This is a genomic window from Pseudomonas sp. NFACC13-1 (genome assembly GCF_900104425.1).
GTDB lineage: Bacteria > Pseudomonadota > Gammaproteobacteria > Pseudomonadales > Pseudomonadaceae > Aquipseudomonas > Aquipseudomonas fluorescens_AA.
The window spans coordinates 1-51,973 of record NZ_FMXV01000039.1; the positions used below are offsets into that span (position 1 = coordinate 1).

47 protein-coding genes and 1 pseudogene are annotated in these 51,973 nt (G+C 60.8%); 20 read left to right on the plus strand and 28 right to left on the minus strand.

All coding sequences use genetic code 11. The features are described from left to right. Positions 1-208, plus strand: a 208-nt coding sequence (locus BLQ55_RS32320; protein WP_218130127.1) for a hypothetical protein, incomplete at its 5' end; no start/stop codon positions are given. A 365-nt stretch (positions 209-573) separates the two neighbouring features. On the opposite strand, the gene BLQ55_RS32280 is transcribed toward BLQ55_RS32320, so the two are convergent. The 13 genes from BLQ55_RS32280 to BLQ55_RS29135 form a co-directional block, all read right to left on the minus strand. Beyond that, positions 574-738 carry a hypothetical protein gene (locus tag BLQ55_RS32280; RefSeq protein WP_176814266.1) on the minus strand — a complete coding sequence of 55 codons (165 nt, stop codon included), beginning with the start codon at positions 736-738 and terminating at the stop codon, positions 574-576. 151 nt (positions 739-889) lie between these two features. After that, complete coding sequence (gene lipA, locus BLQ55_RS29080) at positions 890-1,912, minus strand: lipoyl synthase (RefSeq protein ID WP_014340371.1); 1,023 nt, start codon at positions 1,910-1,912, stop codon at positions 890-892. 1 nt (position 1,913) lies between these two features. Continuing rightward, positions 1,914-2,561 carry a lipoyl(octanoyl) transferase LipB gene (gene lipB, locus BLQ55_RS29085; RefSeq protein ID WP_092205224.1) on the minus strand — a complete coding sequence of 216 codons (648 nt, stop codon included), beginning with the start codon at positions 2,559-2,561 and terminating at the stop codon, positions 1,914-1,916. After that, positions 2,561-2,836, minus strand: a complete 276-nt coding sequence (locus BLQ55_RS29090) for a DUF493 domain-containing protein (protein ID WP_053125656.1) — start codon at positions 2,834-2,836, stop codon at positions 2,561-2,563. Before BLQ55_RS29090 ends, lipB begins: the two co-directional genes overlap by 1 nt. An 81-nt stretch (positions 2,837-2,917) precedes the next feature. Further along, positions 2,918-4,075 (minus strand): D-alanyl-D-alanine carboxypeptidase family protein, encoded by a 1,158-nt coding sequence (locus tag BLQ55_RS29095; RefSeq protein ID WP_092205225.1) that lies wholly within the window; start codon positions 4,073-4,075, stop codon positions 2,918-2,920. 168 nt (positions 4,076-4,243) lie between these two features. Then, positions 4,244-5,254, minus strand: coding sequence for a septal ring lytic transglycosylase RlpA family protein (locus BLQ55_RS29100; protein WP_092205226.1), 1,011 nt, complete (start codon positions 5,252-5,254; stop codon positions 4,244-4,246). Further along, a complete protein-coding gene (gene mltB / locus BLQ55_RS29105) occupies positions 5,254-6,264 on the minus strand; it encodes a lytic murein transglycosylase B (protein ID WP_092205227.1) in 1,011 nt (336 codons plus the stop codon). Before mltB ends, BLQ55_RS29100 begins: the two co-directional genes overlap by 1 nt. A 17-nt stretch (positions 6,265-6,281) precedes the next feature. Further along, positions 6,282-7,385 carry a rod shape-determining protein RodA gene (rodA, locus tag BLQ55_RS29110; protein WP_170847670.1) on the minus strand — a complete coding sequence of 368 codons (1,104 nt, stop codon included), beginning with the start codon at positions 7,383-7,385 and terminating at the stop codon, positions 6,282-6,284. Positions 7,386-7,416: 31 nt separating this feature from the next. Next, complete coding sequence (gene mrdA, locus BLQ55_RS29115; protein ID WP_092205229.1) at positions 7,417-9,312, minus strand: penicillin-binding protein 2; 1,896 nt, start codon at positions 9,310-9,312, stop codon at positions 7,417-7,419. 9 nt (positions 9,313-9,321) lie between these two features. Then, positions 9,322-9,789 carry a 23S rRNA (pseudouridine(1915)-N(3))-methyltransferase RlmH gene (gene rlmH, locus BLQ55_RS29120; protein ID WP_047229490.1) on the minus strand — a complete coding sequence of 156 codons (468 nt, stop codon included), beginning with the start codon at positions 9,787-9,789 and terminating at the stop codon, positions 9,322-9,324. 9 nt (positions 9,790-9,798) lie between these two features. Then, positions 9,799-10,293: a ribosome silencing factor gene (gene rsfS / locus BLQ55_RS29125; RefSeq protein WP_058543147.1), complete on the minus strand. Its 495-nt coding sequence runs from the start codon at positions 10,291-10,293 to the stop codon at positions 9,799-9,801. 71 nt (positions 10,294-10,364) lie between these two features. After that, positions 10,365-11,051, minus strand: a complete 687-nt coding sequence (gene nadD / locus BLQ55_RS29130; protein ID WP_092205230.1) for a nicotinate-nucleotide adenylyltransferase — start codon at positions 11,049-11,051, stop codon at positions 10,365-10,367. Position 11,052: 1 nt separating this feature from the next. Next, entirely contained in the window at positions 11,053-12,324 is a 1,272-nt protein-coding gene (locus BLQ55_RS29135; protein ID WP_092205231.1) for a glutamate-5-semialdehyde dehydrogenase, read from the minus strand. A gap of 196 nt (positions 12,325-12,520) precedes the next feature. On the opposite strand from BLQ55_RS29135, the gene BLQ55_RS29140 reads away from it, so the two are divergent. Both BLQ55_RS29140 and BLQ55_RS29145 read left to right on the plus strand, forming a co-directional pair. Further along, the gene (locus BLQ55_RS29140; RefSeq protein WP_092205232.1) at positions 12,521-13,198 is read left to right on the plus strand and encodes a DNA-3-methyladenine glycosylase; all 678 of its coding nucleotides are present in this window, start codon (positions 12,521-12,523) and stop codon (positions 13,196-13,198) included. 151 nt (positions 13,199-13,349) lie between these two features. Further along, entirely contained in the window at positions 13,350-14,666 is a 1,317-nt protein-coding gene (locus tag BLQ55_RS29145) for a bifunctional DedA family/phosphatase PAP2 family protein (RefSeq protein WP_092258908.1), read from the plus strand. A gap of 171 nt (positions 14,667-14,837) precedes the next feature. Here BLQ55_RS29145 and BLQ55_RS29155 read toward each other — a convergent pair whose 3' ends face one another. From BLQ55_RS29155 to BLQ55_RS29165, 3 genes are read right to left on the minus strand one after another with little or no spacing between them, the layout of a single operon-like run. Continuing rightward, positions 14,838-15,428 carry an LON peptidase substrate-binding domain-containing protein gene (locus BLQ55_RS29155; RefSeq protein WP_092205234.1) on the minus strand — a complete coding sequence of 197 codons (591 nt, stop codon included), beginning with the start codon at positions 15,426-15,428 and terminating at the stop codon, positions 14,838-14,840. 10 nt (positions 15,429-15,438) lie between these two features. Next, positions 15,439-16,155: an LrgB family protein gene (locus BLQ55_RS29160; protein ID WP_060740473.1), complete on the minus strand. Its 717-nt coding sequence runs from the start codon at positions 16,153-16,155 to the stop codon at positions 15,439-15,441. Next, positions 16,152-16,517, minus strand: a complete 366-nt coding sequence (locus BLQ55_RS29165; RefSeq protein WP_060740472.1) for a CidA/LrgA family protein — start codon at positions 16,515-16,517, stop codon at positions 16,152-16,154. Before BLQ55_RS29165 ends, BLQ55_RS29160 begins: the two co-directional genes overlap by 4 nt. 316 nt (positions 16,518-16,833) lie before the next feature. Here BLQ55_RS29165 and BLQ55_RS29170 point away from each other — a divergent pair, with 316 nt between their 5' ends. The 3 genes from BLQ55_RS29170 (at position 16,834) to BLQ55_RS29180 (ending at position 19,779) form a co-directional block, all read left to right on the plus strand. Next, on the plus strand, positions 16,834-17,289 hold the full coding sequence (locus BLQ55_RS29170) for a MaoC family dehydratase (RefSeq protein ID WP_053125683.1): 456 nt from the start codon (positions 16,834-16,836) through the stop codon (positions 17,287-17,289). Positions 17,290-17,391: 102 nt separating this feature from the next. Next, positions 17,392-19,110 carry a C13 family peptidase gene (locus tag BLQ55_RS29175; protein WP_092205235.1) on the plus strand — a complete coding sequence of 573 codons (1,719 nt, stop codon included), beginning with the start codon at positions 17,392-17,394 and terminating at the stop codon, positions 19,108-19,110. A gap of 27 nt (positions 19,111-19,137) precedes the next feature. Beyond that, positions 19,138-19,779 (plus strand): oxidoreductase, encoded by a 642-nt coding sequence (locus BLQ55_RS29180; RefSeq protein ID WP_092258914.1) that lies wholly within the window; start codon positions 19,138-19,140, stop codon positions 19,777-19,779. Between the two features lie 152 nt (positions 19,780-19,931). Here the strand turns inward: BLQ55_RS29180 and BLQ55_RS29185 are convergent, their stop codons facing one another. The 4 genes from BLQ55_RS29185 to BLQ55_RS29200 form a co-directional block, all read right to left on the minus strand. Then, positions 19,932-20,216, minus strand: a complete 285-nt coding sequence (locus BLQ55_RS29185; protein ID WP_072411944.1) for a YceK/YidQ family lipoprotein — start codon at positions 20,214-20,216, stop codon at positions 19,932-19,934. Beyond that, entirely contained in the window at positions 20,209-20,841 is a 633-nt protein-coding gene (ubiX, locus tag BLQ55_RS29190) for a flavin prenyltransferase UbiX (RefSeq protein WP_092205237.1), read from the minus strand. The genes BLQ55_RS29185 and ubiX overlap by 8 nt, the downstream gene beginning before the upstream one ends. After that, positions 20,838-22,187, minus strand: a complete 1,350-nt coding sequence (gene mpl, locus BLQ55_RS29195) for a UDP-N-acetylmuramate:L-alanyl-gamma-D-glutamyl-meso-diaminopimelate ligase (protein WP_092258917.1) — start codon at positions 22,185-22,187, stop codon at positions 20,838-20,840. Before mpl ends, ubiX begins: the two co-directional genes overlap by 4 nt. 222 nt (positions 22,188-22,409) lie before the next feature. Beyond that, the gene (locus BLQ55_RS29200; protein WP_092205238.1) at positions 22,410-24,317 is read right to left on the minus strand and encodes a sigma-54-dependent Fis family transcriptional regulator; all 1,908 of its coding nucleotides are present in this window, start codon (positions 24,315-24,317) and stop codon (positions 22,410-22,412) included. Positions 24,318-24,729: 412 nt separating this feature from the next. Between BLQ55_RS29200 and BLQ55_RS29205 the strand changes: the two genes are divergently transcribed. The 10 genes and pseudogenes from BLQ55_RS29205 to BLQ55_RS29250 all read left to right on the plus strand — a co-directional run. Continuing rightward, positions 24,730-26,250, plus strand: coding sequence for an acetaldehyde dehydrogenase ExaC (locus BLQ55_RS29205; RefSeq protein ID WP_063324215.1), 1,521 nt, complete (start codon positions 24,730-24,732; stop codon positions 26,248-26,250). A 259-nt stretch (positions 26,251-26,509) separates the two neighbouring features. Continuing rightward, positions 26,510-27,880, plus strand: coding sequence for an ethanolamine permease (gene eat / locus BLQ55_RS29210; RefSeq protein ID WP_092258920.1), 1,371 nt, complete (start codon positions 26,510-26,512; stop codon positions 27,878-27,880). Between the two features lie 203 nt (positions 27,881-28,083). Then, entirely contained in the window at positions 28,084-29,478 is a 1,395-nt protein-coding gene (locus BLQ55_RS29215; RefSeq protein ID WP_092258923.1) for an ethanolamine ammonia-lyase subunit EutB, read from the plus strand. An 11-nt stretch (positions 29,479-29,489) separates the two neighbouring features. After that, positions 29,490-30,314, plus strand: a complete 825-nt coding sequence (gene eutC / locus BLQ55_RS29220) for an ethanolamine ammonia-lyase subunit EutC (protein ID WP_092205241.1) — start codon at positions 29,490-29,492, stop codon at positions 30,312-30,314. 108 nt (positions 30,315-30,422) lie between these two features. After that, complete coding sequence (locus BLQ55_RS29225; protein ID WP_092258926.1) at positions 30,423-30,884, plus strand: GNAT family N-acetyltransferase; 462 nt, start codon at positions 30,423-30,425, stop codon at positions 30,882-30,884. A gap of 591 nt (positions 30,885-31,475) precedes the next feature. Further along, positions 31,476-32,132, plus strand: coding sequence for a DedA family protein (locus BLQ55_RS29230; RefSeq protein WP_092205243.1), 657 nt, complete (start codon positions 31,476-31,478; stop codon positions 32,130-32,132). 5 nt (positions 32,133-32,137) lie between these two features. Continuing rightward, on the plus strand, positions 32,138-32,950 hold the full coding sequence (locus BLQ55_RS29235) for a M90 family metallopeptidase (protein WP_092258929.1): 813 nt from the start codon (positions 32,138-32,140) through the stop codon (positions 32,948-32,950). A 112-nt stretch (positions 32,951-33,062) separates the two neighbouring features. Beyond that, positions 33,063-33,590, plus strand: coding sequence for an inorganic diphosphatase (gene ppa / locus BLQ55_RS29240; RefSeq protein WP_053151827.1), 528 nt, complete (start codon positions 33,063-33,065; stop codon positions 33,588-33,590). 194 nt (positions 33,591-33,784) lie between these two features. Then, complete coding sequence (locus BLQ55_RS29245; protein ID WP_092205245.1) at positions 33,785-34,516, plus strand: LexA family transcriptional regulator; 732 nt, start codon at positions 33,785-33,787, stop codon at positions 34,514-34,516. Between the two features lie 389 nt (positions 34,517-34,905). Then, a pseudogene (locus tag BLQ55_RS29250) lies at positions 34,906-35,168 on the plus strand (transposase domain-containing protein); the annotation flags it as partial. Between the two features lie 186 nt (positions 35,169-35,354). Here BLQ55_RS29250 and BLQ55_RS29255 read toward each other — a convergent pair. The 4 genes from BLQ55_RS29255 to BLQ55_RS29270 all read right to left on the minus strand — a co-directional run bounded on the left by BLQ55_RS29255 (position 35,355) and on the right by BLQ55_RS29270 (position 42,269). Further along, positions 35,355-40,238 (minus strand): DEAD/DEAH box helicase, encoded by a 4,884-nt coding sequence (locus BLQ55_RS29255; RefSeq protein ID WP_092258932.1) that lies wholly within the window; start codon positions 40,236-40,238, stop codon positions 35,355-35,357. A 148-nt stretch (positions 40,239-40,386) separates the two neighbouring features. Beyond that, positions 40,387-41,445, minus strand: a complete 1,059-nt coding sequence (locus BLQ55_RS29260) for a CHAT domain-containing protein (RefSeq protein WP_092258935.1) — start codon at positions 41,443-41,445, stop codon at positions 40,387-40,389. 162 nt (positions 41,446-41,607) lie between these two features. Continuing rightward, a complete protein-coding gene (locus BLQ55_RS29265; RefSeq protein ID WP_256326662.1) occupies positions 41,608-41,820 on the minus strand; it encodes a hypothetical protein in 213 nt (70 codons plus the stop codon). 89 nt (positions 41,821-41,909) lie between these two features. Then, positions 41,910-42,269 (minus strand): DUF6124 family protein, encoded by a 360-nt coding sequence (locus BLQ55_RS29270; protein ID WP_092258938.1) that lies wholly within the window; start codon positions 42,267-42,269, stop codon positions 41,910-41,912. 516 nt (positions 42,270-42,785) lie between these two features. On the opposite strand from BLQ55_RS29270, the gene BLQ55_RS29275 reads away from it, so the two are divergent. The 4 genes from BLQ55_RS29275 to BLQ55_RS29290 all read left to right on the plus strand — a co-directional run bounded on the left by BLQ55_RS29275 (position 42,786) and on the right by BLQ55_RS29290 (position 46,179). Continuing rightward, entirely contained in the window at positions 42,786-43,706 is a 921-nt protein-coding gene (locus tag BLQ55_RS29275) for a restriction endonuclease (RefSeq protein WP_092258941.1), read from the plus strand. A 164-nt stretch (positions 43,707-43,870) separates the two neighbouring features. Next, positions 43,871-44,449 carry a DarT ssDNA thymidine ADP-ribosyltransferase family protein gene (locus BLQ55_RS29280; protein ID WP_092258944.1) on the plus strand — a complete coding sequence of 193 codons (579 nt, stop codon included), beginning with the start codon at positions 43,871-43,873 and terminating at the stop codon, positions 44,447-44,449. Continuing rightward, entirely contained in the window at positions 44,450-45,094 is a 645-nt protein-coding gene (locus BLQ55_RS29285) for a type II toxin-antitoxin system toxin DNA ADP-ribosyl transferase DarT (RefSeq protein WP_092258947.1), read from the plus strand. It begins immediately after the preceding gene. After that, positions 45,091-46,179: a type II toxin-antitoxin system antitoxin DNA ADP-ribosyl glycohydrolase DarG gene (locus BLQ55_RS29290; protein WP_092258950.1), complete on the plus strand. Its 1,089-nt coding sequence runs from the start codon at positions 45,091-45,093 to the stop codon at positions 46,177-46,179. Before BLQ55_RS29285 ends, BLQ55_RS29290 begins: the two co-directional genes overlap by 4 nt. A gap of 140 nt (positions 46,180-46,319) precedes the next feature. Here the strand turns inward: BLQ55_RS29290 and BLQ55_RS29295 are convergent, their stop codons facing one another. The 4 genes from BLQ55_RS29295 to BLQ55_RS29310 form a co-directional block, all read right to left on the minus strand. Next, positions 46,320-46,679, minus strand: a complete 360-nt coding sequence (locus BLQ55_RS29295) for a DUF6124 family protein (RefSeq protein ID WP_092258953.1) — start codon at positions 46,677-46,679, stop codon at positions 46,320-46,322. 596 nt (positions 46,680-47,275) lie between these two features. After that, complete coding sequence (locus BLQ55_RS29300; protein WP_092258956.1) at positions 47,276-48,550, minus strand: glycoside hydrolase family 68 protein; 1,275 nt, start codon at positions 48,548-48,550, stop codon at positions 47,276-47,278. Positions 48,551-49,025: 475 nt separating this feature from the next. After that, the gene (locus tag BLQ55_RS29305) at positions 49,026-50,438 is read right to left on the minus strand and encodes an aldehyde dehydrogenase family protein (RefSeq protein WP_092258959.1); all 1,413 of its coding nucleotides are present in this window, start codon (positions 50,436-50,438) and stop codon (positions 49,026-49,028) included. Beyond that, entirely contained in the window at positions 50,435-51,493 is a 1,059-nt protein-coding gene (locus BLQ55_RS29310) for a homoserine dehydrogenase (protein WP_092258962.1), read from the minus strand. Before BLQ55_RS29310 ends, BLQ55_RS29305 begins: the two co-directional genes overlap by 4 nt. Between the last annotated feature and the right edge of the window lie 480 nt (positions 51,494-51,973).

Consider the following 51,973-nt stretch of genomic DNA (forward strand, 5'->3'; position numbering starts at 1 on the left):
CTTACAGCGGCTCACTTTTGAAAAGCGCAAAAGTAAGCAAAACGCTCTTGCCCCACCACTCGGTGCCTCGCCTAGGCTCGGCATGCCCGAACGCAGGCAATGCTCCGTGGGCCGCCGCGAAGGGCCATCCATGGCCCAGCGCGGCTATCCCGGCATCCATGCCGGGATGCCCACTGCGCAATGCCTGCGTTCGGCCAGCGTGGTTTAACGGGGCGCCTAGATCAAGATCAAGATCCAAAGCAAAGCAAAGCAAAGCAAAGCAAAGCAAAGCAAAGCAAAGCAAAGCAAGAGCGCGACACATCCAGCATCTATGTAACTGAACCACCGCCATCGCGAGCAGGCTCGCTCCCACAGTGCTTGGCGTTGTTCACAATATCTGGGCAGGTGCACAAGCCCGCTCCCACATGGACTTGCGGGTGATCACAGCATTTGCACACAACACAAAAACCTGTGGGAGCGAGCTTGCTCGCGATGACGTCAGCACACCCAACATCACCACAAACTGATCCTCCGCTTTCGCGAGCAGGCTCGCTCCCACAGGATGAGTACAGTCATCAAGAAACAGGCCGGCTGTCAGGCCGCCTCGCTTCGGCTTTTGATCTGGGGCGCCCCGTTAACCACGATGGCCGAACGCAGGTATTGCGCAGTGGGCACCTCGGCATGGATGCCGAGGTAGCCGCGCTGGGCCATGGATGGCCCTTCGCGGCGGCCCACGGAGCAATGCCTGCGTTCGGGCACACCGAGCCTAGGCGAGGTGCCGAGTGGTGGGGCAGGAGCGTTTTGGTTACTTTTGCGCTCTTCAAAAGTGACCCGCTGTAAGAGCGGAACCATAAGCCGCCGTTACGCAAAAACGGATATGCACACCACCCCAAAAACCAACGCTAAAAAATCAGGATCCGAGCAGCTCAGCCTTGACCAACTTGGCCTGCTCATCCGCATGATACGAAGACCGCACCAACGGCCCCGAAGCCACGTTCTTGAAGCCCATCTTGTACCCTTCCTCAGCAAACCAGGCAAAGGTATCGGGGTGCACAAAACGCTGCACCGGCAAGTGACTGCGGGACGGCTGCAAGTACTGCCCCAAGGTCAGCATATCGATGTCATGCTCACGCATGCGCTTCATGACCTCGATAACTTCCTCATCCGTCTCACCCAGGCCCAGCATCAAGCCGGACTTGGTCGGAATGTGCGGCATCATCTGCTTGAAGCGCTGCAGCAAGGTCAGCGACCACTGGTAGTCCGACCCCGGACGCGCGGCCTTGTACAGGCGCGGCACGGTTTCCAGGTTGTGGTTGAACACATCCGGCGGCTCGGCGGCGGTGATTTCCAGGGCGATGTCCATGCGGCCACGGTAATCGGGCACCAGGGTTTCCAACTGTACGTTCGGCGACAGCTTGCGGATCTCGCGGATGCAGTCGGCAAAGTGCTGGGCACCGCCGTCACGCAGGTCGTCACGGTCCACCGAGGTGATGACCACGTACTTGAGCTTCAGGTCGGCAATGGCGATGGCCAGGCTTTCCGGCTCGTTGGTGTCCAAGGGCTTCGGACGGCCGTGGCCGACGTCGCAGAAGGGACAACGACGGGTGCAGATGTCGCCCATGATCATGAACGTGGCGGTGCCGCCGGAGAAGCACTCGCCCAGGTTCGGGCAGGACGCTTCCTCGCAAACGCTGTGCAGCTTGTGCTTGCGCAGCAAGGCCTTGATGCGGTCGACTTCCGGGGAAACCGGGATGCGCACGCGGATCCAGTCGGGTTTCTTCGGCAGTTCGGTGGTGGGGATGATCTTGACCGGGATGCGTGCAACCTTCTCGGCGCCGCGCAGCTTGACGCCGGCCTCTACCTTGGCACGCGGGGCCGGACGCTCGGTGACGTCCAGCGTCGGGATCATGGTTTGCACTGCATCAGTAGTCATATCAGTCGATTCCGCCCGTGAGGGTCGTCTGCTCAGCATAGTCGAGGTGTTTGACGAGCTGCGCGCGCAGCCGGGCACTTACCTCGGCAAATTCAATCGATCCTGCGTGCTCGCTCAACTGGGTCATCGCCAGTCCCGCGTAGCCACAGGGATTAATCCGTCGGAATGGCCCCAGGTCCATGTCCACGTTCAGCGCCAGGCCATGAAACGAACAGCCATGGCGGATCCGCAAGCCGAGGGAGGCGATTTTCGCCCCATCGACGTAGACGCCCGGCGCATCCGGCTTGGCCGCCGCCGTCACACCGTAGCTGGCCAGCAGCTCGATCAGGCACGTTTCCATGCGGGTGACCAGCTCGCGCACGCCAAACCCCAGCTTGCGCACATCCAGCAACAGGTAGGCGACCAGTTGGCCAGGGCCATGGTAGGTCACCTGCCCGCCCCGGTCGACCTTCACCACCGGGATATCTCCCGGTAGCAACAGGTGCTCGGCCTTGCCGGCCTGGCCCTGGGTGAACACCGGAGGGTGTTCCACCAGCCAGACTTCATCGTCGGCGGTGGTGCCGCGTTCGTTCGTGAAGCGTTGCATGGCATGCCAGACCGGCTCGTAGGCCATCGTGCCCAGCTCGCGAAAGCCCAGCGTGCCCGGCATCACAACACCATGTGCACGAAACCGGTCGCTCGCAGCTCGCTGTTGATGTCGTAGAGCTGTTCCTGACCGGTGGCAATGATGTGCAACTGGATCGTCGTGTACTTGCCGTTGGTACTCTGGCGCTCGGCCAGGGTCTTGTGGTCGACGGTGGCATGTTTTTCAAGGATCGCGATGATCTTGTCCTTGAACCCCACGCCGGTGTCGCCGATTACCTTGATGGGATAATCCGCGCAGGGAAATTCGATTTTTGGCGCCTTTACTTCAGAGTCTGTCATGGCGTAACGGCCTCGTAAGCCGTGGTAACGCACATGGCCCCGCTCCGAATGGGAACGAGGCCATGCAGGTCAACACTTCGATCAGTTGAACAAGCCGTAGAAGAATAGACGGATGCTATCCCAGATGCGGCGGAAGATACCACCTTCCTCGACCGCGTCCAGAGCGATCAGGTCAGCGCTGTGCACCACTTTGTCGTCCAGTTTGACTTCGACTTTACCGATCACGTCGCCCTTGGCGATGGGAGCGGTCAGTTGCGGGTTCATGGTCATGCTGGCGGCGAGCTTCTTAAGCTGGCCTTTGGGCAAGGTCATGGTCAGGTCCTGGGCCAGGCCGGCCTTGACCTGGCTGCTCGAACCTTTCCAGACCTGGGCCTGGGCCAGTTCGGTGCCCTTCTGGTAGAAGGTCTGGGTTTCGAAGAAGCGGAAGCCGTAGGTCAGCAGTTTCTGGGTCTCGGCGGCACGGGCCACTTCGCTGCTGGTGCCGAAGACGACGGCGATCAGGCGCATGCCGTCACGCACAGCCGAAGACACCATGCAGTAGCCGGCTTCGTCGGTGTGACCGGTCTTCAGGCCATCGACGGTCTTGTCGCGCCACAGCAGCAGGTTGCGGTTAGGCTGCTTGATGCCGTTCCAGAAGAATTCCTTCTGGGAGTAGATGGCGTAGTGGGCCGGGTCTTCATGGATGATTGCCCGGGCCAGCAGCGCCATGTCGTGAGCCGACGAATAGTGCTCAGGGTTCGGCAAGCCGGTGGGGTTCATGAAGTGACTGTTGGTCATGCCCAGGTCGGCCACGGTTTTGTTCATCATGTCGGCGAACGCATCTTCGCTGCCGGCGATGTGCTCGGCCAGGGCGACGCTGGCGTCGTTGCCGGACTGGATGATGATGCCGTGCAGCAGGTCGCTGACGGTCACTTGCGAACCGACCTTGATGAACATCCGCGAACCGCCGGTGCGCCAGGCGTTTTCGCTGACGGTCACCGGATCGTTCTCACCGATCTGGCCGCGACGGATTTCCAGCGTGGCGATGTAGGCGGTCATCAGCTTGGTCAGGCTGGCCGGTGGCAGGCGCTGGTCACCGTTGTTCTCTACCAGCACCTCGCCGCTGCTGGCATCCATGAGCACAAAGGATTTGGCGGCCAATTGAGGAGGAGCCGGCATCATCTCGACCGCGAACGCGGCCGGTGAGAGAAGCAGCGGGACTAGCAGGCAAAGGCGTTTGGCAAAGGTGGTGATGTTCATCCGTCTCTCGAAATCGCTAATGGGACTGCCCGAAGGCAAAACTGAAACAGGCGGCTTTCTAACGAGCCACCGCGTATTTAAGTTGCTCACTCACTGCCCTTGCCGGGCTTTTATTATTCATGGAGCCAACAACCTGACCCGCTCCAACCGCCAGCGGGCCTCATTCAATCACTCAGCGGTGACCAGGCTCGGCGAACCGAGATTGGCCAGGCGCACGCTGTTCTGCACCTGCTGGACTTCACCCGGAGAACCGATCGGCCCCAGGCGCACCCGATGCAGTGTCTGCTGGTTGCGCACGATCGAGCTGATGAACACCGGGGCGCTCACCATCGAGCTGAGCTTCGACCTCAGCAGCTCGGCAGCGTCCGGGTTGGCGAACGCGCCCACTTGCAGAAACTGGCCAGACGCTGTTGCAGAAGCGTTTTTTTTTGCATCGATCTGCACGGGCAGCACGGCCGCGGCGTGTTGCTGCGGCGGCGGTGTCCACTGCTCGACCGTGCCGGTGGACGCCGTCACGGTCGGCGCGGCATTTTGCGCCACTTTTGGCTCGTTGAGCATCAAAGGCGCCGGACGGCCACGTTGGGCCCACCATTCCTGCGGGTCGATGCCTTCGACCTTGACCCGGGCGGTGCCGATTTCAGCGTAACCGAGTTTTTTCGCCGCCGCATACGACAGGTCGATGATGCGGTCGGAATAGAACGGCCCACGGTCATTGACCCGCAGGATCACGCTCTTGTTGTTGTCCAGGTTGGTCACCCGCACATAGCTGGGCAGCGGCAGGGTCTTGTGGGCCGCGCTCATGCCATACAGGTCATAGACCTCGCCATTGGCGGTGTTCTGGCCATGGAACTTGGTGCCGTACCAGGACGCCGTGCCCGAGGCCACGTAGCGCTTGGAGTCGGACAGCGGGAAATAGGTCTTGCCCAGCACCGTGTAGGGGTTGGCCTTGTAGGGACCGGTGTGCAGGGTCGGCGTGGCGTCGGGGATGCGCGAGACATCCACGTCCCACCACGGCGCGCCGTCCTTGTGGGCCCGGTTGATGTCCAGGCCCGGCATCGCGCGTACGGCGGTGGTGTTTTTCTGGGCCGGCGCGCGGCTGGTCGAACAACTGACGACCAACAGCGACAGCGCGGCCAACGCCACGAGCTTCAGGGGTTGATAGGTAGGCAATGCCCGCATTATTTGACGCCCCGTGCTTTGACCAGCTCTTCAGACAGTTGATATACGGCCATGGCGTACATCACGCTGCGGTTATAACGCGTAATCGCGTAGAAATTCTTCAGGCCCATCCAATATTCGGGGCCTTGTTCGCCTTCCAGCCGCATCGCGGTGACCGGCATGTCGTCACGCAGCGCATCATGACTCGACCAGCCCAACGCCCGCAACTCCCCGACGGTTTTCGTCGGCTCGATACCCTCGGTCAGGCCCTCGTCCACGTGCTCGCCGCGCACGTCGGCACGGCTGACCACCGGTTGGCCGGCTTCCCAGCCGTGGCGCTTGAAATAGCTGGCGACACTGCCGATGGCATCGGTCGGGTTGGTCCAGATATTGATGTGGCCGTCGCCGTCGAAGTCCACCGCGTAGGCGCGGAAACTGCTGGGCATGAATTGCGGCAGGCCCATGGCCCCGGCGTAGGAGCCCTTGAGGGTCAACGGATCGACCTGCTCTTCACGGGCCAGCAGCAGGAACTCGCGCAGCTCCTTGCGGAAGAACTCGGCACGCGGCGGGTAATCGAAGCCCAGGGTCGACAACGCGTCGATCACCCGGAAATTCCCGGTGTTGCGGCCAAAGAAGGTCTCGACGCCAATGATCGACACAATGAACTGGGCCGGCACGCCGTATTCCTGCTCGGCACGGGCCAGGGCCGCCTCGTGCTGGCGCCAGAAGTCCACGCCCCGGGCGATACGCGCCTCGGTGATGAACATCGGCCGGTACTCGCTCCACTGCTTGACCCGCTCGGCGGGCCGGGAGATCGCATCGAGGATCGACTGCTTGCGTTCGGCCTCGCGAAACACCCCCATCAGCTGCTCACCGGCAAAACCGTAGTCGCGGGTCATCTCACCGACGAATTCGGCCACCTGTGGCGAGCCTTCGTAGTCACCGGCCAAGGCCTGCGACGCACTGCCCAGGAAGCCGACCAGGCCGATCCACGGCGCATATCGCGTCGACCAGCCACGCATTGCTTGCATTGAACTCTTCACCTTATTCAAACCTGCGCGATCCACTTGCGATGCGTATGAATCGACATCAAAACCCCAAACGCTGACAGTAGGGTCACCAGCGAAGTTCCTCCGTAGCTAATGAAAGGCAACGGCACCCCCACGACCGGCAACAGGCCACTGACCATACCGATGTTGACGAAAACATAAACAAAAAACGTCATGGTCAAGCTGCCCGCGAGCAATTTTCCAAACAGCGTCTGGGCCTGGGCGGTGATCACCAGCCCCCGCCCGATCAGCAGCAGGTAGATCAGCAGCAACACGCAGATGCCCACCAGGCCGAACTCCTCGCCCATGACGGCGATGATGAAGTCGGTGTGGCTTTCCGGCAAAAAGTCCAGGTGCGACTGGGTGCCCATCAGCCAGCCCTTGCCGAACACCCCGCCGGAGCCGATGGCGGCCTTGGACTGGATGATGTTCCAGCCGGTGCCCAGCGGATCGCTCTCCGGATCGAGGAACGTCAGGATTCGCTGCTTCTGGTAGTCGTGCATCACGAAGTACCACATCGCCACCGACACCGGCACGGCAGTGGCGATCACGCTGAGAATCCAGCGCCAGCGCAACCCACCCATGAACAGCACGAAGGCACCGCCGGCCAGGATCAGCAGCGAGGTGCCGAGGTCTGGCTGGCGTACGATCAGAATGAATGGAACACCGATCAGCAACAGGCTGATGCAGACGTGCTTGAGTTGCGGCGGCAAGGTGCGCTTGGACAGGTACCAGGCAATGGTCGCCGGCATGATGATCTTGAGGAATTCCGAAGGCTGGAAGCGGATCACCCCGGGGATGTTGATCCAACGGGTGGCGCCCATGGCGTTGTGCCCCATCACGTCCACCACCACCAGCAGGCTCACGCCCACCACATAGGCCAGCGGCACCCAGCGCGCCATGAATCGCGGCTCGAGCTGGGCAATGACGACCATCGACACCAGGCCGATGCCGAACGAAGTGGCTTGCTTGGCCAGCAAATCCCAGCTCTTGCCGCTGGCCGAATACAGCACGAACAGGCTGCCGGCGGCCAGGGTCAGCAGCAGGATCAGCAACGGGCCATCGATGTGCATGCGCTGCAACAACGTGGCGCGACGGCGCATCACGTCTTCGCTGGAGAGGATCCGGTCGAAATTATTCTTCACGGGCCGTAGCCTCCGCAGTGATGGGGCTCGCGTATTCAGGCTTGAGCTGGCCGTGCTCATCCAGCAGCCAGGCGTCCATGATCTGGCGCACCACCGGCGCGGCGACGCCGGAACCGGACTCGCCGTTTTCGACCATCACCGACACAACGATTTTCGGGTTGTCGGCCGGCGCGAAACCGACGAACAAGGCGTGGTCGCGGTGGCGTTCCTGGACCTTGGAGCGGTCGTACTTCTCGCCCTGCTTGATGGCGACGACCTGGGCCGTACCGCTCTTGCCGGCAATGCGGTACTGCGCGCCGATGGCCGCCTTGCGGGCGGTGCCGCGGGCGCCGTGCATCACCTGCTGCATACCGTTGTTGACCTTTTGCCAGTCCGACGGATTGTGCAGGATGATGTCCGGCATCGGGTTCGGGTCCACCGGCTTCTGGCCTTCGATGGTCTTGGCCAGGTGCGGGCGATACCACTTGCCCTTGCTCGCCACCAGGGCCGTGGCCTGGGCCAATTGCAGGGGCGTGGCCTGCATGTAGCCTTGGCCGATCCCCAGGATCAGGGTTTCGCCAGGGAACCAGGCCTGGCGCCGGGTCGCGCGCTTCCACTCCCGGGACGGCATCAGGCCCGGGGATTCTTCGAACATGTCCAGGGAGACTTTCTGACCGATGCCGAACTTGCCCAGGTAGGACGACAGTCGATCGATCCCCAGTTTATGGGCCAGGTCATAGAAGTAGGTGTCGTTGGAGCGCATGATCGCCGTTTCCAGGTCCACATAGCCGTCACCGGTGCGGTTCCAGTTACGGTACTTGTGGTCATAGTTGGGCAGCATGTAGTAACCGGGGTCGTAGACCCGGCTCGAGGCGTTCACCACGCCAGAGTCCAGCCCGGCAATCGCCACGGCGGGCTTGATGGTCGAGCCCGGCGGATACAGGCCGCGCAGCACGCGGTTGAACAATGGCCGGTCGATGGAATCGCGCAGCTCGGAATAGGCCTTGAAACTGATCCCGGTGACGAACAGGTTCGGGTCGAAACTCGGCTGGCTGACCATCGCCAGGACCTCGCCGGTGTTCGGGTCCAGCGCCACCACGGCGCCACGCCGTCCGCCCAGCGCCGCTTCGGCGGCTTCCTGCAACTTGATGTCCAGGCTCAGGACGATGTCCTTGCCGGGGATCGGGTCGGTGCGCTTGAGCACCCGCAAGACGCGGCCGCGAGCGTTGGTCTCGACCTCTTCGTAACCCACCTGGCCATGCAGCTCGGGCTCGTAGAAGCGCTCGATGCCGGTCTTGCCGATGTGGTGGGTGCCGCTGTAATTGACCGGATCGAGGCTCTTGAGCTCTTTCTCGTTGATCCGCCCCATGTAGCCGACCGAGTGGGCAAAGTGCGCCCCCTGGGGATAATGGCGCACCAACTGCGCCACCACCTCGACGCCGGGCAGGCGGAACTGGTTCACGGCGATCAGGGCGATCTGCTCTTCGGTCAGCTCGAACAGGATCGGCACCGGCTCGAACGGCCGCCGGCCCTGGCGCATGCGCTTCTCGAAAATCGCCCGGTCCTCGGGCGTCAGCTGCAGCACTTCGACGATCACGTCGAGCACATGCTGCCAATCGCCAGAGCGTTCGCGGGTCATGCTCAGGCTGAAGCTGGGCCGGTTATCCGCCACCACCACGCCGTTGCGGTCGAAGATCAGCCCGCGGGTCGGCGGAATCGGTTGCACGTGCACCCGGTTGTTTTCCGACAGGGTGGAGTGGTACTCGTACTGGATCACCTGGAGGAAATACAGGCGCGCAATCAGCACGCCGATCAGCGTCACCACCGTGATAGCACCGAACACGACGCGGCCCCGTACCAGACGGGCGTCTTTTTCGTGGTCCTTGATGCGGATCGGCTGGGGCATGGGGCAGGATTACTTGTGGTAAGGGTGCCCGGACAGGACTGTCCAGGCACGATACAACTGTTCGCCGATCAGGATCCGCACCAGCGGGTGCGGCAACGTCAACGGCGATAACGACCAGCGCTGATCGGCCCGGGCACAGACTTCCGGCGCCAGCCCTTCCGGACCACCGACCATGAAGTTGACCGTGCGCGCGTCCAGCCGCCAGCGATCGAGCTCCACCGCCAGTTGCTCGGTGCTCCAGGGCTTGCCATGGACTTCGAGGGTGACGATGCGCTCGTTCGGCCCGACCTTGGCCAGCATGGCTTCGCCTTCCTGACGGATGAAACGCGCCACGTCAGCGTTCTTGCCACGGGTGTTGAGCGGAATTTCCACCAGTTCCAGGGCCAGCTCGGAGGGAAGACGCTTGGCATATTCATGCCAGCCTTCTTCCACCCACTTGGGCATGCGAGAACCGACAGCGATCAGGCGCAGTCGCACAGCGGTCCCTTATTGCTGGTCTTTGTTGAGCTTGGTGAAGTGCTCATGGGGGTTTTCCGGGCTGTGGTGCGCGGCGCTGGCCGAACGGCTCTGCTCGGCACCGGCCCACAGGCGCTCCAGGTCATAGAACTGACGCGCCGAGGCGGTCATCATGTGCACGATGACATCGTCCATGTCCAACAGCACCCAGTCGCTGTCGCCCTTGCCCTCTTCACCCAGCGGCTTGACGCCCTGGGCCTTGACCGCTTCGCGGACCTTGTCCAGCATCGCGCCAATCTGGCGGTTGGAGGTACCGGTGGCGATGATCATGTAGTCCGTGATGCTTTGCTTTTCACGAACGTCGATCACCTGGATGTCCTGGGCCTTGACGTCTTCCAGGGCCGCCACGGCCACCTTGACCAGCTCTTCGCCGACCAGCGCCACGCCGGTATGTGCCTCTACAGGCAGCGGGGCGCTCTTGAACGTGCCCTTGCGCTTTACTTTGTTTACGTCTTTGTCAGTCATATAAAACTCGTTTTGCTCGTATGTTCGGGCGCTTCGCTACACGCATTCACGTGCCTTGAAGCGCGCCTTTTTCAGTTCGACGCACGGTAAAGCCCGTGCGCATCGATGTAGGCCAGGACCGCGTCGGGCACCAGGAAACGTACCGACTTACCGCTGGCCAGCAGTTGACGGATCTGGGTGGCGGATACCGCGAGCGGCGTCTGCCAGACGAATGCAATCTGTCCGCTCGGCCCTTTCAGGGCCAGCGGGTCGCTCACCGAGCGGGCCGCCAGCAGGTTGCGCAAGGCATCCGGCGGCTCGCTGTCGGCATCCGGGCGCTGCAACACCAGGATGTGGCAATGCTGGAGCAACTCTTCCCAGCGATGCCAAGTGGGCAGGCCGCAAAAAGCGTCCCAGCCCAGAAGCAGAAAAACCTGGGCATCAACGGCCAGTTCGGCGCGTATCAGCTCCAGGGTATCAATGGTGTAGGACGGTTTGTCCCGCTGCAATTCGCGGGCGTCCACCACCAGCGGTGCCACACCGGCCACCGCGCACTCGACCATCGCCAGACGGTCCTGCGCCGACACCTGCGGCGTGTCCCGGTGAGGCGGCCTGGCGCTGGGCGTCAGGCGTAGCTCATCGAGGGCCAGGGCGTCGGCGACTTCCAGCGCACCGCGCAAATGGCCGATGTGCACCGGGTCGAACGTGCCGCCCAGGATACCGATGCGCCGGGGCGCAGTGGTCGTCGTCACAGCGGTCGGCGGGTCGAGGTCGCCCAAGTCAGACCGGCTCCTGTCCGCGCAACTGGCCGTCACCGACCACAATGTACTTCTCGCAGGTCAGGCCTTCGAGGCCCACCGGGCCGCGGGCGTGCAGCTTATCAGTAGAAATGCCGATCTCGGCACCCAATCCGTATTCAAAGCCGTCGGCGAAGCAGGTCGGGGTGTTGATCATCACCGATGCCGAATCCACTTCGGCCACGAAACGCCGGGTTTCGCCCTGGTGCTCACTGACGATGGAATCGGTGTGGTGCGAGCCGTGGCGGTTGATGTGTTCGATGGCCTGGTCCAGCCCGTCGACCACGCGGATCGACAAGATCGGCGCCAGGTACTCGGTGTCCCAATCTTCTTGCGTGGCCGCGACGGCCTCGATGATCGCCCGGGTACGCTCACAACCGCGCAGTTCGACGCCTTTTTCGCGGAACTGGGCGGCCATCGATGGCAGGAAGTCCCGGGCAACGGCCTGGTCCACCAGCAGGGTTTCCATCGCCCCGCAGATACCGTAGCGGTAGGTCTTGGCGTTGAAGGCGATGCGTTGGGCCTTGGGCAATTCGGCGTGGGCACTGACATAGACGTGGCAGATGCCGTCCAGGTGCTTGATCACTGGCACGCGGGCGTCACGGCTGACCCGCTCGATCAGGCCCTTGCCGCCACGTGGCACGATGACATCGACGAACTCGGGCATGGTGATTAGGGCGCCGACCGCGGCGCGGTCGGTGGTTTCCACCACTTGCACCACGGCCGCCGGCAGATCGGCCTCGGCCAGGCCGCGCTGGATGCAGGCGGCAATGGCACGGTTGGAATGGATGGCCTCGGACCCGCCCCGCAGAATGGTCGCGTTACCCGACTTCAGGCACAGGCTCGCGGCGTCGATGGTCACGTTCGGCCGCGACTCGTAGATGATCCCGACCACGCCCAGGGGCACGCGCATCTTGCCGACCTGGATGCCCGACGGGCGGTAGCTCATGTCGCGGATCGCCCCGACCGGGTCCGGCAGGGCCGCGACCTGGCGCAGACCGACGATCATGCCGTCGATGCGAGCCGGGGTCAGCGCCAGGCGCTCGAGCATGGCCGGTTCGAGGCCATTGGCCCGGCCGGCGGCCAGGTCCTGCTCGTTGGCGGCGGACAGCTCGGCGCGCGCAGCGTCCAGCGCATTGGCGGCGGCCTGCAGGGCGCGGTTTTTCTGCGCGGTGCTGGCCCGGCCGATGATGCGCGACGCTTCGCGAGCGGCGCGACCCAGGCGGGTCATGTAGTCAAGAACGGACTCAGTCATGGTCTGTGTGGTCTTGGCGATGGGGAAAGCGGCAGATTATAGCTGTCGTAACCCTCGACTAACAGCATGGACTCGCAGTGGTGACCGGCGGAGAAGTAAAACAGGCGTAAACAGCCGGTTGAAGCGAGTGTTCAGCGGTGATTAAGCTTTCCATTGCTATCATCGCGCTTCCTTTGGCCTCACTTCGTCTATCACCATGACCGATTTGCCATCGCCCAACGCCCTGCCCCACGCCTTTTTCGACCGCGACGCCCAGGTCCTTGCCAAAGACCTGCTGGGCAAAGTCATTCGCCACAAGGTCGGCGACCTGTGGCTCAGCGCGCGGATCATCGAGACCGAGGCGTATTACTTTGCCGAAAAAGGCAGCCACGCCTCGCTGGGCTACACGGAAAAACGTAAGGCTTTGTTTCTGGATGGCGGACACATCTATATGTACTACGCCCGGGGCGGCGATTCGCTGAACTTCAGCGCCCAGGGTCCCGGCAACGCGGTGCTGATCAAATCGGCCTACCCGTGGGTCGATACCCTTTCCGGGCCGACGAGCCTGGCGCAGATGCTATTGAACAACCCCGACGCCCAAGGCCGGCCGCGCACACCGCAGAAACTCTGTGCCGGCCAGACCCTGCTGTGCAAAGCGCTGGGGCTGAAAGTGCCGGACTGGGACGCCAAACGCTTCGACCCCGAGCGCTTGCTGGTGGAAGACGTGGGCGTGCCGACGGTCAATGTGATCCAGACCACCCGCCTGGGCATTCCCCTGGGACGGGACGAGCACCTGCCCTACCGCTTTGTCGATGCCGCCTATGCCCCGTGGTGCACCCGCAACCCGTTGCGACGGGGGCAGGTCGAAGGGCGTGATTATTTTTTGCTTTCATGATCGACACATGGTCGTCCCTTGTGGGAGCGAGCCTGCTCGCGATAGCGTTGGATCAGTAGAATCAGATATTGACTGACACACCGTCATCGCGAGCAGGCTCGCTCCCACAGTAAAAAAAGCATGCTGCTTAATATTCAATGGAGTTGTCCTCATGGGCCCATGGCTCGATAGCATCACCGGCTGGCTGACCGTCAACCCGCAATGGCTGGCGGTGGCGGTGTTCATCGTCGCCTGCGTGGAATGCCTGGCCATTGCCGGCCTGATCGTGCCGGGTACGGTGCTGTTGTTCGCCATCGCCGTGCTGGCCGGCAGCGGCGCGTTGTCCCTGGGCGAGACCTTGCTGCTGGGCCTGCTCGGCGGCTTGCTGGGGGACCTGATGTCGTATTTCCTCGGCCGGCATTTCCACCAGAACATCCGGCGCCTGCCCGGGCTGCGCCATCACCCCGAGTGGATGAGCGCCGCGGAAAACTATTTCCAGCGCTACGGCATCGCCAGCCTGCTGGTGGGTCGTTTTATCGGCCCGCTACGGCCCATGTTGCCGATGGTGGCCGGGATGTGCGACATGCCGTTCCCGCGCTTCGCGGCGGTCAGCGTGTTGGCCGCGGCGGGCTGGACCGTGGCGTACCTGTTGCCGGGCTGGGCCACCGGGGCGGCGTTTCGCCTGCCGCTGCCCGAAGGGTTCTGGCCGCAGGCCGGCGTGGTCATTGGCAGCATCGCGGTGATGATCGGGCTGAGCGTCAACAGCAGCCTGCGTCGCCATCGCCATGCCTCGGCGCTGATCGCCGGCATCGGCCTGGTGATCCTGATCGGCCTGTTCATCGGCTTTCGTTACCTGACGGCGTTCGACCAGGGCTTGATGGCCCTGGTCCAGGAGCATCGCAGCCCGACGCTGGACGAAATCGCCGTGACCTTCACGCTGATCGGCGAATTCCGCAACATGCTGATTTTCAGCGCACTGGTGACTGGGTTGCTGTTGCTGGCGCGCCAATGGCGCCAGGCAATCTTCGCCGGGGGCACGATGCTGCTCACCTCCTTGGCCAACACCGGCAGCAAACACTTCTTTGCCCGGGTGCGCCCGGAAATCCTCACCGACCCGCTGACCAGCTACAGCATGCCCAGCGGCCACGCCTCCGGGGCATTCGCGCTGTTCCTCAGCCTCGCCATCCTCGCCGGCCGCGGCCAACCGCCCCGCCTGCGCCTGACCTGGTTGCTGCTGGGGTGCTTGCCAGCACTGGCCATTGCTCTGTCGCGGGTCTACCTGGGCGCCCATTGGCCGAGCGACATCGTCGCCGGCGCCATGCTGGCCGCCTGCGTCTGCGCCGCCGTCCTGTGGTCGAGCCAGCGCCAGACACCACTGCCGGCCATGCCGCCGAAAATCTGGTGGTTGATTCTGCCGGCGCTGGCGGCGGTGTTCAGCTTCTTCGCACTGCGGCATTTGCCCCATGCGATGTTGCGGTATGCCTATTAGGCAATCGCAAGCAAGCTCGCTTCCACGGGAGATTCATGGCGTAGCCCGGAACCACTGTGGGAGCGAGCTTGCTCGCGATGACGGCTGCACATTCACCGTTGATGCAAGCTGACCCACCGCTATCGCGAGCAAGCTCGCTCCCACAGGGGAGCACAGTGCTGTTTGGTGGTGTCAGGCGAAGAGTTCGCCCTGCAGCTCATCGAGCAACGCCTGGATCGCATCCAGGCGCTGTTGCGGGTCGTCGAGTTGCAGCAGGTCGATCTTGTCCAGCTCATTGAACGGCAGCAGGTAGGCCAGTTGATTGGCCAGCGATTGCTGGCCGGTCGCTTCGGTGCCCATGTTCAGGGCCTCGACCATCGGGTGCTCGGCCAGGGCCCTGAGCAGCGCCACCAGGTCGGCGTCTTCCTCTTGCAGCGGTTGCTCCGGCTCCTCCTCCAGCCACTCGACTTCAGCGACCATCAGTTGATCCGCCTGGACGCTGGTGCCATGGACGATAAAGCGCCGCCCACCCTCCACGCGAATGCCCAGCAGACCATTGTCCTGCTGGGAAAAATCAGTGATGCGCGCTTCACAACCGACCCGCGCGAAGCCTTCAGGCGCGTGCCCGACCTCCTCGCCATCGAGAATGCACACCACGCCGAAGCCTTCGCCCTTTTTCATGCAGCGCCCAATCATGTCGAGGTAACGCGCCTCGAAAATCTGCAAGTCGAGGATGCAACCGGGGAACAGCACAGTGTTCAACGGGAAAAGCGGCAAGCTCATAACCAGATCCTTAAACGGTCATCGACACCACCAACGGCAATAGCACCGCCGTGGCCACGCCCATCAGACTCATCGCCAGCGCCGCGAAGGCACCCGACTCCTCGCTTTCCTGCAACGCCACCGACGTGCCCACCGCATGGGCCGCCAGCCCCAGGGCCATGCCCCGGGCCTCGGGGCTATGGACCCCCAGCCGGGTCAGAATACTCGGACCGAGGATCGCCCCGAGTACACCGGTGATCAATACGAATACCGCCGCCATGGCCGCCACGCCGCCGATCTGCTCGGCCACCAGCATGGCGATCGGCGAAGTCACGGACTTGGGCGCCATGGTCATCAGGATCATGTGCTCGGCGCCAAAGGCCCAGCCCAACACCACCGCGGAGCCCGTGGCAAACACCCCGGCTATCACCAGCGTAGTAAAAATCGGCCAGAACAACTGCCGGATCCGTCGCAGGTTCAAATACAGCGGCACCGCCAGGGCGACCGTGGCCGGGCCCAGCAGAATGCTGAGGATCTCGGTGCTCTTGCGGTACTCGGCATAGCCGATGCCGCAGCCGACCAACACGCCGATCAACAGCACCATCGACATCAACACCGGTTGCAGGAACACCCATCGGGTCTTTTCGAACGCCGCCAACACCAACTGATAGGCCCCCAGGGTAATGCCGATGCCGAACAGCGGATGATGGATCACCGAGGTCCAGGCGCCCTGCCAGTCGAGCATCATTGGCTGTCCTCCGGGGCGGCGACGTGACGGCGGGCCAGGCGCTGCATCAGCACGCCCGTCAGCGCCACGGACAGCACCAGGGACAAGGTCAACGCGCCAACGATGGCCCAGAAATCGGCGGCAATCGCCCCGGCATAGACCATCACCCCCACTGCCGGCGGCACCAGCAGCAAGGGCAGGTAACGCAGCAGGCTACTGGCGGCCAGGTTCAACGGTTCGCTGACTTCACCGCGCATCACCAGATAGCCCAGCAGCAACAGCAGGCCAATGATTGGCCCTGGCAGCACCGGCAAGAACAAATGATTGATCGCAGTGCCCAGCAATTGAAAAAACACCAGCCAGGTCAGGCCCCGTAGCAACATCCGCTCTCTCCCCTCACAAACACCATGAACCTGTTCCTGTAGGAGCTGCCCGTAGGAGCTGCCGAGTGCAACGAGGCTGCGATCTTTCCCCTTCCAATTGAATCCGGAGCGAAAGATCAAAAGATCGCAGCCTTCGGCAGCTCCTACGGGGAGTCACCTGATGACACATTTAAACATGCCCGCGCTATGGGTCGGCATTCGTAAAAAGCATGTTCAGTGACCTTACTTGCACGCCATGTTGATCTACAGTGGTTTTTCGGGGACGCCAATCCCCGCTCCAGAAAAAGTAAAACCGATGAACCCAAGGAGAGTCTCAATGCCCTACGTCCCCGTTGCAGCGCTCAAAGATTATGTCGGCAAGGAACTTGGACGTTCCGAATGGCTCACGATCGATCAGGACCGCATCAACCTGTTCGCCGAAGCCACTGGCGACTTTCAGTTCATCCACGTCGATCCGGTCAAGGCCGCGCAGACTCCGTTTGGCAGCACCATCGCCCATGGTTTCCTGTCGTTGTCACTGATGCCCAAGCTGATGGAAGACATCCTGATCCTGCCCGAAGGCGTGAAGATGGTCGTCAACTACGGCCTGGACAGCGTGCGTTTCATCCAACCGGTGAAGGTTGATTCCAAGGTCCGGCTCAAGGTCGACCTGGTGGACGCCACCGAGAAAAAACCCGGCCAATGGCTGCTCAAGGCCACCGCCACGCTGGAAATCGAAGGATCGGAAAAACCGGCCTACATCGCCGAGCCGCTGTCGCTCTGCTTCGTGTAAACCCGCGCGGTCGCGAAACCGCTCGTGCAGTTTCGCATCGCTTCCCTATATTCAATGCGCATAGCTGCGGCATACTCGTGGCCTGATGACCTGGATCCCGTTATGCGCTTATTCGTCCCACTGACCTTGACCCTGTTGCTCACCGCCTGTGGCGGCGGCGAATCGCCGCTGCCTCCCGACGCGCGCCTGCCCGATGGCGGTCGCTATCGCGGCGACCTGGTGGACGGGCTGCTGCAAGGCCAGGGGCGCATCGACTACCCCAACGGCAGCTGGTATGCCGGGCAGTTCGACAAGGGCCAGTGGCACGGCACCGGGGAATGGCACGGCAGCAATGGCGAGGTCTATCGCGGCCAGTTCTATCAGGGCCTGTTCCACGGCCAGGGCAGCCTGACCACCCCCACCAGCAGCTACACCGGCGGCTTCAAGCTGGGCCGACGGGACGGTGAAGGGACGCTCAAGGAAAACGGCATGACCTACCGCGGCGAGTTCAAGGCCGACCGCTATTCCGGTCTCGGGCGCCTGGAACTCGACGACGGCAGCCAGTACCAGGGCCCCTTCGTCAACGGCAAGCCCAACGGTGAAGGCCAGCGCTTCGACGCCAGCGGCAACCAGTTCACCGGGCACTTTGTCGACGGGCAACTGCAGGGCAAGGGCACCTTCAACAGCGCCGATGGCGATGTCTACATCGGCGGTTTCAGGAACAACCAGCTCAACGGTCGCGGTCGCTACGAAAATGCCGACGGCGATGTCTGGATCGGCCGGTTCAAGGATGGCGCGCTGACCGGCAAGGGCGAACTGATCGGCGCCGACGGCAGCCATTACCTCGGTCAATTCAATGATTGGCGCTTTACCGGCCAGGGCCGCCTGAACCTGCCCGACGGCAGTTTCTACATCGGCCAGTTCGAAAACGACAGCTACCACGGACGCGGCACCCTGGTGCTGACCGATGGCACCGTGCAAAGCGGCACCTGGGCCAACGGCCAACGAGTGCGCGACGCGGACGGCAGGCTGTTGCCGGATGTGCTCGAACTTGGCGTGCTGGCCCAGGGCCGCCTGCTGGAGGAGGCCCTGGCCAACATCCCGGCCTCGACCCCGGCAGTGGAGCTGTACAGCCTGACCCTGGGCGGCGACGGCAAGCAAAGCGTGTTCCTGCGCGAATCCGACTATGTCGCCAACATGCTCGCCAGCCGTTTCGGCGCGTTCGGGCAGATCCGCCTGGTGAACCACCGCGATCACCTCGGCGACCGGCCCATGGCCAGCCGCGAAAGCCTGCGCCGCGCCGCCGCGACCCTGGCCGAGCGCAGTGGCCCGGAAGACCTGATTTTCATCTACCTGACCAGCCACGGCACCAGCGAGCATGAACTGGTACTCGACCAGCCGCGCATGGAACTGGCCGACCTGCCCGCCGATGAACTGGCCGTGGTCCTGGCGCCGCTGAAGAACCGCGACAAGATCGTGGTGATCTCGGCCTGCTACTCCGGCGGCTTCATCCCGGCGCTCAAGGATGAACGCACCTTGATCATGACCGCTTCCCGGGCCGACAGGGTGTCCTTCGGCTGCTCCGAGGAAGCCAACTTCACCTACTTCGGCGACGCGCTGTTCGCCCAGGCCTTGAACCAGACCGACGACCTGGAACAGGCTTTCAAGCGGGCCAAGGCCACCGTGGCCGAGCGGGAACAGGCGGACAATTTCGAAGCCTCCGAACCGCAGATGTGGGCGCCCAGGACGGTCCTTTCCCACTGGCAACTGCTGCGCAAACAGCAGGCCCGCAAAGCATTGCAAAGTACTGCATTGAACGACGGCGCCACAAAGAGCAACTAAGCTGAACCGTATCAAGGGGGAAACACTATGTACTTGACGCCTCAGCATGTTTTGCTCGCCGGCGCTACCGGGCTGACCGGGGAACATCTACTGGACCGGCTGCTCAACGAGCCGACCATCACCCGGGTCCTGGCCCCCACCCGCCGGCCACTGGCCGAACACACGCGCCTGGAAAACCCGGTGGGGGAGTCGGCCCAGGTGCTGCCTCAGCTCAGCGGCCAGGTCGACATCGCCTTTTGCTGCCTCGGCACCACCATCAAGAAAGCCGGTTCCGAAGCAGCCTTTCGCGCGGTGGACCTGGACCTGGTGGTGGCGTTCGCCAAGCGCGCCCGGGAACTGGGCGCGCGGCACCTGGTGGTCATCAGTGCCCTGGGGGCCGACGCCAAGTCATCGATCTTCTACAACCGAGTCAAGGGTGAGATGGAGGCGGCCCTCAAGGCTCAGGACTGGCCGCAATTGACCATCTGCCGCCCTTCCCTGCTGCTGGGCGACCGCGTCGAACCGCGCCTGGCCGAGCAACTGGCCGGGCCGTTGTCGAAGCTGATCCCAGGCAAGTACCACGGCATCGAAGCCTGCCAACTGGCCCGGGCCATGTGGCGCCTGGCGCTGGAAGAGCAGGATGGGGTGCGGGTGGTGGAGTCGGATGAGTTGCGTAAGCTGGGCAAATGATTCTGCAGCGCCTGACCGGGCCTCATCGCGAGCAAGCTCGCTCCCACAATTGACCGAGTTTCGCCAGGAAGAATGAGGTCGAATGTGGGAGCGAGCTTGCTCGCGATGGGCGCACCACCGCCCCAAAAGCCAAGCCCCCATTCCGGTGTTTGCTACATCCCCCCAGTCGCCCGGAACCCCACGCCGATTGCGGTGAACAACGATAACGGCAACAGCAAGGTATCCAGCAGCGCACTGCCCGGCAGATCGACGCCAGGATAGCTCGGCGCCTCGGCCCCGAAGCGGTCCTTGGCGCAGCAGCCGCCGTTAAGCGCGTAAAGATCCAGGCGCGTGCCCGCGTACACCACCGGCGCACCGGGCTTGGCCGCGTCGAGGGTGCGGGCGGTGGCGCAGCCGGTCAGTTGCAGCGCCAGCAGCACGATCAGCAGCTTATTCATCGCTGCTCAAATGATGCTCGCCCCAGCGCGGCAACATGTCCTGAGGGATGTTCAACAGGTTGAGAATCCGCGCGACGACGAAATCGATCAGGTCGTCGATGGTCTGTGGTTGGTGATAGAAACCCGGCGAGGCCGGCAGGATGGTCACGCCCATGTTCGACAGCTTGAGCATGTGCTCCAGGTGAATGCTCGAATACGGCGCTTCCCGCGGCACCAGGATCAACGAGCGGCGCTCCTTGAGCGTGACGTCAGCCGCCCGTTCGATCAGGTTGTTGCAGGCCCCGGTGGCAATCGCCGACAGCGTCCCGGTGGAGCATGGCACCACCACCATGGCCGCCGGCGCGCCGGAGCCCGAGGCCACCGGCGACATCCAGTCTTCCTTGCCATAAACCCGGATCTGCCCCGCCGCCGCACCGGTGTATTCGGTGAGGAAGGCCTGCATCATCTGGGTCTTGGCCGGCAGGGTCACGTCGGTCTCGGTGGCCATCACCAGTTGCGCGGCCTTGGAGATCAGGAAGTGCACCTCGCGGTCTTCGCGCACCAGGCAATCGAGCAGGCGCAAGCCGTACTGGGCGCCGGAAGCGCCGGTCATCGCCAGGGTAATGCGTTCCGGACTGTTGTTCATCGCAGCGCCTCGGCCAGTTTGCCGTGCAGGCCGCCGAAGCCGCCGTTGCTCATGATCACCACGTGGGTACCGGGCTGGGCCTGGCTCTTCACGCGTTCGATGATGCCTTCCAGGGAATCGCTGACAATCGACGGCACCGTGCACAGCGCGGCGGTGGCGCCGAGGTCCCAGCCCAGGTTGGCCGGTGCGTACCAGATCACCTGGTCGGCATCGACCACGCTTTCCGGCAGGCCATCGCGGTGAGCGCCGAGCTTCATGGAGTTGGAGCGCGGCTCGATGATCGCGATCAGCGGCGCCTCGCCGATGCGCTTGCGCAAACCGTCGAGGGTGGTGGCGATGGCGGTCGGGTGGTGGGCGAAGTCGTCGTAAATGGTGATGCCGTTGACCTCGGCGACTTTCTCCATGCGCCGCTTCACGCTCTTGAACGCGCTCAACGCGGCGATGCCCATGGACGGCACCACGCCGACATGCCGGGCCGCCGCCAACGTCGCCAGGGCGTTGGCGACGTTGTGCTGGCCGGTCATGTCCCACTCGACCACGCCTTGGGACTGGCCTTCGAACATGACTTCAAATTGCGAACCGTCATCCTTGAGCAACTTCACCTGCCATTGGCCGCCCGCACCGGTGGTTTGCACCGGGGTCCAGCAGCCCATTTCAATGACGCGCTGCAAGGCCGGTTCGGTGGTCGGATGGATCACCAGGCCTTCGCTCGGAATGATGCGCACCAAATGGTGGAACTGCCGCTCGATGGCCGCCAGGTCGGAGAAGATGTCCGCGTGATCGAACTCAAGGTTGTTGAGGATCGCCGTGCGTGGACGGTAGTGGACGAATTTCGAGCGTTTATCGAAAAACGCGCTGTCGTATTCATCCGCCTCGATCACGAAGAACGGCGTGCCCCCCAGGCGCGCCGACACCGAGAAATTCTGCGGCACGCCACCGATCAGGAAACCCGGGCTCATGCCGGCGTGTTCCAGGACCCAGGCGAGCATGCTACTGGTGGTGGTCTTGCCGTGGGTGCCGGCCACGGCCAGGACCCAACGGCCCTGCAACACGTGATCGGCCAGCCACTGCGGCCCGGACACGTAGGGCAGGCCTTTGTTGAGCACGTACTCCACCGCCGGGTTACCCCGGGACATGGCGTTGCCGATGACCACCAGGTCCGGCGCCGGGTCCAGTTGCGCCGGGTCGTAGCCTTGGGTCAGTTCGATGCCCTGGGCTTCCAGCTGGGTGCTCATCGGCGGATAGACGTTGGCGTCGGAACCGGTCACGTGATGGCCCAGCTCCTTGGCCAGGACCGCCATCGAACCCATGAAAGTGCCGCAAATACCGAGAATATGGATGTGCATAGTCGACCTCGTAAAACATGGCCGCAGGTTAGCGTAGGGAGGGGGAAATCGCACCTTGTGTTTCGAACGCCAGCCATCAGGACACCGCAAATACCCTGTGGGAGCGAGCTTGCTCGCGATAGCGGTCTTACCGCCAACACCGGTGTTGAATGACACTCCGCCATCGCGAGCAAGCTCGCTCCCACAGTTGACCGCATTCCTTCAGGGTGGATGTGCTGCGGCTCAGCGGGCGATAGCGTGTTTACGCAACTTTCGGTAAAGGGTATTGCGGCTGATCCCCAGTTGTTCCGCCGTGTGGGTCATGTGCCAGCGCTGGCGCTCCAGTGCATCGAGCAACGCCAGGCGCTCGGCGTCTTCCAGTGGCCGTTCTGCCACCGTTTCAACCACGGCAACCGGGCGCTGGCGGATCATCGCGGGCAAGTCCTCCAGCCCAATCCGCCCACCATCGCACAGCGCGGCGAGGGTGCGCAGCACATTGCGCAGTTGCCGCACGTTGCCCGGCCAGTCGAACCCCAGCAACGCCCGGCGCGCCGGCTCTTCGATGAGCACCGTCTCGGTCCCGCTCTCCTCAGCCAACAGGAAGTCCAGCAACTGCGACTTGTCACTGCGCTCGCGCAAAGGCGGGAGGGGGATTTCCAGGCCATTGAGGCGGTAATACAAATCCTCGCGAAAACTGCCATCCCGCACCCGGTCGAGCAACTGCCGGTGGGTGGCGCTGATGATGCGCACGTTCACCGCCTCGGGCTCGCCGCCGATGGGCACCACCTGGCGATCTTCCAGCACCCGCAGCAAACGAGTCTGCAAGGCCAGGGGCATGTCGCCGATTTCATCGAGGAACAGCGTGCCGCCGTCGGCCTGTTGCAGCTTGCCGCGCATGCCTTCCTTGCGCGCGCCGGTGAAGCTGCCACCGCGATAACCGAACAGCTCGCTCTCGATCAGGCTTTCGGGGATGGCCGCGCAGTTGAGGGCGACGAAGTGCTTGCCGGCGCGCTGGCTGGCGTGGTGCACGGCCTTGGCGAACGCCTCCTTGCCGGAGCCGGTTTCGCCATGGATCAGCAACGGCACATCGCGTTCGAACACCCGCAGTGCCTTGCGAAAATGCTCCTGCAACGCCGCATCCCCCAGGCAGATACCTGGCAGCCGTGCGGGTTCGACGGCCTTGAGCAGCGCCGGCGCGACCGGCACCGGCACACTGCGCGGCTGCCCACGCAACACCGCGAACAAATGCCGGCCATCACGGGTGCGCAACGGCCAACTGGCGCTGGCCTGGGGGCTGGCGCGGCCCAGCAGCTCGTCCAGTGAACAGTCGAAAAAGTCTTCCACCCGCTGGCCCAGCAAGCTGCCGCGAATATGCCCCAACAGGTTGAGCGCGCTCTGGTTGACCGCGCAGATCCGCCCTTCGCCGTCGAACGCCAGCAAGCCCTCGCTGAACAGCCCCACGGATTCGGCCTGCAAATGAAAGCGCAGCAGCCATTGATTGTCGAAGCAACGGAGGAAATAGCAGCTCTCGATCATCTTCGCCGAGAGGTTGACCAGGGCCATGGTGTGGAACTGGCTCTGGCGCGACACGTCCGGCCGCGCCGAGGAGACGTCGAGCACCGCCAGCAGCTCGCCCTGGGGGTCGAACACCGGGCTGGCCGAGCAGGTCAGGCCGGTGTGGCGGCCGCGAAAGTGTTCTTCCTGGTGGATGGTCAGGGCCTGGCGTTCCACCAGGCAGGTGCCGATGCCGTTGGTGCCTTCGCAGGCTTCGCTCCAGTCGGCGCCGAGCCAGAGGCCGGCCCGTTCGAAAATCTTCCGTTCGCTGGGGGCGGTGACGCAGTTGAGGATCACGCCCCGGGCGTCGGTCAGCAACACCGCGTGGCCGGCGCCGGAAAGTTGCTGGTGCAGGCTGGTCATTTCATTGCCGGCGATGTGCAGCACCTGTTGCAAGCGCTCGCGGCTTTCCAGCACCCGGCCATGCTCGAGCACCGTCGGCGCCAGGTTCTGGGCCGGATCGAGGTGATAGTCCTCGAGGCAGCGCAGCCAGGAACGGGCAATCGACGGATCGCTGCCAGGGCCCTGCAAATGGGCCTTGCCCTGGGTGACCGTCAAGACTTGCTGGGCATGGCGACTCAAATGGTTGCTGTGCATTTCTTATTATTCTCCCCGAAGGTTGCGGCCTTACTGTAGGAGCTGCCGAAGGCTGCGATCTTTTGATCTTTCACTTGAGATTCAATGGGCAGGGGAAAAATCGCAGCCTCGTTTCACTCGACAGCTCCTACCCGGCCTGCCTCCCATCAAGGCTCAGCATCCTCCAGCCCAACCGCCTTTGCAATGCTGGCGCGACCTGCCAGTCACAGACTGTCTCGCATCTGGCACAAACTGTCACACCCGCTGTATCGCAAGCGTCACACACCCCCTCCGTTTGTCCGAGCAACTCCTCCTAAAGTCTTGATTTCCGGGCCCTGCAAGGCAATGGCCCGACCTTTGCTCTAGGCTTTATTACCAGCGCTCGATTTTGCGCGGCCTCCCGTATAAGCACAAAAGCCAAGGAGAACTCATCATGCGTTACGCTCACCCCGGTACTGAAGGCGCTATCGTTTCGTTCAAGAGCAAATACGGTAACTACATCGGCGGCGAGTTCGTCGCGCCGGTCAAAGGTCAGTACTTCACCAATACGTCCCCGGTCAATGGCCAGCCCATTGCCGAATTCCCGCGCTCCACGGCCGAAGACATCGAAAAAGCCCTGGACGCCGCCCACGCCGCCGCCGATGCCTGGGGCGCCACCTCGGCCCAGGCCCGTTCGCTGATCCTGCTGAAAATCGCCGACCGCATCGAGGCCAACCTCGAAACACTGGCGATCACCGAATCCTGGGACAACGGCAAGGCCGTGCGCGAAACCCTCAACGCCGACATCCCCCTGGCCGCCGACCACTTCCGCTACTTCGCCGGTTGCCTGCGGGCCCAGGAAGGCGCGGCCGCCGAGATCGACGGCAACACCGTGGCCTATCACATCCATGAACCCCTGGGCGTGGTCGGGCAGATCATCCCGTGGAACTTCCCGCTGCTGATGGCCGCCTGGAAACTCGCCCCGGCCCTGGCCGCCGGTAACTGCGTGGTGCTCAAGCCGGCCGAGCAAACCCCGCTGGGCATCTGCGTGCTCATGGAGCTGATTGGCGACCTGCTGCCGCCCGGCGTGCTGAACGTGGTGCAAGGCTTCGGCAAGGAAGCCGGCGAAGCCCTCGCCACCAGCAAGCGCATCGCCAAGATCGCCTTCACCGGGTCCACGCCGGTGGGCTCGCACATCATGAAATGCGCGGCCGAAAACATCATCCCGTCCACCGTGGAGCTGGGCGGCAAGTCGCCGAACATCTTCTTCGAAGACATCATGCAGGCTGAACCAAGCTTCATCGAAAAAGCCGCTGAAGGGCTGGTGCTGGCGTTCTTCAACCAGGGCGAAGTCTGCACCTGCCCATCCCGCGCCCTGGTGCAGGAGTCGATCTACGACGAATTCATGCAAGTGGTGATGAAGAAAGTCCTGCAGATCAAACGCGGCGACCCGCTGGACACCGACACCATGGTCGGCGCCCAGGCGTCCGAGCAGCAATTCGACAAGATTCTTTCGTACCTGGAAATCGCCAAGGGCGAAGGCGCCGAACTGCTGACCGGGGGCAAAGTGGAAAAACTCGAGGGCAACCTGGCGACCGGGTATTACATCCAGCCGACCCTGCTCAAGGGCACCAACAAGATGCGCGTGTTCCAGGAAGAAATCTTCGGCCCAGTGGTGAGCATCACCACCTTCAAGGACGAAGCCGAAGCCCTGGCGATCGCCAACGACACCGAGTTCGGCCTCGGCGCCGGCCTGTGGACCCGCGACATCAACCGCGCCTACCGCATGGGCCGGGCGATCAAGGCCGGTCGCGTGTGGACCAACTGCTACCACCTGTACCCGGCCCATGCCGCGTTCGGTGGCTACAAGAAGTCCGGCGTGGGGCGTGAAACCCACAAGATGATGCTCGACCACTATCAGCAGACCAAGAACCTGCTGGTGAGCTACGACATCAATCCGTTGGGGTTCTTCTAAGTCACTTGGGCAAGGCAGGGCCTCCTGCTTTGCCCTTTTGATAGCTATCGCGAGCAGGCTCGCTCCCACAGGGACTGTGGGTGACCCTCTTTCTGTGGGTAGGCCCGAATCCCCTGTGGGAGCGAGCCTGCTCGCGATGGCGCCCTCACTGACAACATCAATTTACCGCCCCACCGCTCTGGCACGAGCCTTGCGTGCCCGCTCCACAGCAAACCCGAAAGTCCAACAGATCAAACAATAAAAAAGACAGAGAGGACTTATGACTTCTACCACCCAACTCAAACCCACACTCGGCACCCTGCATTTATGGGGCATCGCCGTCGGCCTGGTGATTTCCGGCGAGTACTTCGGCTGGAGCTACGGCTGGGGCACCGCCGGGACCCTGGGCTTTCTCGTCACCGCCCTCATGGTGGCGCTGATGTACACCTGCTTCATCTTCAGTTTCACCGAACTGACTACCGCCATTCCTCACGCCGGCGGGCCTTTTGCCTACAGCCGACGAGCCTTCGGCGAGAAAGGCGGGTTGATCGCCGGGATCGCCACCCTGATCGAGTTCGTCTTTGCGCCCCCGGCCATCGCCATGGCGATTGGCGCCTACCTCAACGTGCAATTCCCCGAGCTGGACCCCAAGCTGGCGGCGGTCGGCGCGTACATCGTGTTCATGACCCTGAACATCCTCGGCGTCAGCATCGCCGCCGCCTTCGAGCTGGTGGTCACCGTGCTGGCGGTCGCCGAATTGCTGGTGTTCATGGGCGTGGTCGCGCCGGGCTTCAGCTTCAGTAATTTCGTGCTCAACGGCTGGGCAGGCGCCAATGAGTTCAGCCTCGCCTCGATCCCGGGCATTTTCGCGGCGATCCCCTTCGCCATCTGGTTCTTCCTCGCCATCGAAGGCGCGGCCATGGCCGCCGAAGAAGCCAAGGACCCGAAACGCACGATTCCCCGCGCCTATGTCAGCGGCATCCTGACCCTGGTGTTCCTGGCCATCGGTGTGATGATCATGGCCGGCGGCGTGGGTGACTGGCGCACCCTGTCGAATATCAACGACCCGCTGCCCCAGGCCATGAAGGCGGTGGTCGGCAACAATTCAACGTGGATGCACATGCTGGTGTGGATCGGCCTGTTCGGCCTGGTGGCGAGTTTCCACGGGATCATCCTCGGCTACTCGCGACAGTTCTTCGCCCTGGCCCGGGCCGGCTACCTGCCCCGTGGCCTGGCGAAATTGTCGCGTTTCCAGACCCCGCACCGGGCGATCCTGGCCGGCGGCGTGATCGGCATCGCGGCGATCTACAGCGATGGCCTGGTCAACCTGCAAGGCATGACGCTGACGGCGGCGATGATCACCATGTCGGTGTTCGGCGCCATCGTGATGTACATCATCAGCATGCTCAGCCTGTTCAGGCTGCGTAAGACCGAACCGAACCTGGAACGCACCTTCCGCGCCCCGGGCTACCCGATCGTGCCGGGCATTGCGCTGTTCCTGGCGGTGGTGTGCCTGGTGGCGATGGCCTGGTTCAACATGGTGATTGGCTTGGTGTTCCTCGGCTTCATGATTGTCGGCTACCTGTATTTCCAACTGACCGCCAAGCAACGCTCCGATGCACCGGCGGACGCTATGCTCACAGGTATCTGAACGCTGCACCGGCGCCGGGCCGAGGGCCTGGCGCCTGCCATTTAAAAGTGCATGCCGCCCCCCTGTGGGAGCGAGCTTGCTCGCGATAGCGGTCTTACATCCGGCACGTGTGTTGAATGACACACCGCTATCGCGAGCAAGCTCGCTCCCACAGGGTTATGGGGTGTGTTTAGGTTATTTAGAGAATCAGGAGGACACCGCCCATGGCCGCATTCGCCCATTCCGTCGGCGCCCAGACCTATCGTTTCGACAGCCTCAAAGAGCTGATGGCCAAGGCCAGCCCGGCACGCTCGGGGGATTTCCTGGCCGAGATCGCGGCGCTCAACGATGGCGAGCGAGTGGCTGCGCAAATGGCGCTGGCCGACCTGCCCCTCAGCCATTTCCTGCAGGAGATGCTGATTCCTTACGAGGCCGACGAAGTCACCCGGTTGATCGTCGACACCCACGACAAACAAGCCTTCGCCACCGTCAGCCACCTCACGGTCGGCGGTTTACGCGACTGGCTGCTCAGCGACGCCGCCGATGAAGACAGCCTGCGGGCACTGGCCCCCGGCCTGACGCCGGAAATGGTCGCTGCCGTGTCGAAAATCATGCGCGTGCAGGATTTGGTGCTGGTGGCGCAGAAAATCCGCGTGGTCACCAAATTCCGCGGCACCCTCGGCCTGCGCGGGCGCTTGTCCACCCGCCTGCAACCCAACCACCCCACCGACGAACCCGCCGGGATCGCCGCGAGCATCCTCGACGGCCTGCTCTTCGGCAACGGCGACGCCATGATCGGCATCAACCCGGCCACCGACAGCACGGCCTCGATCTGCGCCATGCTGGAAATGCTCGACGCCATCATCCAGCGCTACGACATCCCCACCCAGGGCTGCGTGCTGACCCACGTCACCACCTCCATCGAAGCGGCGAACCGTGGCGTGCCCCTGGACCTGGTGTTCCAGTCCATCGCCGGCACCGAAGCGGCCAACGCCAGTTTCGGCATCAGCCTGAGCATCTTGAAGGAAGGCTACGACGCCGGGCTCAGCCTGAATCGCGGCACCCTGGGCAACAACCTGATGTATTTCGAAACCGGCCAGGGCAGCGCGCTGTCGGCCAACGCCCACCACGGCGTCGATCAACAGACCTGCGAGACCCGGGCCTACGCCGTCGCACGGCATTTCAACCCGTTCCTGGTGAACACGGTTGTAGGCTTCATCGGCCCGGAATACCTGTACAACGGCAAACAGATCATCCGCGCCGGCCTCGAAGACCACTTCTGCGGCAAGCTGCTGGGCGTGCCGATGGGTTGCGACATCTGCTACACCAACCACGCCGAAGCCGACCAGGACGACATGGACACCCTGCTGACCCTGCTGGGCGTGGCCGGGATCAACTTCATCATGGGCATCCCCGGCTCCGACGACATCATGCTCAACTACCAGACCACCTCGTTCCACGACGCCCTCTACGCCCGCCAGACCCTGGGCCTGAAGCCGGCGCCGGAATTCGAAACCTGGCTGGCGAACATGGGCATCTTCACCCAGGCCGATGGCCGGGTGCGATTTGGCGACAACCTGCCACCGGCGTTCCGTCACGCCCTCGCGCATCTGGGATGAGAGAACTGCCCATGGATAAAAAACCTGTCGACCCGCAAAACCCTTGGCTGAATCTGCGCAACCTCACCCCGGCACGCATCGCCCTGGGCCGCACCGGCACCAGCCTGCCGACCCAGGCGCAACTGGACTTCCAGTACGCCCACGCCCAGGCCCGCGATGCCGTGCACCTGGCCTTCGATCACCAGGGCATTCGCGCACAGCTGACCGAGCGCGGCCGTGAAAGCCTGTTGCTCCACAGCGCCGCGGCCGACCGACACAGTTATCTACAGCGCCCGGACCTGGGCCGCCGGCTCGACGACGCCTCCGCGCACATCCTGCAGGACTACGCAGCGGCCCATCCCGGCGGCGTGGACCTGGCCATCGTCGTGGCTGACGGCCTGTCGGCACTGGCGGTGCATAGGCATACCTTGCCGTTCCTGGCGCGGCTGGAAGAACAGATCGCCGCTGAAGGCTGGTCGACCTCGCCGGTGATCCTGGTGGAACAGGGCCGCGTCGCCGTGGCCGATGAAGTGGCGCAGCGGCTCGGCGCGAAAATGTCGGTGATCCTCATCGGCGAACGCCCCGGCCTCAGCTCCCCCGACAGCCTGGGGCTGTATTTCACCTACGCGCCCAAGGTCGGCCTGACCGATGCCTATCGCAACTGCATCTCCAATGTCCGCCTCGAAGGCCTGAGCTACGGCATGGCGGCCCATCGCTTGATCTACCTGATGCGCGAGGCCTGCCGCCGGCAGCTTTCAGGAGTCAATCTGAAGGACGAAGCCCAGGTGAACACTCTAGAAGCGGAAAACGGAGCCGATATGAAAGGTAATTTCCTACTGGCGCCGCCCCGAAACTGATCCGTTTATCCGATTGCGTTTTTGATCCGCTTTCAGGCAGCATCAAAAAACACGGCAGCGCGACGTTGTTGTCAGAGTATCTGTCGACCTTTGCAGACGAGACCTACCATGCGGATTATCCAAGCGACGCTGGAACACCTGGACCTGCTGACCCCATTGTTCGTCAAGTACCGGGAATTCTACGGCTCACTGCCCTACCCGGATTCGTCCCGAACCTTCCTCGAAAAGCGCCTGCGCCGCAAGGAATCGGTGATCTACCTGGCCTTGCCCGATGACGACGACCACAAGCTGCTGGGCTTCTGCCAGCTCTACCCGAGCTTCTCGTCGCTGTCCCTCAAGCGTGTGTGGATCCTCAACGACATCTACGTCGCCGAAGACGCCCGCCGCCAACTGGTGGCCGACAACCTGATCCGCACCGCGAAAAAAATGGCCAAGGAAACCAACGCCGTGCGCATGCGCGTCTCCACCAGCAGCAACAACGAAGTGGCGCAGAAAACCTACGAATCGATCGGCTTCAAGGAAGACACCGAGTTCAAGAACTACGTGTTGCCGATCAGCGAAGGCATCTGACCCCTATGGCTGAGTCCCCCTGCCACAACACCAAACCCTCTGTGGCGAGGGGATTTATCCCCGCTGGGCTGCGCAGCAGCCCCAAAACCTGAGCACGCGGTGCATCAGACTGACCGAGTCGCCTGCCTCAGGACCGCTCCGCGCCCCAACGGGGATAAATCCCCTCACCACAAAAACCAACCCACACCCATCCCCTGACTCACCACCAAACTCTCTGTGGCGAGGGGATTCATCCCCGCTGGGCTGCGAAGCAGCCCCAAACCCTAAGCACGCGGTGCATCAGACTGACCGCGTCGCCTGCTTTAGGGCCGCTCCGCGCCCCAGCGGGAGCAAGCTCCCTCGCCACAAGAGCCTTCAACCAGCCACAAAACCATCCTGATCCCTCACCACAGAACATCTGCACACCAACATCCCTGCCCTCCAGCCCCAACACCACCGAAATCCCTGGCTACAAACTCACCCCGCTCCCTACCCTCCACCCCGTATAATGCCGCTCTTCCCGGCTTGTAAGAAAAAGCTACACACTCTGTAGCCATACTCCAAGCCCGACCCAAAGCCTGCCGAGCCAGGCCACCACCACAGGTGTCATGCATGGATTTCAATCCCCTCGACCTCATCCTGCACCTCGATGTGTACCTCGACCTGCTGGTGACCAACTACGGCACCTGGGTCTACGCCATCCTGTTCCTGGTGATCTTCTGTGAAACCGGCCTGGTGGTCATGCCGTTCCTGCCGGGTGATTCCTTGCTGTTCATCGCCGGCGCCGTAGCGGCCGGTGGCGCCATGGACCCCGTGCTGCTGGCCGGTCTGCTGATGCTCGCGGCCATCCTCGGCGACAGCACCAACTACCTCATCGGCCGCACCGCTGGCGAAAAACTGTTCAGCAACCCCAATTCGAAAATCTTCCGCCGCGACTACCTGCAGCAAACCCACGACTTCTACGACAAACACGGCGGCAAAACCGTGACCCTGGCGCGCTTCCTGCCGATCATCCGCACCTTCGCCCCCTTCGTCGCCGGCGTCGGCAAAATGAACTACCTGCGCTTCTTCGGCTTCAGCGTCCTCGGCACCGTCCTCTGGGTCGGCGGCCTGGTGACCCTCGGTTACTTCTTCGGCAACGTGCCCTTCATCAAGCAAAACCTGTCGCTGCTGGTGGTGGGCATCATCCTGGTGTCGCTGCTGCCGATGATCATCAGCCTGGTGCGCAGCAAAATGAACCAGCGCGCTTCGAAAACCCAACCACGCTGATCGCCATGTGGTCCCTGAGCAACTGGCGCCGCCGACGCACCCTCGCCAAACACCCCGTCCCCGACGAAACCTGGCAACGGGTGCGTCATCAACTGAGCTTCCTCGACGGCATCAGCGCCGCCGAGGACCAATGGCTGCGGGAAGCCTGCGTACTGTTCCTGCACGACAAACACCTCACCGCCCTGCCCGGCGTCGAACTGCACCAGGAACAACGCCTGCTGCTCGCCGCCCAGGCCCAATTGCCGTTGATGCACCTCGGCGAGCTGAACTGGTACCAGGGCTTCCACGAAATCGTCCTCTACCCCGACGACTTCCTCAGCCCCCAGCGTTACCGCGACGCCAGCGGCATCGAGCACGAATGGGACGGCGAACACAGCGGCGAAGCCTGGCCCCAAGGCCCGATCATCCTGGCCTGGGACGGCGTGATGGCCAGCGGCGGCTGGGACGGCTACAACCTGGTGATCCACGAACTGGCGCACAAACTCGACATGCTCAACGGCGACGCCAACGGCCTGCCACCCCTGCATGCCGACATGCGCGTCAGCGACTGGGCCGAAGCCATGCAACAAGCCTTCGACGACCTCGACCGCCAACTGGACCAGAACCCCGACGCCGAAACCCTCATCGACCCCTACGCCGCGGAAAACCCGGCGGAGTTCTTCGCCGTCACCAGCGAATACTTCTTCAGCGCCCCGGACCTGCTGCACCAGGCCTATCCACGGGTCTATGAGCAACTCAAGGCGTTCTACCGCCAGGATCCTTTGGCCCGGCTGCGGCAACTTCAAGCCGAAGATCCGGTCTATCAGGCGTCATACTAAGGTCTCTAAGACCCTGGTAACGTGGCAACAGCGGCCGAATATGCCTATAATCGCCGCCACTTTTTGGTCAATCCGACCAAGTCATTTGGTCAACTAACGGGGGCACCGCCCAATGAGCTACAGCAAGATTCCGGCTGGCAAAGACCTGCCGAACGACATCTACGTCGCGATCGAAATCCCGGCCAACCACGCCCCGATCAAATACGAAATCGACAAAGACAGCGACTGCCTGTTCGTTGACCGTTTCATGGCCACCCCCATGTTCTACCCGGCCAACTACGGTTACATCCCCAACACCCTGGCCGACGACGGCGACCCCCTCGACGTGCTGGTCGTGACCCCATACCCAGTGGCCCCAGGCTCGGTCATCCGCGCCCGTCCAGTCGGCATCCTGAACATGACCGACGACGGCGGCGGCGATGCCAAAGTCATCGCAGTGCCACACGACAAACTGTCGCAACTGTACGTCGACGTGAAGGAATACACCGACCTGCCGCCACTGCTGATCCAGCAGATCGAACACTTCTTCGAGAACTACAAAGACCTCGAAAAAGGCAAGTGGGTCAAGATCGAAGGCTGGGCCGGCGCAGACGCCGCCCGCGAAGCGATCACCAAGTCGGTTGCCGCCTACAAAGGCTGAAACAAACTTGAAAAGAACCCCGGTTTGCCCCGGGGTTTTTTTATGCCTTAATGGTCCCTAATACGAAGCCGTATTAACTTCGTTTAAGCACGTTTAGCCCGCGCCTTTCAAATCCCAAAAACGGAAAGATCGTCTTATATATTTGCACGACATGTTTATTGCCGAAAACACAGTCGCCCCTAAACTTTCCGTTTATGAAAAAACTTTCCAGTGGCGACCGCTTCCGCGCCCTTCTAAAAGAAGCGAACATCCGATCCGCCGACTTCGCGAAGTTATACGGCGTGAAATCCCAACACGTGAACAACTGGTTCAACCGTGGCATCCCACCAGGGCGCATCCACTCCATCGCCAGCCTGCTGACCGTCAGCCCGGAATGGCTCGCCCACGGCGAAGGCCCGCAAACCCCATTGGGCCTCGGCCCCGGCACCACCTATGAGGCGGCCGAAAACGATGGCGTCTACAGCGTGCTGGAGCCCACGGACATCGAACTGCCTTTTTATAAGGAAGTCCCCATCGCCCCCGGCGAAACCAAAACCCACATCGTCGAAATCCCCGACCAATCCATCCGCCTGCCCCGCAGCCACCTCGAAACCCTGGAAATAAACCCCAGCGACGCCATCTGCCTCACCATGGTCGGCGACAGCATGGCCGAACGCATCGAAGACGGCTCCACCCTCGCCATCGACCGCGGCCTGACCCAAATCGTCGACGGCCAAATCTACGCCCTCGAACACGACGGCATGCTGCGCATCAAATACCTGCACCGCATCCCCGGCAACCGACTGCGCCTGCGCAGCCACAACAGCGCGGCCTACCCGGACGAAGTCTTCAGCGCCGAACAGATCGAGGCGCAGAACATACGGGTGATCGGCTGGGTGTTCTGGTGGTCCACCCTCAACAAACAGAGACCGCCGGTGTGCGACTAACCCACCCAAGACCAGAAACCGTGGCAGGAACTGCAGTAGGAGCTGTGGCAGGAGCTTTTGTGGCGAGGGGATTTATCCCCGCTGGGCTGCGCAGCAGCCCCCTGCTCTTTATCTGAATCACCCCTAACCCAATGATTCCACACCACTTACCACTGGGATTCTGCCAAAAACCCGCGTATCCTCCGCCCCACATTTGCGAGCCCACGCCTCGCACCGACAAGGCAGATCACTTTCTGACCAAGTCCCACAGCCGGCCGCAAGAGCCGGATGTACGTTTTGAAGGCTGGTGAGGTTTGTCAAAAACGAACTGAGTTAGTCAACGAGAAGCCGGCCATAAGCCGGCTTTTTTATGCGTAAAGCCAAACGATTTTGGGGTTCCGATACCCACGGCGCTATCGCGTTACCTCGATGACCGGGAAGTCCCCATGGACAACAATTGGTGTGAGAACCAGAACCGGCCCTGGCGCTGGTGCGCAAGAACTGGCTCTTCGCGGGACCGCTACGCAGTGGGAAACGGGCGGCTGCGATTATGAGTTTGATCCAGTCGGCGAGGTTGAATAGGCATGATACTTATGCATACCTGAAGGATATTCTTACGCGCCTGCCAACGCAGTGGGCGAGTGAATTTGCGAAGTTGCTGCCGCATAAATGACAGCCGGTTTAGTCGCGCAAGATGGGATGTTCGGATACACACTACAAAGAGAATAGGCCGAGAGGCTACCTGTTGCCGTAGCGCCTGCTGCCTTTTTAACTGGGGACCAACAGGAGTCGCGCCTCTGTTAGTCCCCAGTTTTAAATACTTGCCTACATGCCCAAAATTTTTTATTTCCAATAGGTGTCAAGCAATATCCAAAGGCGGCAGGCTTTCCACTATCTTCTGAGTTTCAAGGCTCACGGTGACCACCCGCTTGAACAGCTCCAACGGATACTTGGGGTCGCCCATGGTTTCGGTGGCCCAGTCGTTGGCGTCGTTGACGATGCCGCTGGCCTTGTCGGTGCGCACGGCCTGGCGTTCCATCACCCAGTCCAGTGCGGCTTTGCCATTGACCACGTAGTCCCAGGCCGCTTCAGGGATGCCCTTGAGGGTGATGCGGTGGTTGTAGATGACGGTGGTTTTATCGCCCTTCCTGGCGAACTTCATCTTCTCTACGCGGTAGTCAGCCTCGCTGAGCGTGCTCTTGGCCTCGATGATGAGCGGATACGCCTCGACGGTTTCGTAGTTCAGGTGAAGGTCGGCCAGGGCGCGGCCAGCAAGGCTGAACGTCCAGAAGTCTTCGGCTTTCTTCACAGTCGGAATGCGCGGCAGCTCCTTGCTCAGGTTATCCGCATAGCGCTCGCGGTAATCAGGCGAATGAAGGATGCCGTAGACGTAGTAGAACAAATCTTCCTTGCTGATCTGCTCACCGGGATATGCCGTTAGGAAGTGACCCAAACCTCCATCGGTAATGGCGTCGCGGCGGCGCAATCCACCTTCAACCGGCTCGGAAAAAAGGTCGTCATCTGAGACTTGGTCGGCTTCGTCGTAGAGGTAGAGGGGGAAGCATTGAGTGCCTCCATCTGTTTGGAACTCAACGGGTCGATCAATTACCAGCGCAAGTTGACTTTCAACCACCGGACGCTGTTTGATAAGAATTGCGATATTTCGTGCCTCTGGTGTGGGAAATAGCCTCGGCAGTTGATAGACGTACTCATTGAAGTTTCTATTGAAGTAAAGCCACTGCTTTGTGAACGGGCGATACAGGCTTGGCACAACACACTCGGCGTCAAAGGCAAATGTGCGGCCCTTGGCAAGGTTCTGCTTCAATGCTCGTGTCCAACTGATGCGCTGCGGATTGGTGTCGATAACAGTCTCCAACAAAGCCTCGCGCTCTTTCTTGTCTAGTTCTGGATGTAATGCATTAAAACGCTCAACTTCTGCGTTGTAGAAGGCAATCATGCTACTCATGTTCGCCTTTAACTTATTATGGCTTGCGTTGTAGGCCCATGCATCACGAGCGGTCGTGACCCCCTGTGAGAAGTTTTCAAATAACTTGGGCGAATCACCCTTTTTGTCACCCATCACGATGAATTGGCCGAACCCATCATCGCGTTGCTTGAGCCAATCACCGTGCTCATCCGGGATGATCCGCTGCCATTGCTCAATGCCAGCCACGCTGGTGAAGCCCGCGATCTTCTCTAGCTTCTCTTCACGACTGAGGTAGTCGCCAATGTCGTGGAAGTAAATCTGGCCGTGGGCCTGTGCGTCGGGATTCTTGACCAACAACGAAATGGCAATAGGCGCGCGGCTGCCGCTCCCGAAAATCTTGCCGCCTTCTTTACGCGAAGTCTCGCCACTTGTGCGCTGGTTGCCGCGTAGATGGAACACATAGAGGCTAGAAAACTCATCTGCCAGGCACTTTCTTAAGCCATCGGCGGTATTGGCTTCCACAAAGCCGGCGTTGGTGACAAATCCGATGATCCCAGCATCGCCAATACGGTCGCTGGCCCAGCGGATGGCGCGGATATAGCTGTCGTATAGATTACGAAGATTGGTTGATTCAGACCGCACGGCATAGGTCGCCTCAATTTTGGCATCTAACGCTGGATATGGCACATTTGCATTGTTGGCGTTGGCATCGCCCTGGCCTACCGAATATGGCGGATTACCCACAATGACCCGTATATCTAATGCCTTCTGTCGTTTGCGTCGGGCGCTGTTGTCTTCCAAAAGCGCGTCTACCAGATCGTCCTTTTCATACATCTGGAACGTATCAGTCAGGCAGATGCCCTCGAAAGGTGTGTATTCGTCAATCACTTCGCCGTGATATGCCGCTTCGATGTTGATCGCTGCAATGTAGTAGGCCAGCAGCACTAGCTCGTTAGCATGGATCTCGTGTCTGTATTTGTGTGGCAGCTCCTCCGGCTTGATCAGACCTGACTGGATCAGGCGAGTGATAAAGGTGCCGGTGCCTGTGAACGGATCAATGATATGGACTCCTTTGCTGCCTAATGTCTGTCTGAACTCCTTTTGTAGCAGATGGTTGACGCTGTGGAGGATAAAGTCCACCACCTCGACCGGGGTGTAAACGATGCCCAGACGCTCGGTCATCTTGGGGAAAGCGTTGCGGAAGAACTTGTCGTACAGCTCAACGATGATCTTCTGCTTGCCTTGGGCATTGTCGATGCCGGCAGCGCGTTGACGAACGCTGGCGTAGAACTTTTCCAGTGTGTCGGCTTCCTTGGCCAGGTGATGCTCATGGAGCGCGTCCAGCACGCCTTGCATGGCTTTGGACATGGGGTTGTGGCTGGCGAAGCTGTACTCCTCGAACAGCGCATCGAACACCGGCTTGGTTACCAGATGCTGGGCAAGCATTTCGACGATCTCGCCATCGCTGATGCTGTCGTTGAGATCATCGCGCAGCTCAGCGGCGAAGGCCTCGAAAGTCGATCTCTCCTGGATATATTCGGGGTTCTCCAAAATGCCCTGAATACGATCGATATGGGTGCGGGCGATCTTGGCGATATCGTTGGCCCAGTCTTCCCAGTGGTGGCGGTTGCCGCACTTGGAGACGATCTTGGCGTAGATCGCCTTCTCGATTTCCCCCACCTCGTAGGCCAGCTCGGCCTGCTGGGTCATCTGACCTTCGACATCGTACTTAGCGCGTTTCTCACCAATGCCGTACTGACCTTTGCCTACCTGGCCGTTGCTGGTGCCGCTAGCTTTCCTGGCCTTTTTCTCGGCCTTGTCGGTGATGGCGATGACTTCCATCTTGCGCGGGTCAGAGCCGATCAGGTCGAGCTTGTTGACCATGGCGTCGAAGCTGTCGTCGTGCGAGCGCAGTGCCTGAAGCACCTGCCAGACCACTTTGTAGGTCTGGTTGTCATTGAGCGCTTCGTGTGGCTCCATACCGGCCGGAATGACCACGGGCAGCACCACATAGCCACGCTTCTTACCCGGTGCGTTGCGCATTACCCGGCCAACGGATTGCACCACGTCCACCTGGGAATTACGCGGGGTGAGGAAGAGAACGGCGTCCAGCGCTGGTACGTCCACACCTTCAGATAGGCAGCGTACGTTGCTCAGGATGCGGCAGGTATTGGCTGGCGGTTCTTCTTTGAGCCAGTTGAGCTTGGCTTCTTTGGCACTAGCATTCATGCCGCCATCGACGTGTGCGGCTTCGCAGATGATGCGTGAGTCCTCATCGATATTTTCGGAGTCTTGATAAGCTTCCACCACCGACTGGAACATGCTGGCGATGTTGATCGAGCTAACCTTGTGCTTGGTGCCCTTGTAGTTGGGCGAGATGACCTGGCAGAAAGCTACAGCGCGTCTCATGGGCTGATCATCACCCACCAAGTTTTCGGCCAATCCCTGCTTGGCCAGTGCCTTCCAGCAACCGACTATCTTGGCGGCGTCGTCTACCTTGAGCTGGTTGTTCTCGTCCTTCAGCATTTCCTGAAGGCGGCGGCTGATGGTGCTCTCCTCGACGGTGAGTACCAGCACCTTGTAATCGGTGAGCAGGCCCCGCTGAACGGCCTCGGAGAAGTTGATGACGAACAGCTCTTTGCCGTAGAGCGCTTCGTCATCCATCGAGCACAGGGTGACTTCACCGGACTCGGCCTTGAGCTTGGCGTTGTCACCGTAGATGCGCGGCGTGGCGGTCATGTACAGACGTTTGGTGGCGCGGATGTAGTCGGCATCGTGAACGCGCACAAAGTTGCTTTCGTCATCGTCGCCAAAGGTGGCGCCCGTGGTGCGGTGCGCTTCGTCGCAGATCACCAGATCGAAAGGGGCCAGGCCATGATCAGCCTGGGCACGGCTGATTACGTCGATGGAGTGATAGGTGGAGAACACCACGCTCATGTGCTCGGCATCATGGCGCTTGAGCATTTCCGCTGCGAGGCGATCTGCCTTAGTGGTGGCCGGGTAGCGTAGCTCGTGGGTGAACACCTGAACCGCGTCATCCTCTGCTTTGCGCTTCTTGCCAACGTCGCTGTCGGAGCAGACGGCAAAGCTGTGGAGCGGGGTTGCGCTTTCCTGCGTCCATTCGGTGAGAGTCTGCGACAGTAGCGACAGGCTGGGCACCAGGAACAGTACGCGCTTGCCCTTGCCGGCCTGCTGCTCGGCAATTTTCAGGCTGGTGAAGGTCTTGCCGGTGCCGCAGGCCATGATCAGCTTGCCGCGTTCGGCGTCCTTTAGGCCAGCGGCAACGGCATTCAGCGCGGTTTGCTGGTGCTCGCGCAGCTGCTTCTTAGCCTTGAGCGCGACGGCTTGATGGGGCTGGTATTTGGCCCAGTCTATCTGGCTGTCTTCCAGGGCTTGCAGGTCGATTTTACTGACCGGAGGCTGCTGGCCCTGCAACGCGTCCTCGGCGTGCTCGCTCCAGTTGTTGGTGGTGGCGACGATGACGCGGTGCGAGAACGGCGCTTTGCCCGAGGCGGTAAAGAAACTGTCTATGTCCTTCTTCTGGACTTTGTAATCCTCGGCGTACAGCTTGCACTGGATGGCGTGGTACTCGCCGGTGCCCTGAGTGCGAGCTACCAAGTCGATACCCGCGTCCTTGCCGCTGAGGCCCTGTTCCTTGGCCCAGTTGGCGTACGTCCAAACCTTATCGTACAGATCGCGGTAGGTGGCTTCGTTGCGCAGGTAGGCGCAGATCAGCTCTTCGAAGTAGGTGCCTTTTTCGCGTTCTGTAACGGAGGCGGAGCGGTAGGTGTGGAGCAACGCAGAGAGGGCGGACATCGGCAAAAATTCCTTTTGTACTACGTCAGGCGCATCGCGAGCGCCAAATCGGCCCAGTCTAGCAATTCAGCTGACGCTTGAGCGATCAGACAGTGCTCGCATGGCCCGATGTCGTAGTGAATTCGGATGAGCTGCCGGGTTGGCTTCATCACTGAGCCCTAGGCTTAACCAATATGAGATCGCTTTCATCTACACCATTACGAAGGTACAGCTCTGGCGTGGATTCTTCTGAAATGCCTTCTAGCATCAACGCAGTCTTGGCTTGCTTGAAAGCAGCCGGAATTGAACAACCGAATCCAATAGCCGAATAAAATTGCGCTGAAAATACGCGGGCCGCTTCGTCACCAATTGACTGATTCATGCCAATTGCCGCATCCACATATTGCGTACATGCGGCCGCCTGGTTAAATGAGTGGCACGTATTAAAGAAGACCAACCGAACTGAGTCGTAAAGTTCGAAGGTCGCTACAATGCTCGCCATCGGGACAAATGCGGCGCCACCATTTCGGTCCAACAGAACAAGCTCATCCTGATCGCTACCGTGTCCACTAAAATGCACGATCGTGGGTTTTAGCTCGTTCATGTACTGCAAAATATCTCCTGGTCGCAGCGCCCACCTCGACTCCAGCTTAACCGCGTCGCGATGATCCGAGAGTCGAATTTTCTGATGAATCTCTCGGACTTCCTCGTCCAACAATAGCCTGCGATCAGAGGATGTCGCTGGATCAGTCGCAAAGAACGCAACCTTAATTTCTTCGGGCAGCGCAGCTAACTTGTCAATCCGGACAGCAGCTTCCCGGTGCAGAGAATCATGCGTTTTCAGGCTGGACTCTACCTCACGGAATTGCCGTTTTTGTGCCTCCTGCATTTTTTGCTGCTCTGCATTTCTTTTCTTCAGCAACTTCGCTTCTTCGCTTTCCACACGCGACTCAGCTGTCGCCAGCTTTTTCTGCTCTGCGGCAATCTTCTTCTCCAGCTTGGCAACTTCAACCAGATGCTTCGCCTGCAAATCAGCATATCGGTTGGCCTCTTTTAGCTTGGAGGTGGCTGTAGATAACTGCTTCGTTTTACTGGCGGCAGATCCGGCGGTAAGAGATTTCTTTCCTGCATCAGCCGCCTTCTGCGACTCCCTGGCTTTCAGGCTTGATAGCTTTGCTAGGACTTCACGAATGCTGGCGACTTGGCGGCGATACATATCAACACTCATAGATGCTCCTTACAGTTTTCAAAAGCGGCAAAGTAACCAAACGAGCCGAGTAGATGGCGGAAAATCATTGGGGGCAACTGCGCAACGAGCCCTCTGCGTCGTGCGTTTGAGGCGACGAGTACGCACCCTAGTCACGGCCCCAGTTCCGGCCGCTCAGACAGCTCATTTGCTGGCAAGTGAGGCGCCGCCCAGTAGCTGGCTGTGTTCTGCGGCGATCAGGCATTTCCAGCGGCCGTCGCGTTGTCCTTCGGCGAGTTCCTGCTGCCAGCTGGCGAGGGATTGTTCTGCGTATTCGTAGTTGAATTCCCTATATAGCCATTCGGCCATAAGGTCGCAGTGGTCCATTTGGTTCTCGAGCCAATCCATTTGCGGCATTTGAAACGCTCCTTGTGGCTTTTTCCTGTGACACGAAGAAAGCCCTGCTTCTGCAAGGCTTTCTTCGTGCCGGGATAACAACTCCTCCCCTACCTTACCTCAACAATATCCAACGCTCGATTTGCCAACAGCTCACTCAGTTCAATCACCTGCTGAATCCCCAACGCCACATGCCGTCGCGAGCCATCAAGATCTGATGCCAGGTCTTCGAGCATCGCGTTCGCCGAAGCGAGGTTTTCACTGAGGGTGATAAGCAAGCATTCGGAATCCACATCAGAAGCGATGCGGTAGATGGTGTTGGGGTTGTCGAACGTTTCTTTCATCGGCTTGGGATTCAGGTAGAAATCCAATGCTCGAGTCGCCGCGTCATCAAGCTTTTTGTTACGGGCGGATTGAACACGGGAAACGGTTTCGTCTGTTGTCGGGGGGTTCGGTGTAATTTTGACCATGGTAGAGCTCCTAGAGTCTGTTGGAGCTGCCACCGTTCGCTGCGAAACGAATTTGGGGTGGCAGCTGTACGCGGGTTCGCAGACCGGGACTCTAGGGACCGGCAGACCCGAAGGTCTCCCACGCACAGCCACCTCTGACGAAAGCACAGACATGGGCGATCTGCTTTCGAAGGTGACGTTGTGCGCCTATAGAGTCCGGGCTGCGAAACCCGATCACTGATGGGCAGTGACAGGATTCAAGTTACCGAGACGGTCAAAAGCGCACAAGCCGGCGGATTCTGGCGTAGTTGTAGGCAATGGCGCAAGGCGGTGTCGGCAAGCAGGAGGGTTTTGTCGGAGTCCTACAACGGCGATTAAACACGTCATAGAAATCCAGAGCACAGTTTGCCAGCGATGCTGCCCCGGACTACACAATGGCTTACGCTTTAACAGCACCGCGACTCATCGGCTATGGGTTGCCGGAGCGGCCGTAACTTATACTCCCTCCTCGATTGCACAGCTCACAAGGAAGTGTCCATGTCCGTTCCAACCTACGATCAGTTTATCGAACCCATCCTGCGTTTTCTCGCCACCAAACCCGACGGTGCTACCACTCGGGATGCCCATGAAGCGGCAGCCAAAATGCTACAACTGACCGTAGAACAACGTGAAGAAATAATCGCCAGTGGGCAGGCCACCTATAAAAACAGGGCTGGCTGGGCACATGATCGGCTGAAACGTGCCGGCCTTTCCAGTAGCGCCAAACGAGGGTATTGGAAACTGACTGACACTGGCGTGGCTTACGCCAAGGAACATCCAGCCCCGTTATCATCCGATGAGGTGGAGCATTTAGCCATCGGCTATATGAATGTGAAATTGAAGGTTGCCCCCGACGCGGCCCCACTTGATGACGAGACGGCTGTTGAACCTGACGTAACCTCCGCCACCGCTAGCCCGGACGACCGGCTCGAGCAAGCTCTTCAGGAGCTGCGCAACGCAACTGCTGCCGACCTGCTGGATAACTTATTACAGGTGAGTCCCTACCGCTTCGAAGTAATCGTACTTGATGTGCTTCATCGCCTAGGATACGGCGCCAGCCGCAACGACCTGCAGCGGGTTGGCGGTTCTGGCGATGCCGGCATCGACGGCATTATCTCGCTCGACAAATTGGGACTCGAGAAGGTTTACGTGCAAGCCAAGCGATGGCAGAACACAGTGAGCCGCCCAGAACTACAGGCTTTCTACGGTGCACTCGCCGGACAAAAAGCCAAACGCGGTGTTTTCATCACCACTTCAGGCTTTACTGCTCACGCAATTGACTTCGCTAAATCGGTGGAGGGCATCGTATTGGTGGACGGCATGCGACTGGTGCACCTGATGATGGACCACGAAGTGGGCGTTACCTCACGACTCTTGCGGTTGCCGACGCTGGATCGCGATTATTTTGATGAGGAATGAGCCGCAGTTTTCCTGATAAGGAGACCATAACCGCATAAGTATTGTGGTTTTGCGTGATGGCATATTAGAATCAATCTGCATGCCCTGCTAAGCCCCTCGGGTTGAGGGGTGGGGAACAGCTAGGACAGCGCCCATGTAGATATGCGTAGGTCAAGGAGACCGCAATGTCAGACGCCAGAAGCATTAAAGATCAGTACTTTGTTTACCACCTGACTTCCATTGAAAACCTGGATGGGATCTTCGCAGCAGGCCTGAAGCCTCGGGCCAGTCTCGCCAATTTCACTGACGTAGCAGACAGTGAGATTCTCAAGAAGCGCAAGGCCCTCAACCTTGACCGCTATGTTCCCTTTCATTGGTTTGCCGGCAATCCCTTTGATGGCCGCGTGCAACTTGATCATCCGCATTCAAGATTCGTGCTGATATCTGTTTTTAGGACATTTGCCAAGGACAGGGGCTGGAAGATCATCCCACAGCATCCACTGGCGGACGAGGCAATTCAGCTCCTCGACTACAACGCAGGTTTCCAAGCCATCAATTGGGAGCTCATGAACACCCGGGAATATCAAAACCACGAGTGCAAAAACGTCTGTATGGCTGAATGCTTGTCCCCGCACGTGGTTGCCCCCGCAAACTTTTCCAGGATCTACGTTCCAAACGATGAGGTCAGACAGCTTTGTGAGGCTAAAATGCGCCCAGTCAATTTAGCGACTCCCATCACTGTGAATCCCGGAATGTTTCTATAAATGATCTACAGCAGACTGAATCCAGAGAAGGCTCTGATCTGGCGTATCGTCCATCGCGATAACCTGCCCTGGATTCTGGAGAATGGTCTGCACTGTGCAAATTCAACTATTCGATCGTCACAGTACGTAAACATCGGCAACGCTGAGTTGATCGACAAGCGCCGTACCCGGCATGTACCCATAGCTCCGGGAGGGGTACTGTCCGACTACGTGCCCTTCTATTTCACCCCCTTCTCTGTGATGATGAAGAACATCCATTCCGGTTGGAGTGTTCAGCGGCGGAGCAACGACGAGATCGTGATTTTGGTCTCCAGCCTGTACCGCGTTGAGCAGATGGGCCTGCCGTTCGTTTACACGAGCGCTCATGCCTACCCCGATTGGACAGACTATTACAGCGATCTGGCGAATCTCGACCAGATCGATTGGTCTATCATTCAACGACGCGATTTCAAGCGCGAACCTGACGACCCTCGGAAGATGGAGCGGTATCAGGCCGAAGCGCTGATCCACAATCACCTACCGATTACAGGACTCCTTGGCATCATGTGCTACACCGATGCAATGAAAAAACGTATAGAACGGGACGTGGCCGCTAGAGGTCTGACGTTGCCTGTTCATGCGCGTCCGGGATGGTATTTCCAATGATCCGATTCACCCAAGGCAACCTTCTGGAAGCCAAAACCGAAGCCCTGGTCAACACTGTGAACACCGTGGGCGTGATGGGTAAAGGTATCGCGCTCATGTTCAAGGAGCGCTTCGCGGAGAATTACCGGCTGTACTCGGCTGCCTGCAAGGCTGGCGAAGTGGAGACAGGTAAGGTTCACGTGACGGCGGTCAACGAGCTGGAAGGTCCTCGTTGGATCGTGAACTTCCCCACCAAACGGCACTGGCGTTCACCGTCGCAGATGGCCTGGATAACCGAAGGCTTACACGATCTGCGTCGTTTCCTGATTGAAAACGATGTGAAGTCCGTCGCGGTTCCACCGCTGGGCGCTGGCAACGGTGGTTTGAAGTGGCCCGAGGTTCGCGAGCAGATTGTTGAAGTCTTAAGTGATCTAGATGTTGATGTGCTGGTGTTCGAGCCGTCCAACCAGTATTTGAACGTTGCTAAGCGTAACGGTGTGGAGAAGCTCACGCCTGCGCGTGCGCTGATTGCCGAACTGGTTCGTCGCTACTGGGTTCTGGGTATGGAATGCAGCCTGCTTGAGATTCAGAAGTTGGCCTGGTTCCTTGAGCGCGCCATCGAAAAGCTGCCAGACACCGAAAACCCTCTGAATCTTCAGTTTGTTGCTCACAAGTACGGGCCGTATGCCAACCGGCTGGAGCATCTGCTCAGTAACCTGGATGGCAGCTATCTGCACTGTGACAAGCGCATCAGTGATGCGGGTATCAGCGATGTGATCTGGTTTGACGAAGGGCGAAAAGCGTTCCTACAGACTTATCTCCAAACAGAAGCCAAGGAATACGCCCAGGCCTTGGAGCGCACTGCCGAGTTGATCGATGGTTTTGAGTCGCCTTTCGGCATGGAATTGTTGGCTACGGTTGATTGGCTGCTGAGCCAGGATGGGATTTCCCCGACTGTTCCTGCCGTGCGCGAGGCGTTGAAGCATTGGGATGGCGGAGCGGGTGCTGCGGCTCGTAAAAGCAAGCTGTTCGATGATCAGGCGCTTGATATCGCGCTGAAGCGGCTGACTTCCAGTAGTTTCAGGCCAGAGATGGCAACCTGTTAGGGGTAACACCTATCTCAGCCGGGTAATTGTGCAAGTACCTCTTGCACAATTAGAGCTCATCGCTTCGGGGACTCTCGGATACAAAAAAGGCCTTGCCGAGCAAGACCTTTTTTCATACCTAGGGTAAGCGCGGCCCCTTGTTACCTCACCTCAACAATATCCAAAGCCCGATTCGCCAACAGTTCACTCACCTCGATCACCTGCAAAATCCCCAACGCGAAATGCCGTCGTGATCCCTCAAGACCAAATGCCAAATCATTGATCATGGCATTGGCCGAAGCCAGGTTTTCACTGAGATTGGCAAGCAAACATTCCGAATCAACGTCAGGTGCGATACGGAAGATAGTGTTGGACTTGTCAGACGCGTCCTTCTCAGGCGTAGGCTTCAGGTAGTAATCCAACGCCCGGTTGGCAGCGTCATCAAGCTTATTGTTACGAGCAGACTGAGCGCGAGACACATGCTCATCTGCAGACGGAGGGTTCGGTGTAATTTTTGCCATCGACTTAGGTTCCTGTAAGTGAGGCTGCAACCACCTCGCGACTAAACGAGAGGGCGGCAGCTGTGCGCAGGTTAGTCGACCGGTGAACCTAAGAATCCCGGCGCGCCCGGGGGCGCCCTGCGCACAGCCACCATCAATACAGGAACAGCAAAGCCTGTCCGACGGGGACTTGGTACGCCTTAGGTTGAGACGGGCGACTAAACCCGATCACTGATGAGCAGTGACAGGACCCAAACTACCGACGTGACCCAAGACGCACAAGCCGGCGGATTCTGGCGTAGTTGTAGGCAATGGCGCAAGGCGATGTCGGTCGGGGCTAGTCTCGTGGAGTCACGATAAACAGCTGGCTGGATGTTGCGGATGCACCGCTATCGCGAGCAAGCTCGCTCCCACAGAGGCGCTTATGTACATACGTCGCTGGGAAATGCATTCGCGACTGGCTGCATCCTTGCAGCCAGTCGCGAAGAAGGTTACGACTCGTTGTTCAACGGGGCTTGCGACCAACATCGCAATAAATCAGGCGGGATATCTCGATCATATCCACAACGGTGTTGTCATCGACCTCAGACCCGCTGCCTGCCCCCCCTGTGTTGCTATTACTTGAGTGTGACGTCGAGCATCGGTGGAATGTACCCATAGTCGTACTCGGCCACCACGAACGTCTGCTGCCCTTTTATTTTCATGCCCACCGTGGGTGCCTCGGTGCCACCCACACGAATCTGCGTGCCGGTTGCGTCGGTCGGTACGCTGTCGATAAAGGAGGTCACCAGGCCGTTTGGCATCACGTAGTGCGAGTAGGTCTGGAATGGCTGGGAGGACGGGTTGCCCAGTACAAGGCCGGAACCGTTGAGCGGCACGTAGGGGCCGAACAGCGAGTCCGCGACGAAGCCGTACACGCCGTCCGGCCCGGTCACACCGTCGGCGTAGGTGAAGGTGTGACTGATCGTGAACAGGTAGTACTTGCCATCCTGGAACACGAAGTGCGGGCGTTCGGTCTGGTCGTTGACGCCCACGGCGGTCAGCAGTGGCGGCAACATTTCCCAGTCGTCACCGTCGGCGTCGCGGGCCACGGCGATGCCAACGCAGGCGGTCTGGAAGCGCGAGTTGCCGACATCTTCATAACCCGGCGGCACATCGCCGATTTCGGCCTCGCCCACTTTGTGCGAGCCGCGCTCGCCGGCCACGTTGCCCTCGAACAGCATGTACAGCTTGCCATCGTTCGGGTCGCGGAAAGGCCATGGGTCGCGGAAACCCCAGAAAGCGTTTTGGGCTTCGGTCTGGTACATCTTGCCGTCGGCCTCGAACAGTGGCTTGACCTTCTCGAAGCCGACCATGCTGACACCATGTTCAGTGGTCACGACCCGACCGCGCACTTTGACGATGGTGGCGCCTGGGGTGACGGCGGTGTAGTACAGGTCCACTTCACCTCGGTCGTTCAACAGGATCGGCGTGCCGGCCCATTCGCGAGCGGTCGGCGAAACGCCTTCGGCCATCACACGGCCACCGAGCTCCCAGTTCTTGCCGGTACGAGAAAACCAGTAGTACATCTTTGCCCGACCGTGACGATCGTTCCAATCACGGAGGATGTCGTAGTTACCGTCCTCGTCGAGGTACTGCGGGTCGTTTGGATGACGATCGGCCGTCAGGGTGAAGATCACCGACCAGCCATCGACGGACGTCACGTTACCGTCCAGGTCGCGCAGGGGCATGGTGTCCCAGATGAACACGTCGTCGCTCAATACCGGGAAATCCGCGCGGACCAGCGGCTGAGTGGTGGTGGGATCGTCCGCCCGGACTTTCAACGCATCAGCGCGGGTCCAAAGGCTGGGTTGATGGGGGGTGACACCGAATTTTTCAGTGGTGGTTTTCATAAGGTAATACCTCGTCCATGAATGGATTCAAATAAATGATGCTTGAGAAATACTGGATGCGCATACAGTGAAATCACCTTATAGAGGCTCATGCATGCGGGTCAAGCAAAAAAATGCATTTGTGCATAATTTGGTTTTTTCTTGAGGCTGATACGTTTCAGCATTGAACGTTTGCAGAAGTTAGTTCGCGGCGAGATCGACGACGTTGCCGGCACGCTCGGTGCTCTGAGCCACTACTCAGTGGAAAGCTTGCGTAACTGGCAACAGATGGAAGTAATGCATAGAGGGATTGGTCGACTGAGCTTGGGCGTCGTGCGCAAAGCTCAACAAGGCGGGAGTCAGCGGTTCTGAGGGTGACGGGTGTATCGCTATCGCGAGCAAGCTCGCTCCCACAGGGTATGCGGTGGCTGTGTGGTTTGTGCAGAAAAGCATCGGGCAGGTGACCAAACCTGCCCGATGCCAACGACCTGACCTGTTACCCCAACGTATTCAAGCAAACCACCTTCGGCTGGGTCATTTCTTCATACGCAAACCGCACCCCTTCCCTGCCCAAACTGCCGTACTTGGAGCCCCCGAACGGCATCGCATCGAAACGAAAATCGGAGGAGTCGTTGATCATCACCCCTCCCGCCTCGATCCGTCGTGCGGCACTCATAGCCGTGGACAGGTCATTGGTGAAAATCCCGGCATGAAGCGCGTAATCAGGTTCGTTAGCCAGCTCGATGGCTTCATCAAACGTCTCGAACGGCTGCAACACCACCACCGGCGCGAAGACCTCGTTGCGCCAGAGTCGGCTGGCGTGGTCGACGTTTTCCAACACGGTCGCGGCGTAGCAGGCGCCTTGGCGGCGGTGGCCGCAGAGTAAGGTGGCGCCTTCTTGCAGGGCTTCGTTGACCACGTGTTCGGCGTTTTGCGCGGCTTGGTGGGTGATCATCGGGCCGATGTCGGTGTGGGCGAGCAGTGGGTTGCCGGCCACGAGGGCTTGGGCCTTTTGGACGAAGCGTTCGCGGAAGGCGGCGTAGATCGGTGCGTGGATGAGCAGGCGTTGGGTGCCGATGCAGTTTTGCCCGGCGGCCCAGAAGGCGCCGGAGATGCAGCTGTCGACGGCGGCGTCGAGGTTGCAATCGGCCATGACGATGACCGGGGCGTTGCCGCCGAGGTCCATGGCGAGTTTTTTCAGGCCGGCGGTGCGGGCGATTTGTTCGCCGGTGACGAAGCCGCCGGTGAAAGAGATCATGCGCACGTCGCGGGCGGCGACCAGGGCTTTGCCGAGTTCGGCGCCGCCGGTGGCGACGGTGACCACGCTTTCGGGCAGGCCGGCGGCGACCAGGTAGGAGACCAGTTTGAGGGCTGACAACGGTGCCAGTTCGGACGGTTTGAGGATCACCGCGTTGCCGCCGGCGATGGCCGGGCCGAGTTTGTGGGCCACCAGGTTCAGCGGGTCGTTGTAGGGGGTGATGGCGACGATCAGGCCCAGGGGGTCGCGGGTGAACCAGCCTTGGCGCGATTCGGCGCCTTCGTAGGCGTCGAACGGCACGATTTCGCCGGCGTTGCGCTTGGCTTCTTCGGCGGAGAGCTTGAGGGTGTTGACGCAGCGTTTGACTTCTTTTTCCGCCTGTTTGAGGGTCTTGCCGGCTTCGTCGACGATCAGCCGGGCGAAGGCCTTGGCGTCGCGTTCGATGTTCAGTGCGGCGTGTTCGAGAATGCTGGCGCGGCGATGACGCGGCAGCGCGGCGCAGGCCTTTACGCCGTTGCGGCCGGTCTCGAGCAGTTGTGGGACTTCTGAGGCTTGGAGGTCCGCGACGGTGCCGACAACGCTGCCGTCGAATGGGTTGAGGACTTCGATGTGCGGTTCGACGACCGCCAGGGCCAGGCGCGATACGTTCACAGGTTGTGCTCCTGTTTGCGGGTTGCCGATTGGTGGATGTGGATGATGTCCGACAGCAGCGCGAAGGCGGTTTCGGTGCGGCCTGCGCCGGGGCCCGAGACGGTGACGGCGCCGAGCAGTTCGCTGGTGAACGACACGGCGTTGGTGGCGTCGCTGACGCTGGCCAGTGGGTGGTCGTTACTCAGCAGGCGCGGTTCGACGCTGGCGCTGATGGAGCCGTCGGCGTTGCGGCTGGCGGCGCCGATGAGTTTCCAGCGGGCGCCATCCTCGCGGGCTTTTTCGATGTCGGCGAGGCTGAGGGCGGAGATGCCGCTGCAGGTGACGTCGTTGATGGTGAGCTTGGCGTCCAGCAGTTCGTTGGCGAGGATCACGACTTTGAGGCGCACATCATGGCCTTCGACATCCGCGGTTGGGTCGGCTTCGGCGTAGCCCAGTTCCTGGGCTTTTTTGACCGCTTCGGCAAACCCCAATCCGCCTTCCATGCAGGTGAGGACGAAGTTGGAGGTGCCGTTGAGGATGCCTTCGAAACCACTGATCGAGCTGCCGGCCAGGGACTGTTTGGCAAGGCGAATCACGGGGGTGCCGCTCATGACCGAGCCTTCGTATTCGAAAGCGACGTTGTTGTGCTGGGCCAGGGCTTTGAGTTCGGCGCCGTGCAGGGCGATGGGGCCTTTGTTGGTGGTGACCACGTGCTTGCCGCGCTCCAGGGCCCAGCGGCAGAACGAGGTGGCGGGCTCGCCGTCCACCGGGTTGGTGAAGGTGGCTTCGGCGATGATGTCGGCGCCGCAGTCTTTGATCACGGCTTCGTTGAGGGCGTCGACGGTGCCGCCGGGGAGTTGGGCCATGGCGCCTTGGGTGGCTGGCAGTCTGGCCAGTGACGCGGCGTCGAGGCCGTGGCGGTCCATCACCGAACCGAGGAACAGGTCGGTCACGCCGACGATTTTCAGGGTGAAGCCGAGGTCGGTTTTCCAGCTTTCGTTACGCTCGGCAATCAGTTGAGCCAATGCCCGGTTCACACCGCCGAAGCCGACCAGCGCCAGTTTGTATTCAGTCATTTTTGTTATGTCCTTGATCCGGGGGTGGGTTGTTGGGATCTAGGTTAGGGGGGTGGGGTGGGCAGTGAAATATGCCAATTTGCTCTATTTTTTGGGCGTTTTGACCAGGGGGTGGGCAAAGCGGTAAGCACGGGAAAAAGCCAACAGGGAATCGAATGGCCGGGCACATTCCCCTGTGGGAGCGAGCTTGCTCGCGATGGAGCCAGGTCAGGTACATCGATGGTGGCGGGTGTACCGCTATCGCGAGCAAGCTCGCTCCCACAGGTTTTCTCGGTGCCTGATCCATTAGTGTCAGGAAATCCACCTGCTTGGCTGACCCACTGCTGACCGCTCTTGTGGCGAGGGAGTTTGCTCCCGCTGGGCTGCGCAGCGGCCCCTGGAATTTGCCTGCGCGGTGGGTCAGGTAGATTGCGGTCAACCGGGTTGGGGCTGCTTCGCAGCCCAGCGGGAGCAAGCTCCCTCGCCACGGTAGTGGTTGGG

Excerpts from the sequence above, each read along its gene's own strand:
- mpl (WP_092258917.1), bottom strand. The coding sequence starts at position 22,187 with ATGCACATCCATATTCTCGGTATTTGCGGCACTTTCATGGGTTCGATG.
- BLQ55_RS29200 (WP_092205238.1), bottom strand. The coding sequence starts at position 24,317 with ATGCACAGCAACCATTTGAGTCGCCATGCCCAGCAAGTCTTGACGGTC.
- BLQ55_RS29180 (WP_092258914.1), top strand. The coding sequence starts at position 19,138 with ATGTACTTGACGCCTCAGCATGTTTTGCTCGCCGGCGCTACCGGGCTG.
- eutC (WP_092205241.1), top strand. The coding sequence starts at position 29,490 with ATGGATAAAAAACCTGTCGACCCGCAAAACCCTTGGCTGAATCTGCGC.
- BLQ55_RS29205 (WP_063324215.1), top strand. The coding sequence starts at position 24,730 with ATGCGTTACGCTCACCCCGGTACTGAAGGCGCTATCGTTTCGTTCAAG.
- BLQ55_RS29260 (WP_092258935.1), bottom strand. The coding sequence starts at position 41,445 with ATGAGTGTTGATATGTATCGCCGCCAAGTCGCCAGCATTCGTGAAGTC.
- BLQ55_RS29185 (WP_072411944.1), bottom strand. The coding sequence starts at position 20,216 with ATGAATAAGCTGCTGATCGTGCTGCTGGCGCTGCAACTGACCGGCTGC.
- BLQ55_RS29235 (WP_092258929.1), top strand. The coding sequence starts at position 32,138 with ATGTGGTCCCTGAGCAACTGGCGCCGCCGACGCACCCTCGCCAAACAC.
- mltB (WP_092205227.1), bottom strand. The coding sequence starts at position 6,264 with ATGCAAGCAATGCGTGGCTGGTCGACGCGATATGCGCCGTGGATCGGC.
- rodA (WP_170847670.1), bottom strand. The coding sequence starts at position 7,385 with ATGCGCCGTCGCGCCACGTTGTTGCAGCGCATGCACATCGATGGCCCG.
- BLQ55_RS29300 (WP_092258956.1), bottom strand. The coding sequence starts at position 48,550 with ATGAAAACCACCACTGAAAAATTCGGTGTCACCCCCCATCAACCCAGC.
- BLQ55_RS29100 (WP_092205226.1), bottom strand. The coding sequence starts at position 5,254 with ATGCGGGCATTGCCTACCTATCAACCCCTGAAGCTCGTGGCGTTGGCC.
- BLQ55_RS29160 (WP_060740473.1), bottom strand. The coding sequence starts at position 16,155 with ATGATGCTCGACTGGCAGGGCGCCTGGACCTCGGTGATCCATCATCCG.
- BLQ55_RS29175 (WP_092205235.1), top strand. The coding sequence starts at position 17,392 with ATGCGCTTATTCGTCCCACTGACCTTGACCCTGTTGCTCACCGCCTGT.
- lipB (WP_092205224.1), bottom strand. The coding sequence starts at position 2,561 with ATGCCGGGCACGCTGGGCTTTCGCGAGCTGGGCACGATGGCCTACGAG.
- BLQ55_RS29255 (WP_092258932.1), bottom strand. The coding sequence starts at position 40,238 with ATGTCCGCCCTCTCTGCGTTGCTCCACACCTACCGCTCCGCCTCCGTT.
- BLQ55_RS29310 (WP_092258962.1), bottom strand. The coding sequence starts at position 51,493 with ATGACTGAATACAAACTGGCGCTGGTCGGCTTCGGCGGTGTGAACCGG.
- BLQ55_RS29165 (WP_060740472.1), bottom strand. The coding sequence starts at position 16,517 with ATGTTGCTACGGGGCCTGACCTGGCTGGTGTTTTTTCAATTGCTGGGC.
- BLQ55_RS29090 (WP_053125656.1), bottom strand. The coding sequence starts at position 2,836 with ATGACAGACTCTGAAGTAAAGGCGCCAAAAATCGAATTTCCCTGCGCG.
- ubiX (WP_092205237.1), bottom strand. The coding sequence starts at position 20,841 with ATGAACAACAGTCCGGAACGCATTACCCTGGCGATGACCGGCGCTTCC.
- BLQ55_RS29265 (WP_256326662.1), bottom strand. The coding sequence starts at position 41,820 with ATGCCGCAAATGGATTGGCTCGAGAACCAAATGGACCACTGCGACCTT.
- BLQ55_RS29230 (WP_092205243.1), top strand. The coding sequence starts at position 31,476 with ATGGATTTCAATCCCCTCGACCTCATCCTGCACCTCGATGTGTACCTC.
- mrdA (WP_092205229.1), bottom strand. The coding sequence starts at position 9,312 with ATGCCCCAGCCGATCCGCATCAAGGACCACGAAAAAGACGCCCGTCTG.
- lipA (WP_014340371.1), bottom strand. The coding sequence starts at position 1,912 with ATGACTACTGATGCAGTGCAAACCATGATCCCGACGCTGGACGTCACC.
- BLQ55_RS29170 (WP_053125683.1), top strand. The coding sequence starts at position 16,834 with ATGCCCTACGTCCCCGTTGCAGCGCTCAAAGATTATGTCGGCAAGGAA.
- rsfS (WP_058543147.1), bottom strand. The coding sequence starts at position 10,293 with ATGACTGACAAAGACGTAAACAAAGTAAAGCGCAAGGGCACGTTCAAG.
- BLQ55_RS29145 (WP_092258908.1), top strand. The coding sequence starts at position 13,350 with ATGGGCCCATGGCTCGATAGCATCACCGGCTGGCTGACCGTCAACCCG.
- BLQ55_RS29225 (WP_092258926.1), top strand. The coding sequence starts at position 30,423 with ATGCGGATTATCCAAGCGACGCTGGAACACCTGGACCTGCTGACCCCA.
- BLQ55_RS29155 (WP_092205234.1), bottom strand. The coding sequence starts at position 15,428 with ATGAGCTTGCCGCTTTTCCCGTTGAACACTGTGCTGTTCCCCGGTTGC.
- BLQ55_RS29285 (WP_092258947.1), top strand. The coding sequence starts at position 44,450 with ATGATCTACAGCAGACTGAATCCAGAGAAGGCTCTGATCTGGCGTATC.
- BLQ55_RS29295 (WP_092258953.1), bottom strand. The coding sequence starts at position 46,679 with ATGGCAAAAATTACACCGAACCCTCCGTCTGCAGATGAGCATGTGTCT.
- BLQ55_RS29140 (WP_092205232.1), top strand. The coding sequence starts at position 12,521 with ATGACCGATTTGCCATCGCCCAACGCCCTGCCCCACGCCTTTTTCGAC.
- ppa (WP_053151827.1), top strand. The coding sequence starts at position 33,063 with ATGAGCTACAGCAAGATTCCGGCTGGCAAAGACCTGCCGAACGACATC.
- BLQ55_RS29275 (WP_092258941.1), top strand. The coding sequence starts at position 42,786 with ATGTCCGTTCCAACCTACGATCAGTTTATCGAACCCATCCTGCGTTTT.
- BLQ55_RS29290 (WP_092258950.1), top strand. The coding sequence starts at position 45,091 with ATGATCCGATTCACCCAAGGCAACCTTCTGGAAGCCAAAACCGAAGCC.
- BLQ55_RS29270 (WP_092258938.1), bottom strand. The coding sequence starts at position 42,269 with ATGGTCAAAATTACACCGAACCCCCCGACAACAGACGAAACCGTTTCC.
- BLQ55_RS29215 (WP_092258923.1), top strand. The coding sequence starts at position 28,084 with ATGGCCGCATTCGCCCATTCCGTCGGCGCCCAGACCTATCGTTTCGAC.
- BLQ55_RS29135 (WP_092205231.1), bottom strand. The coding sequence starts at position 12,324 with ATGACTGAGTCCGTTCTTGACTACATGACCCGCCTGGGTCGCGCCGCT.
- BLQ55_RS29280 (WP_092258944.1), top strand. The coding sequence starts at position 43,871 with ATGTCAGACGCCAGAAGCATTAAAGATCAGTACTTTGTTTACCACCTG.
- eat (WP_092258920.1), top strand. The coding sequence starts at position 26,510 with ATGACTTCTACCACCCAACTCAAACCCACACTCGGCACCCTGCATTTA.
- BLQ55_RS29095 (WP_092205225.1), bottom strand. The coding sequence starts at position 4,075 with ATGAACATCACCACCTTTGCCAAACGCCTTTGCCTGCTAGTCCCGCTG.
- BLQ55_RS29245 (WP_092205245.1), top strand. The coding sequence starts at position 33,785 with ATGAAAAAACTTTCCAGTGGCGACCGCTTCCGCGCCCTTCTAAAAGAA.